This window comes from Pedobacter sp. UBA5917 (assembly GCF_002432345.1).
Lineage (GTDB): Bacteria > Bacteroidota > Bacteroidia > Sphingobacteriales > Sphingobacteriaceae > Pedobacter.
The window spans coordinates 1-48,409 of record NZ_DJDT01000147.1 but is presented as its reverse complement, the minus strand read 5'-3'; the positions used below and the strand labels follow the sequence as shown (position 1 = coordinate 48,409).

47 protein-coding genes and 2 tRNA genes are annotated in these 48,409 nt (G+C 38.5%); 28 read left to right on the top strand and 21 right to left on the bottom strand.

The features are described 5' to 3' along the window. The 14 genes from B2V92_RS08975 to B2V92_RS08910 form a co-directional block, all read left to right on the top strand. The coding region (locus B2V92_RS08975; protein ID WP_293307049.1) for an ABC transporter permease at window positions 1–2,292 on the top strand (2,292 nt) is incomplete at its 5' end. A gap of 75 nt (window positions 2,293–2,367) precedes the next feature. Beyond that, window positions 2,368–4,764: an ABC transporter permease gene (locus B2V92_RS08970; protein ID WP_293307047.1), complete on the top strand. Its 2,397-nt coding sequence runs from the start codon at window positions 2,368–2,370 to the stop codon at window positions 4,762–4,764. A gap of 173 nt (window positions 4,765–4,937) precedes the next feature. After that, a complete protein-coding gene (locus B2V92_RS08965; protein WP_293307045.1) occupies window positions 4,938–7,361 on the top strand; it encodes an ABC transporter permease in 2,424 nt (807 codons plus the stop codon). Window positions 7,362–7,610: 249 nt separating this feature from the next. Further along, complete coding sequence (locus tag B2V92_RS08960; protein ID WP_293307043.1) at window positions 7,611–8,291, top strand: ABC transporter ATP-binding protein; 681 nt, start codon at window positions 7,611–7,613, stop codon at window positions 8,289–8,291. Window positions 8,292–8,588: 297 nt separating this feature from the next. Then, window positions 8,589–9,752 (top strand): aspartyl protease family protein, encoded by a 1,164-nt coding sequence (locus B2V92_RS08955; protein ID WP_293307041.1) that lies wholly within the window; start codon window positions 8,589–8,591, stop codon window positions 9,750–9,752. A gap of 158 nt (window positions 9,753–9,910) precedes the next feature. Beyond that, a complete protein-coding gene (locus B2V92_RS08950) occupies window positions 9,911–10,708 on the top strand; it encodes an ABC transporter substrate-binding protein (RefSeq protein ID WP_293307039.1) in 798 nt (265 codons plus the stop codon). Window positions 10,709–10,769: 61 nt separating this feature from the next. After that, complete coding sequence (locus B2V92_RS08945; RefSeq protein WP_293307037.1) at window positions 10,770–11,072, top strand: hypothetical protein; 303 nt, start codon at window positions 10,770–10,772, stop codon at window positions 11,070–11,072. Window positions 11,073–11,350: 278 nt separating this feature from the next. Then, window positions 11,351–11,432, top strand: a tRNA-Leu gene (locus B2V92_RS08940). A 375-nt stretch (window positions 11,433–11,807) separates the two neighbouring features. Next, window positions 11,808–11,889, top strand: a tRNA-Leu gene (locus tag B2V92_RS08935). 175 nt (window positions 11,890–12,064) lie between these two features. Then, entirely contained in the window at window positions 12,065–13,417 is a 1,353-nt protein-coding gene (tig, locus tag B2V92_RS08930) for a trigger factor (RefSeq protein WP_293307035.1), read from the top strand. 70 nt (window positions 13,418–13,487) lie between these two features. Then, complete coding sequence (locus B2V92_RS08925) at window positions 13,488–13,844, top strand: four helix bundle protein (RefSeq protein ID WP_293307033.1); 357 nt, start codon at window positions 13,488–13,490, stop codon at window positions 13,842–13,844. A 159-nt stretch (window positions 13,845–14,003) separates the two neighbouring features. Then, window positions 14,004–14,711 (top strand): ATP-dependent Clp endopeptidase proteolytic subunit ClpP, encoded by a 708-nt coding sequence (clpP, locus tag B2V92_RS08920; protein WP_293307031.1) that lies wholly within the window; start codon window positions 14,004–14,006, stop codon window positions 14,709–14,711. Then, window positions 14,695–15,933, top strand: coding sequence for an ATP-dependent Clp protease ATP-binding subunit ClpX (clpX, locus tag B2V92_RS08915; protein WP_293307029.1), 1,239 nt, complete (start codon window positions 14,695–14,697; stop codon window positions 15,931–15,933). Before clpP ends, clpX begins: the two co-directional genes overlap by 17 nt. Before the next feature lie 94 nt (window positions 15,934–16,027). After that, window positions 16,028–16,891, top strand: a complete 864-nt coding sequence (locus tag B2V92_RS08910; protein ID WP_293307027.1) for an AMP nucleosidase — start codon at window positions 16,028–16,030, stop codon at window positions 16,889–16,891. A 134-nt stretch (window positions 16,892–17,025) separates the two neighbouring features. Here B2V92_RS08910 and B2V92_RS08905 read toward each other — a convergent pair whose 3' ends face one another. Then, window positions 17,026–17,685, bottom strand: coding sequence for an ATP-binding cassette domain-containing protein (locus B2V92_RS08905; protein ID WP_293307025.1), 660 nt, complete (start codon window positions 17,683–17,685; stop codon window positions 17,026–17,028). 773 nt (window positions 17,686–18,458) lie between these two features. Beyond that, window positions 18,459–19,319 carry a sigma-70 family RNA polymerase sigma factor gene (locus B2V92_RS08900; protein ID WP_010601359.1) on the bottom strand — a complete coding sequence of 287 codons (861 nt, stop codon included), beginning with the start codon at window positions 19,317–19,319 and terminating at the stop codon, window positions 18,459–18,461. Window positions 19,320–19,783: 464 nt separating this feature from the next. Between B2V92_RS08900 and B2V92_RS08895 the strand changes: the two genes are divergently transcribed. The 4 genes from B2V92_RS08895 to B2V92_RS08880 are packed head-to-tail and all read left to right on the top strand — an operon-like array spanning window position 19,784 to window position 21,958. Next, window positions 19,784–20,290: a hypothetical protein gene (locus B2V92_RS08895; protein ID WP_293307001.1), complete on the top strand. Its 507-nt coding sequence runs from the start codon at window positions 19,784–19,786 to the stop codon at window positions 20,288–20,290. Between the two features lies 1 nt (window position 20,291). Then, entirely contained in the window at window positions 20,292–20,783 is a 492-nt protein-coding gene (locus B2V92_RS08890) for a DUF2975 domain-containing protein (protein WP_293306999.1), read from the top strand. Window positions 20,784–20,787: 4 nt separating this feature from the next. Next, window positions 20,788–21,714 carry a DUF2975 domain-containing protein gene (locus B2V92_RS08885; RefSeq protein ID WP_293306997.1) on the top strand — a complete coding sequence of 309 codons (927 nt, stop codon included), beginning with the start codon at window positions 20,788–20,790 and terminating at the stop codon, window positions 21,712–21,714. Window positions 21,715–21,751: 37 nt separating this feature from the next. Continuing rightward, entirely contained in the window at window positions 21,752–21,958 is a 207-nt protein-coding gene (locus B2V92_RS08880) for a helix-turn-helix domain-containing protein (RefSeq protein ID WP_293306995.1), read from the top strand. A gap of 165 nt (window positions 21,959–22,123) precedes the next feature. On the opposite strand, the gene sucC is transcribed toward B2V92_RS08880, so the two are convergent. From sucC to B2V92_RS08835, 9 genes are all read right to left on the bottom strand, one after another. Then, complete coding sequence (sucC, locus tag B2V92_RS08875) at window positions 22,124–23,323, bottom strand: ADP-forming succinate--CoA ligase subunit beta (RefSeq protein WP_113951366.1); 1,200 nt, start codon at window positions 23,321–23,323, stop codon at window positions 22,124–22,126. Window positions 23,324–23,586: 263 nt separating this feature from the next. Beyond that, entirely contained in the window at window positions 23,587–24,285 is a 699-nt protein-coding gene (locus B2V92_RS08870; protein WP_293306992.1) for a hypothetical protein, read from the bottom strand. A 102-nt stretch (window positions 24,286–24,387) separates the two neighbouring features. Continuing rightward, entirely contained in the window at window positions 24,388–24,696 is a 309-nt protein-coding gene (locus B2V92_RS08865; protein WP_293306990.1) for a hypothetical protein, read from the bottom strand. Between the two features lie 110 nt (window positions 24,697–24,806). Then, complete coding sequence (locus B2V92_RS08860) at window positions 24,807–25,355, bottom strand: hypothetical protein (RefSeq protein WP_293306988.1); 549 nt, start codon at window positions 25,353–25,355, stop codon at window positions 24,807–24,809. Continuing rightward, complete coding sequence (locus B2V92_RS08855) at window positions 25,355–25,975, bottom strand: hypothetical protein (protein ID WP_293306986.1); 621 nt, start codon at window positions 25,973–25,975, stop codon at window positions 25,355–25,357. Before B2V92_RS08855 ends, B2V92_RS08860 begins: the two co-directional genes overlap by 1 nt. A gap of 4 nt (window positions 25,976–25,979) precedes the next feature. Then, window positions 25,980–27,539: a DUF4173 domain-containing protein gene (locus B2V92_RS08850; protein ID WP_293306984.1), complete on the bottom strand. Its 1,560-nt coding sequence runs from the start codon at window positions 27,537–27,539 to the stop codon at window positions 25,980–25,982. A 1-nt stretch (window position 27,540) separates the two neighbouring features. Then, entirely contained in the window at window positions 27,541–27,843 is a 303-nt protein-coding gene (locus B2V92_RS08845; protein ID WP_293306982.1) for a hypothetical protein, read from the bottom strand. 46 nt (window positions 27,844–27,889) lie between these two features. Continuing rightward, window positions 27,890–28,186: a winged helix-turn-helix domain-containing protein gene (locus B2V92_RS08840; RefSeq protein WP_293306980.1), complete on the bottom strand. Its 297-nt coding sequence runs from the start codon at window positions 28,184–28,186 to the stop codon at window positions 27,890–27,892. A gap of 2 nt (window positions 28,187–28,188) precedes the next feature. After that, on the bottom strand, window positions 28,189–28,824 hold the full coding sequence (locus B2V92_RS08835; RefSeq protein WP_293306978.1) for a hypothetical protein: 636 nt from the start codon (window positions 28,822–28,824) through the stop codon (window positions 28,189–28,191). A 250-nt stretch (window positions 28,825–29,074) separates the two neighbouring features. Between B2V92_RS08835 and B2V92_RS08830 the strand changes: the two genes are divergently transcribed. The 7 genes from B2V92_RS08830 (at window position 29,075) to B2V92_RS08800 (ending at window position 35,520) form a co-directional block, all read left to right on the top strand. Then, a complete protein-coding gene (locus tag B2V92_RS08830; RefSeq protein ID WP_293306976.1) occupies window positions 29,075–29,725 on the top strand; it encodes an ABC transporter ATP-binding protein in 651 nt (216 codons plus the stop codon). A 134-nt stretch (window positions 29,726–29,859) separates the two neighbouring features. Then, window positions 29,860–30,339 carry a hypothetical protein gene (locus tag B2V92_RS08825; RefSeq protein ID WP_293306974.1) on the top strand — a complete coding sequence of 160 codons (480 nt, stop codon included), beginning with the start codon at window positions 29,860–29,862 and terminating at the stop codon, window positions 30,337–30,339. A gap of 1 nt (window position 30,340) precedes the next feature. After that, window positions 30,341–30,949: an HAD family hydrolase gene (locus tag B2V92_RS08820; protein ID WP_293306972.1), complete on the top strand. Its 609-nt coding sequence runs from the start codon at window positions 30,341–30,343 to the stop codon at window positions 30,947–30,949. Window positions 30,950–30,951: 2 nt separating this feature from the next. Then, window positions 30,952–32,442 carry a S41 family peptidase gene (locus B2V92_RS08815; RefSeq protein WP_293306970.1) on the top strand — a complete coding sequence of 497 codons (1,491 nt, stop codon included), beginning with the start codon at window positions 30,952–30,954 and terminating at the stop codon, window positions 32,440–32,442. Window positions 32,443–32,590: 148 nt separating this feature from the next. Beyond that, window positions 32,591–32,857 carry a hypothetical protein gene (locus tag B2V92_RS08810; RefSeq protein ID WP_293306968.1) on the top strand — a complete coding sequence of 89 codons (267 nt, stop codon included), beginning with the start codon at window positions 32,591–32,593 and terminating at the stop codon, window positions 32,855–32,857. Window positions 32,858–32,906: 49 nt separating this feature from the next. Further along, complete coding sequence (gene dprA / locus B2V92_RS08805; RefSeq protein WP_293306966.1) at window positions 32,907–34,001, top strand: DNA-processing protein DprA; 1,095 nt, start codon at window positions 32,907–32,909, stop codon at window positions 33,999–34,001. A gap of 157 nt (window positions 34,002–34,158) precedes the next feature. Beyond that, a complete protein-coding gene (locus B2V92_RS08800) occupies window positions 34,159–35,520 on the top strand; it encodes a pyridoxal-phosphate dependent enzyme (protein ID WP_293306964.1) in 1,362 nt (453 codons plus the stop codon). A gap of 243 nt (window positions 35,521–35,763) precedes the next feature. Here B2V92_RS08800 and murA read toward each other — a convergent pair whose 3' ends face one another. From murA to B2V92_RS08765, 7 genes are all read right to left on the bottom strand, one after another. After that, the gene (gene murA, locus B2V92_RS08795; RefSeq protein WP_293306962.1) at window positions 35,764–37,089 is read right to left on the bottom strand and encodes a UDP-N-acetylglucosamine 1-carboxyvinyltransferase; all 1,326 of its coding nucleotides are present in this window, start codon (window positions 37,087–37,089) and stop codon (window positions 35,764–35,766) included. Window positions 37,090–37,152: 63 nt separating this feature from the next. After that, window positions 37,153–37,845: a DUF4290 domain-containing protein gene (locus B2V92_RS08790; protein WP_293306960.1), complete on the bottom strand. Its 693-nt coding sequence runs from the start codon at window positions 37,843–37,845 to the stop codon at window positions 37,153–37,155. 421 nt (window positions 37,846–38,266) lie between these two features. After that, the gene (locus B2V92_RS08785; protein WP_293306958.1) at window positions 38,267–38,764 is read right to left on the bottom strand and encodes a SixA phosphatase family protein; all 498 of its coding nucleotides are present in this window, start codon (window positions 38,762–38,764) and stop codon (window positions 38,267–38,269) included. After that, window positions 38,757–39,788, bottom strand: a complete 1,032-nt coding sequence (locus tag B2V92_RS08780; protein ID WP_293306956.1) for a glycosyltransferase family 9 protein — start codon at window positions 39,786–39,788, stop codon at window positions 38,757–38,759. Before B2V92_RS08780 ends, B2V92_RS08785 begins: the two co-directional genes overlap by 8 nt. Before the next feature lie 33 nt (window positions 39,789–39,821). Beyond that, entirely contained in the window at window positions 39,822–40,424 is a 603-nt protein-coding gene (locus B2V92_RS08775; RefSeq protein WP_293306954.1) for a DUF4254 domain-containing protein, read from the bottom strand. 113 nt (window positions 40,425–40,537) lie between these two features. Continuing rightward, window positions 40,538–41,044 carry a hypothetical protein gene (locus tag B2V92_RS08770; RefSeq protein WP_293306952.1) on the bottom strand — a complete coding sequence of 169 codons (507 nt, stop codon included), beginning with the start codon at window positions 41,042–41,044 and terminating at the stop codon, window positions 40,538–40,540. 21 nt (window positions 41,045–41,065) lie between these two features. After that, on the bottom strand, window positions 41,066–42,748 hold the full coding sequence (locus tag B2V92_RS08765) for a helix-hairpin-helix domain-containing protein (protein ID WP_293306950.1): 1,683 nt from the start codon (window positions 42,746–42,748) through the stop codon (window positions 41,066–41,068). 89 nt (window positions 42,749–42,837) lie between these two features. Between B2V92_RS08765 and B2V92_RS08760 the strand changes: the two genes are divergently transcribed. Next, a complete protein-coding gene (locus tag B2V92_RS08760; RefSeq protein WP_293306948.1) occupies window positions 42,838–43,464 on the top strand; it encodes a hypothetical protein in 627 nt (208 codons plus the stop codon). Between the two features lie 134 nt (window positions 43,465–43,598). On the opposite strand, the gene sppA is transcribed toward B2V92_RS08760, so the two are convergent. After that, window positions 43,599–45,365 (bottom strand): signal peptide peptidase SppA, encoded by a 1,767-nt coding sequence (gene sppA, locus B2V92_RS08755; protein ID WP_293306946.1) that lies wholly within the window; start codon window positions 45,363–45,365, stop codon window positions 43,599–43,601. A gap of 40 nt (window positions 45,366–45,405) precedes the next feature. On the opposite strand from sppA, the gene folK reads away from it, so the two are divergent. Together folK and B2V92_RS08745 are read left to right on the top strand one after the other, a co-directional pair. Then, the gene (gene folK / locus B2V92_RS08750) at window positions 45,406–45,921 is read left to right on the top strand and encodes a 2-amino-4-hydroxy-6-hydroxymethyldihydropteridine diphosphokinase (RefSeq protein ID WP_293306944.1); all 516 of its coding nucleotides are present in this window, start codon (window positions 45,406–45,408) and stop codon (window positions 45,919–45,921) included. A gap of 4 nt (window positions 45,922–45,925) precedes the next feature. Beyond that, entirely contained in the window at window positions 45,926–46,300 is a 375-nt protein-coding gene (locus tag B2V92_RS08745) for an Hpt domain-containing protein (protein ID WP_293306942.1), read from the top strand. 6 nt (window positions 46,301–46,306) lie between these two features. Here B2V92_RS08745 and pssA read toward each other — a convergent pair whose 3' ends face one another. Together pssA and rho are read right to left on the bottom strand one after the other, a co-directional pair. After that, window positions 46,307–46,999: a CDP-diacylglycerol--serine O-phosphatidyltransferase gene (pssA, locus tag B2V92_RS08740; RefSeq protein WP_293306940.1), complete on the bottom strand. Its 693-nt coding sequence runs from the start codon at window positions 46,997–46,999 to the stop codon at window positions 46,307–46,309. Window positions 47,000–47,190: 191 nt separating this feature from the next. Next, a partial coding sequence (gene rho / locus B2V92_RS08735) for a transcription termination factor Rho (RefSeq protein WP_293306938.1) occupies window positions 47,191–48,409 on the bottom strand: 1,219 nt, incomplete at its 5' end.

Genomic DNA, 48,409 nt, shown 5'->3' with positions numbered 1-48,409 from the left:
TGTATCCTCATTTTTATTTTTATCCGTTATCAGATGAGCTTTGATGAGGGTTTTAAAAATAAAGAGAGGATTTTCCGGGTGGTTTCTACCTGGCATTACCAGGATGGAAATGAGTTTTCATCGCAGGGTGTTCCTTTGCCCTTAACACCTGCCATGCGCAACGATCTTTCGCCCTATATTGAAAAGATTTCGGCTATTGAAACGGCTACAGGTCTGGTAAAAATTAATGATGTAAGCGGCAGGGAAAAACTGAAAGCAATAGAAAATGTATTTTATGCAGAGCCAGATTTCTTCAGCATATTTAATTACCAATGGTTATCCGGCGATTACCATTCACTGGCCGACCCGGATCATGTGGTGCTTTCGAAAGAAATGGCAACCAAATTTTTTGATGATTGGAAACTGGCACTCGGAAAAACAGTCAATTTCGATGGAAAAGTTAATTACACGGTTACCGGTGTAATAGATGATATTGCAGAAAATAACTCTATCCCCTTAAAAATTATACTTCCGTACAAATCATTTAAAGATAGAAATTTAACAAACTGGGGAGCTGTTGGCTCGGGATCGGAAAGCTATCTTTTACTGAAACCGAACATCAATATCGAAATGCTCGATGGACCTTTAAAATCATTTATCAAAAAATATTATGTAGAAAAATCGCCGGGTAAAGAAGGACATTTATTTCAACCGCTAAGGGATATTCATTACAACGATAGGTTCGGTAATTTTTCGGGCAGGATTATGCCTAAAAAACAGCTTTATGGTTTAGCCATCATCGGACTTTTTCTGATGATTACCGCATCAATCAATTTCATTAACCTGGCTACAGCCCAGGCAGTAAGCCGATCTAAGGAAGTTGGGGTTAGGAAGGTGATGGGAAGCCAGCGGAGCCAGCTCATTATACAGTTTTTAACGGAAACACTAACTGTGGTATTTATTTCATTGCTGATCGGAAGCGTACTTACGGAAATTGCGTTGCCCGGCATGCAAAATCTCTTCGGCTCGAAAATCTCGTTTAGTATTTTTGAACACCCGGTTATTCTGGTATTTATGTTGTTTTTGATGGTTTTTGTAAGTCTATTGGCCGGTTTTTATCCGGCAATAGTGATGTCGGGCTTCAACCCTGCTTTAGCCATTAAAAACAAAATTGCCGCAAATACAGGCGGTTTAGGACTAAGGAAAATTTTGGTTGTGGTTCAGTTCTCCTTAACGGTTGTATTAATTATCGGCACCCTGGTTATTTTGCAGCAAATGAGGTACATCAGGGAGCAACCCCTTGGCTTTAACCCTACAGCGGTTGCAATGGTAGATTTACCTAACGACAGTTTGACAATTGATCGTTTTGCCCGCTTCAAAACCCAGCTCAAGCAGATTCCTGGGGTAGAAGACGTAAGTTTTTGCCGTACAGCCCCTTCATCACAAAATAATAACGGTAATACTTTTTCTTACAACGGCAGTAAAACAGCCGATTTTCAGGTGAATGTTAAAAATGCCGACGAAGATTATTTGAAAACTTTTGGTCTAAAACTAGCAGCCGGAAGAAATATTGCAAAATCAGACACGATTAATGGATACCTGGTAAACGAAACGTTGTTAAAGAAACTCAATATCACACAACCGGGTGATGCCATTGGGAAGAACATTTCGCTGGGCGGAATGACGGCACCGATTGTTGGCGTAATCAGGGATTTTAAAAATAAGAGTTTGCACCAATCTATCGATCCGATTTTGGTTGGCGCGCTAAAGAAGAGATTTTTTTATGCGGCCATAAAATTAGATGCAAAACAGATGGTTAAAACCATGGGCACGGTATCAAAAGTTTGGAAGAATACTTTTCCGGAATATGTGTACAACGAATCCTTTTTGGATGATGAGATCAGGAATTATTATCAGGGCGAAAAAATAATGGGCACGCTTTTCAAGGTGTTCGCAGGGGTAATCATTTTTATTTCCTTTATCGGCCTGTTCGGCTTAATCTCATTTGTTGCCATGCAGCGAACAAAAGAAGTGGCCATCAGGAAAGTGCTGGGTGCTTCTACCATCGAATTGGTTAAAATGTTAAATGGCTCTTTCCTGGTGATGGTTTTTATTGCCAATCTGGTGGCATGGCCGCTGGCTTATCTGTTTGTTTCTAAATGGCTTTCAGGTTTTGCCTACCGCATCGAAATCAGTATCTGGCCTTTTGTACTGGCCATGGTAATTTCGATGGCTATTACGCTGATCACGGTGAGCCTCCGCTCTTATAAAGCTGCGGTTGCCAATACGATAGATGCACTTAAATATGAATAGACCTGCGGTTGGCGCTTGGCGTTTAGCGTGTACTTATCGCTTAGCGCCAAACGCTTTACGCTAAACACCAAAAAAATGTTCAGATTAAACCTAAAAATCGCCTGGCGCAACCTCTGGAAAAACAAAGGTTATACCCTGATCAATATACTTGGTTTATCGGTCGGGATGGCCAGCTGTATCCTCATTTTTATTTTTATCCGTTTTCAGCTCAGTTTTGATGAAGGTTATAAAAATGCAGGTCGCATTTACCGTGTGGTTACCGATTGGAAATACAATGCTTTCGACGATTTCTCGGCAGGTGTTCCGATACCTTTTACCGCTGCAGCCAGAAACGAAATAGCGGGCATAGAAAAGATAGGTGCAATTGCCAAATTAGATGACATTATACACATTAAGGATAATACAGGCAGGGAAATTTTAAAGAGCCAGGAAAATGTATATTTCGCCGAACCCGATTTTTTTGATATCATTAATATAAACTGGAAATATGGCAAACCGGCAGAAGCTTTAAAAGCCCCTAACAGCGTGGCCTTATCAGAGGCGATGGCCATTAAGTATTTTGGCAGCGTACAAAATGCAATTGGTAAAAGTATTACCATGGGTACCAAAACGCAGTTAAGCGTTACCGGAATATTTCAGGATATGCCGCAGAACAGCAGCTTTCCATTAAAAATAGTGATTGCTTACCAGAATTTATACAATTATTACGGTAACCGCGACTGTTGGGATTGCATCAATTCGAGTTTAAGCAGTTACATGTTGCTTAAAGAAGGACTGACCAGATCGGACTTAGATGGGGCCATGGCGAAATTCAATAAAAAATATTATGCTGATAAAAAGATTGAAGGTAACCAGGTAAACAGGCTTCAGCCTTTAAGCGAAATTCATTTTGATGAGCGCTATGATAATTTTGCCAATGCAACAATTGCCAAAGGCCAGATTTATGGCCTCGCCATTATCGGACTGTTTTTGATCTGTACAGCCTGTATCAACTTTATCAACCTAAATACGGCACAGGCTGTTAACCGGTCAAAAGAAGTAGGCGTGCGTAAAGTAATGGGGGGCAAGCGTAAGCAGCTTATTGTACAGTTTTTAACCGAAACCGTTGTGCTGGTTTTAATTGCGCTTTTAATTGCCTGTATGATCAGTGAGCTGGCCATACCTGCTATGCAGAACCTGTTTAAAAATCAGATTAGCTTTAGTTTGTTCGGGCACCCGGTTATTTTTGTATTTATGGTTTTACTGGTTGCATTTGTTGGCTTTTTGGCAGGCTTTTATCCGGCCATGATCATATCGGGTTTTAATCCGGCACTAGCCATAAAAAATAAGGTCACCCTTAACAATAATGGTTTAAGCCTGCGCAAAATTTTGGTAGTGGTGCAGTTTGCAATTACGGTTATACTCATCATCGGAACCATTGTAATTGTAAATCAAATGGATTACCTGCAACAGAAACCTTTGGGTTTTAATTCATCCACTGTGGTAATGGTAGGGATGCCCGGAGATCAGGTGAGTAAAGACAGGCGGAGTATTTTTAAAGAAAGGATTTTAAAAATACCCGGTGTACAACTGTTGAGCTATTGCCAGTCGCCACCTTTATCCCAGGATATAAATTCGACAAATTTTACCTTTAATGGAACGAAAAATAAAGATTTTGAGGTAAGGACCTGTAAGACCGATGAAAATTATTTTAAACTTTTCGATTTGAAGATTATTGCCGGAAAAGTTTTTATGAAGAGCGATACGGCCAATGGTTATGTGGTTAACGAAACCTTTCTGAAAAAAGTAGGCATAACGAAGCCCGAAAATGCCCTCGGTAAAATGATCAATGCCACAGGTATCAACATTCCGATTGTAGGTGTGGTAAAGGATTATAATGATAAATCGTTAAAAGAGAAAATTTCCGGTCTGGCCATTTCTGCTGATAAAAACCAGTACTGGCAGGCGGCAATAAAGTTGGAGGGCAAACAGCTCGTATCTTCCATGAACCAGATAGAAACCTTATGGAACATTACATTCCCAAATAATATTTATCATGCAGATTTTGTTGATGACCGGATAAAAGGCTATTATGAAAGTGAACACATTATGGGGATATTATTCAAGGTGTTTGCCAGTGTAATTATTTTCATCTCATTTATTGGTTTGTTCGGCCTGATTTCATTTGTGGCCATGCAACGAACCAGGGAAGTAGCCATACGGAAAGTTTTGGGCGCATCTACCTTACAGCTGGTTAAAATGCTTAATGGCTCGTTCCTGATAATGGTTTTTATTGCAAATATAGTAGCTTGGCCAATGGCCTACCTGTTTGTTTCGAAATGGCTTTCGGGTTTTGCCTATCGCATTGATTTAAGCCTTTGGCCCTTTGTTTTGGCCATGTTGATATCCATGCTGATTACTTTTATTACGGTAAGCTTTCGCTCTTATAAAGCGGCAAACGCCAATACCATTGATGTACTTAAATATGAATAGAGGTGGAAGGCTGAAGGTATTAGGGCTGAGGGTTTAAATGCCTAGCCCCTCAACCTTCCAACCTTTCAACTTTTAAAATAAATATGGCTGAAAGTTAGAATTAATACGGAATGGTTAAACGATTAGAACGGTAACCTTTCAACCTTCAACCTTTCAACCTTCAACCTTAAAATATGTTCAAACTCAACTTAAAAATTGCCCTGCGCAATCTATTCAGGAATAAAGTTTACGCAGCTATCAATATCGGTGGTTTGGCTATTGGCTTAACTGCTTTTGTATTGATGCTGTTATACATTAACCATGAAGAAAGCTATGATACCTGGGATGCAGGGCTTAAAAATGTTTACCAGATCAGGGAACGCCATAGCTTTTTTACCCCCGATAATAAGGAGCATCTGCAGGAATCGAACGAAAGCCGCGTGGGCAATCTGATCCGTCAAAAAGTTCCACAGGTAATTGCAGTTACGAAAGTAGATCCCGATTGGGACTTTAGGACCGATAATTCGGTTAGTGTGGGCAAGGCCGAACCCATTGCAGTTAACAGGATGAAAGATGCCGATAGCAGTTTCTTCCATGTATTTAAATATAGGTTTATACAAGGCAGCGAAAGTAAGGCCTTGAGTGCGCCCAAATCGGTTGTGCTAAAACAAAGTCTGGCCAAAAGGTTATTTGGCGAGGATATTGCCCTTGGTAAAGTAATTAAAGTGCTTGCCTGGCAGGGCGATGAAGGTACCGATTTAACCGTAACCGGTGTGGTAGAAGATTCTGCAACGCCCGAAACAGCAGGTTTTACGGCCATTATGCGTACCGGAAACAGGGATAGGGATCCCGATAATCCAACCAATAGTAATTATTGCCAGATTTACGCAAGGGTAAATAACGATACAGATCTCGAACTTTTAAACCAGACCCTTAAAAAAGTTTATATCGATTATAAAAAGTCGACAGCGCCCTTTAAAAAAATTGAATATAGAAGTTATTTCGCAGATGGTAAATATCTCGAATTAAAGGCACTTCCACTGGCTAAAGTTCATGGCAACCGTCCCTTCGAGATAAGCTGGCTTGAAAAATTAAAACCTGTAATTGCTATCTGCATATTTCTCCTGTTAGTGTCCATTATTAATTTTGTTAACCTGGTAACTGCCCAGTCCGTGCAACGCGCTAAAGAGGTTGGTGTTAAAAAGGTAATGGGTGCCTATAAACAACAATTGATCGGTCAGTTTTTATTGGAATGCGCACTACAGAGTATTGTTGCCCTGTTCCTGGCTGTGATATTGATTGAGGTATTGCTGCCTTCGTTCAACACCCAATTCCATGTTGAGCTTAGCTTTTGGTATAATCCACATCTTGCCGGCATGCTTTTACAGCTATTCGGACTTTTTACACTGGTAACCTTATTGGCCGGTTTTTATCCCGCCTGGATCTTATCTAACTACAATCCAGCATCTGTATTAAAAGGGAATTATGGCGATAGTTTAAGGGGCGTAACTTTACGTAATGTACTGGTCGTTTTTCAGTTTATCATTTCAGTAACCTTTATTATTGCCATTAGCGTGATGCATTTGCAGACAAATTACCTTAATAATAAAGATTTAGGTTTCGAACGTAGCAATCTTATCAATATCCGGTCTGGTTACGATCAAAGCCTTGTTGATAAGATCAAACGCATTCCCGGTGTACAGTATGTGGCTACTACAACGCAAGTAATGGGAAACACTTTTAATGTTCCACAGGAGATAGAATATAACGGAAATAAAATTTCCCTTAATACCGTAACGATAAGCATGGATGCGCTTTCGGCCCTGGGTGTAAAGCTTTTAAAAGGACGTGTGTTCTCGAAAGAATATAAGCAGGATACCATTAATACCGTAGTGCTGAACGAAGCTGCAGCAAAGCTGATCGGTAAAAATCCAATTGGTAAAAGTTATAAAATCATAAACCAGGATAAAATGTTAAACTTTCAGATTGTTGGTGTAATTAAGGATTATCATAACGAAGGGTTCGATAAAGGAGTGTTGCCAACACTTTACAAAGTAACCCATCTGGGAGGTACATCATCAACCAATAACCTGATCGTAAAGTTGAACAGTGATAAAAGTGCTGCCATTATCGAAAAAATAAAGACCGAATGGAAACGTACTTATCCTGATTTCCTGATGGAATATACCACCTTGAACACTGCTTTTGATAAAGTGCTCGAAAATAATAACCGTTTTATAAGCATGATTATGCTGTTCAGTGTGGTTTCTGTATCACTTTCCCTATTGGGACTGTTTGCTTTATCTACTTTTGTAGCAAAGCGCCGGACCAAGGAAATTGCCATGAGAAAAATTTTGGGGGCATCCAATATGCAGATCGTTGGGCTTTTGAATAAAACTTTTTTGGTTCTGGTAATCATTGCAAACCTGATCAGTTGGCCTGTTGCCTACCTTGTAGTTGGAAAATGGCTAAGTGGTTTTGCATACCGGATAGATATGCCGCTATACCCATTCCTTTTGGCCACCATTGTTTCCATAATCATTGCTGTTTTAACCGTAAGTATCCAGGCCCGAAAGGCTGCTTTAGGAAACCCGGTAAAAGCACTTAAATACGAATAAAGGTGTAAGGTTTAGGGTAAAAGGTGTAAGGTGACACGCCTATATCTTAAACCCTATGCCCTAAACCTTAAATACAAATAATAGAATAAAGTTTAATGTCAAGGTTTAAGTTTAACACACCAAAACCCTATGCCTTAAGCCCTATGCCCTAAACCTTAAATATGAATAATAGCATAAAGTTTAATGTCAAGGTTTAAGTTTAACACGTCCAAACCCTATGCCTTAAACCCTATGCCCTAAACCTTAAATATGATACAACTTAACAACATCGAAAAGTACTACGCCAACAAAGGCGTTAAAAATTATGTGCTCCGTTTGGTAACCACAACCATTAAGCAGGGAGAATTTGTTTCCATCATGGGACCATCAGGTGCGGGAAAATCGACCCTGCTTAACATCATCGGCATGCTCGAAGAACCAACTTATGGCACTTACGAATTTATGGGCGAAGACGTAACCTCGTTAAACGAACGTAAACGCATCGAACTTTACCGCAATCATATCGGCTTTGTGTTTCAGGCTTACCATTTAATCGACGAAATGACGGTTTACGAAAACATCGAAGCTCCCTTGTTATACAAAAAAGTGGGAAGCTCGGAAAGAGCAAGCAGAATTGCCGATCTGTTAGACCGTTTTAACATTGTTGCCAAAAAAGACCTGTTCCCTAATCAACTTTCTGGCGGACAACAACAGCTTGTTGGTATTGCGAGGGCTTTGGCCGCCCAGCCTTCTATTATCCTGGCTGATGAACCAACTGGTAACCTGCAATCGGCACAGGCTGAGGAGATTATGGAATTATTCAAAAAATTAAACCAGGAAGATGGCATTACCATTATCCAGGTTACCCACTCTGAAAAAAATGCACAATATGGCAATAGGATTTTACACATTGCCGATGGTGTGGTAAAAGAGGATGTTACTGTGGCTTAAATAGTATATTAGCTATAGAAGCAAAAAATGCACGCAGATATACCATCCGTGTTTATCTGTGTGCATCCCCGCCTGACCGGCTGGGCAGGTGTGGTTAAAAACTGAATGAAACCTTGCTCCGAAATAAAACATTCGAGAGCCGTCATCCTGAATTTATTTCAGGGTCTATTTGGCATATACTAATAAATTAGCCAAAATACATTTTGGACTGGACGTTTGAAATCCTTTCCAAAATAAACATATTTTTATCCATAATACTACTCCTAATCATTAAATTCGTTTTCTAAAACCATTTTAATGAAACAGCTCCTGATTCTTGCATTTTCTTTCCTTTCTATCGCCAGCTTTGCCCAAAAGCAGTTACCAATTATAAAAGCAAATTCTAAAACAGCGAAGATTTTGGAAGAAGATGGTCTAACAAAAGGCTGGACAATTGATCCGAAAACAAATCCTGATGTTTTTACCACTTCAAAACTTGTAAAAGCTAAATCGGTTAAATTTAAAACCGATATCGATTCCATTATCTTTAAAATCAAACCCGGTGAAAAAAAGGATTTTATTGTACTCTTAAATGGGAAAGATTCGTGCCTCACCAGGATTACCAGTCCGGAAATTAAAAATTTCAGTAAAATCAAACCCGAAATCCACGACAGTATCCCGCTTTTTATCAATAGTGAGAGCACCATTTACGTTAAATCGGTACTCAATAAAATAGACACACTGAATTTAAATTTCGATAGCGGAACAACTGAACTGGTGATTACCGACGAGGTATTAAAGAACAAGGTAAAATCTGATCCTAAACTTTACAATACCTATTATAACCTTAGCTTGGGTAACAGTGATTATAAAACCAGGGTTTATCCTGCACAGCTTACCGGAGTAGGTACCGAAGGAAGGTTTGGCTGGGACCTGTTTGATGGAAAAATACTTGAACTCAATTACGATAAAAATGTAATGGTTGTTCACTCTGTGCTGCCAAAATATGTAAGCAAGGATAAAAGCTTTACCAGTTTGAATATCAGATATTTTGCAGAACTTTTTCTGATAGAAAGTACCATCGAACAGAGCGGAATAAAAAATACGGACTGGTTTCTTTTTGATACCGGTTATCATCGCACAGCCATGCTTGATAACGATCTGCTTAAAAACGGAAACTTCCCTACTGATAAAATGGAAGTAATCAAGAAAGTAATAATGCGTGGTGCTACCGGGAATGAGATCCCTGTGGTTACTGCTAACCTGCAGACCTTAAAATTGGGTAAATATGATTTGAAAGATGTACCTGTACAGCTCATAACCGGTAACAAACCCTTAAGAGGAGCAAATATCCATATTTTGGGCAACGAGGTTTTAAAACGTTTCAACACCTTTTTCGATTTTCAGAACAATGTAGTTTACCTTAAACCGAACCATTTTTATAACGATACCTACGTAGAGCAGAAAAAGAGCGGCGCGTAGTTTTATATACAAGATCGTCATCTCGACTGAAGCGCAGCGGAATGCCCGCCTGCTTCGGGCAGGGAGAGATCTATTTCTAGGCAGATTTCTCGACTTCGTTGCACTTCGCTCGAAATGACGACAGCTGTAGTTTAAACCCTAAACCATACCTTTGCTTTATGCAAAAAACGTTTACCGATCAAATGGGGCAGGAGATCACCATCAATTTCCCTCCAAAACGGATTATTTCTGTTGTACCCTCACAAACAGAACTTTTATTCGATTTAGGTCTGGATCAGGAAATTATCGGATTGACTAAATTTTGTATCCATCCGATAGAAAAATTTGCAACGCGCACCAAAGTAGGGGGGACGAAAAAACTCAATATCGATCTCATTAAAGATTTAAAGCCCGATCTCATCATCGGTAATAAAGAGGAAAATACACAGGGTGATATAGAAGAACTTGCCGAATATTTCCCGGTTTGGATGAGCGATATTTTTACCCTTGATGATGCGATGAAAACCATCAGCGAAATAGGAGCTCTGGTAGATCGCGAACCCGAAGCCAGTTACCTTAACCACCTTATTTCGGCCGGCTTTAACGACCTGAAAACACTTGCACTTCAAAATCATATCGACAAAAAAGTAGCTTACCTCATTTGGCGTAAACCCTATATGGCCGCTGGAAAAAATACTTTTATCAATGATATTCTGCTCCTTAACGGTATGACAAATGTTGTAGAAAGCGAACGCTATCCCGCGATAACACTGGAAGAGCTGAAAACTACAAACTGCGAACTGGTTCTACTGTCGTCAGAGCCTTATCCTTTTGGCGAAAAACACATTGAAGAAATTCAATCAGCCGTTCCCAATGCCAAAGTAATGTTGGTTGACGGGGAGATGTTCAGCTGGTATGGCAGCAGATTAGTTAAAGCCGTTCAATATTTTTTCGAATTTCAAAAACAACTTTATTAAGCATACCGTTTTAATTTTTGTAAATTGTAGCATAAAATTAAATCACCCCGTTTAAACTACCATGAAGAAAATATTAGTATTATCCCTGTTTGTTGCTGTAATTTCTGGCTGTAGCTCCATGAAAGATGCAAACCACACCGGCTCTGTTACCGCAAGCGGAACCATTCAAAAACTGGGTATGAGTACCTTTCAGTACGGTACGCACCTGCTAAAAGCCGATAACAAAACCTATGCTTTAAAAAGTGGCTCAATCAATCTTGATACTTATTTAGATCGAAAAGTAAAGATAAAAGGAAAAAAGGTTAAAGGTTATCCAATAGATGGCGGACCGGAGTTGGTTGATGTAACACTGGTTGAGTTTTAGGTAAAATGGAGCATATATAATGGAAAATGGATGATGTAGGATGGGAAATGTATGATGGGGCATGTTGCGGGGGAATCTCCATGGTCTGTGTTTCACAAACCATCGGTAAGATTTATTTATCTATCTATGTTAATTTGTAAAATATAGATATTAAGCCATTTATGTATCTGTGTCTCGCAAGGACCAACATTAATCCAATTTTATGGTCTATAAGTCATCATAAAAGTTTGATTTTCCAATTTAGTTTCTATCTTTGCAGTCCTTAAAACATCCTATCTGCGGAAGTGGCGTAATTGGTAGCCGCACCAGACTTAGGATCTGGCGCTTCACGGCGTGGGGGTTCGAGTCCCTTCTTCCGCACAACACGATAAACCGTTCCGACTTGATGTCGGAACGGTTTTTTTGTTTCCTCGGCATTATTGAATTTGGTAGCGTCCCATCGGGACGCTTCATGGGTAGCCAATTGCAAGATTGGCGTTTCCGTTCCGTAGGAACGTTTGGTGTTTACGTATTGATTTTGTTTTACGTTACAAGTTTCCCATGGTTTGTGTCTTCATGGTTTGTGTCTCCACAAACCATCACAAAAACTCCCAATAAACCGTTCGGTTAGTTTTTTTTCTCCTTAAAAACTAAATAGTTACCATTTTGTAATCAAAATAATCAATAAAATATTGGCGATGGCTTTTGATTATTCAATCTTGTTTCTATCTTTGCAGTCCTTACAACATCCTAACTGCGGAAGTGGCGTAATTGGTAGCCGCACCAGACTTAGGATCTGGCGCTTCACGGCGTGGGGGTTCGAGTCCCTTCTTCCGCACAACAAGATAAAGGCCGTTCCGATTTAAACATCGGAACGGTTTTGTTTTTAAAAACATTGATTAATAAAAATTGATGTGCTGTTTTAATTGGAAAGATATGTGTCATTTGTCTCAAATCTCATATCATAATACTCAAATCTAATTGCATATCTCAATACTCATATCTCAGAAAAAATGAATATTACACAGGAAAAAACCGGCAACTTAAATGCTGTTGTAAAAATCAAGATCGCACCTGCTGATTATACTGGAAAAGTAGAGAAAGCCATTAAAGATCAAGCTAAAAAAGCGCAATTACCTGGTTTCCGTAAAGGAATGGTTCCTGCTGCCCACATTAAAAAAATGTATGGCAAAAGCATCCTGGTAGAAGAGGTTAACAACTTATTGAACGATACCCTATCTAACTATATCGCAGAGCAAAAATTAGAAATTTTAGGTCAACCACTTCCTAAAATGGACGATGAGCGCGAATTTAAATGGGATAATACAGATGATTTCGAATTTGATTATGAGTTGGGTTTAGCGCCTGCTTTTGATGTAAACGTTTCATCTAAAGATAAATTTACCGAGTATGTGGTTAAAGCTGATCAGGAAACTTTAGAAAGCCGTATCAAAAACATCCGTCGTAGCTATGGTAAAATGACAAATCCTGAGGTTTCTGCTGATGGTGATGTACTTTATGCTGAGTTAACCCAGGTTGCTGATGGTGCTGCTGTTGAAGGTGGTATTACCAGTACTGCAACTATCCGTTTGGATCAGATAAAAGATAAAAAAATCCTTAAATCGTTAATCGGTTTAAAGAAAGAAGATGAAGTTACCATCGATATCCAGAAAGCACTTGAAGATGCTGCGGTAATTGCAAAAGCTTTAAACATTTCTGAAGAGCAGGCTGCCGAATTAAAAGCAGATTTTAAACTTCATATCAAAAACGTAAACCGTTTAGAAGAATCAGACTTAAACCAGGAATTTTTTGATAAACTTTTTGGCGAAGGTACAGTAACTGACGAAGCTGGTTTCAAAGCAAAAATTACTGAAGAAGTAGAAAGCATGTTTAAACAGGATGCTGAACGTAAATTATCGAACGATATTTACGAGGCATTGTTAGTTAAACACAACTTCGAATTGCCGGATGAGTTCCTACGTCGCTGGTTAAAAGCAACCAACGAAAAATTAACCGACGAAGAATTGGCAGAAGGTTATGACGATTTTGCTAAAAACCTTAAATGGACTTTGATCGAAAACAAAATTATCAAAGATAACAGCATCGAAATTAAATATGAAGATGTAGTTCAGGCTGCTAAAGCAAAATTAGATGCACAGTTCAGAATGTACAGCCCAAGCCCGCTTCCTGAAGATCAACTGGCACAATATGCCGTTCAGTTTTTACAGGACAAAGAAAATGCTAACCGTGTTTTCGAAGAGGTTAAAGCATTAAAAACTTTCGAGCAGATCAAATCTATCGTTACTTTAGAACAAAAAGATATTGATTACGATAAGTTTGTAGCGCTTGTTGAGAAAAAAGCATAGTGCAAGGGGTATAGTGCATAGCACTTTTAATGCCCAAAGCTAAAGTCAATTTAAAATCTTATTTTGTTGTATGGCAAAATTTAGATTTCAAGACTTGCAAATTTGGCAGAGAGCCATCATTGTAGGTAATAAGTTGATAGATATTTCTGAGAAATTAGAAGAAATTAAAAAATTTAGATTCGCAGAGCAGCTTCGAGGAGCTGCTCTTAGCGTATCTAATAATATCGCGGAAGGATCAGGCTCCAACTCTGCTGCCGATTTTAAAAGGTTTTTAAACTATGCACATCGGTCTATCTTCGAAAATGCCAATATTCTTTTGGTGTTAAATTTAAGATTACTAGTTTCTGACAAGGATTTGGCAGATTTATTAGAAGATTTAGATATTTTAGCAAGGATGATTACCAGCTTTTCTAAAAGTTTGAAATAACGGGGATGCTATATTGTCATAGATTTCGATATGGTATGCTCTTTGTCTAAACCACTATATAATTGAAATATTATTTATATTTTGGTTTTTTATTATTCACGAAACGACGGGGAACAGGAGCTCAAAGCTCTATGCCCTCTGCTAAAAACTCTATAACTCATGAACATAGATTCACAAGAATTCAGAAAATTTGCCGTTAAACATCAGGGGATTGGCGGTTTGCACGTAGATAAATTTATTGCTCAGGCTAATTTAAACCCTAAGAGCATGACACCATATATCATTGAAGAACGCCAGTTGAACGTAGCGCAAATGGATGTTTTTTCAAGATTAATGATGGACCGTATTATCTTTTTAGGTGATGCCATTTACGATCAGAATGCCAACATTATCCAGGCGCAGTTGTTGTTTTTACAGTCTGCAGATGCCGATAGGGACATTCAGATCTATATTAATTCGCCAGGTGGTTCGGTTTATGCCGGTTTAGGTATTTACGATACCATGCAATATATCCAACCTGATGTAGCTACTATCTGTACCGGTATGGCAGCATCAATGGGTGCGGTTTTATTGGTTGCAGGTGCTAAAGGAAAACGTGCTGCTTTACCTCATTCAAGGGTAATGATCCATCAGCCATCAGGAGGCGCACAGGGCGTGGCATCTGATATGGAGATCAACCTGAGAGAGATGTTGAAATTGAAAAAAGAATTATACGATATTATTTCAGAGCACTCTGGCCAAACATATGACTGGGTAGAGAAAGCTTCAGACCGCGATTACTGGATGACTGCTGATGAAGCAAAAGGATTTGGTATGGTTGACGAAGTATTATCGAGAAACGCAAATAAAAATGGCGAAACAAAATAAAGAATCCCGTTGCTCATTCTGCCATTCTGGCAAGCATGAAACTTTAATGCTGATTGAAGGCATGGATGCATTTATCTGCGATAAGTGCGTTACCCAGGCCAACCAGTTGCTTGCACAGGAATTAGGAACCAAAGGGACAAAAAATATTCAGGAGGCGATTAATTTATTAAAGCCTCTTGAAATTAAGCAACACCTTGATCAGTATGTGATTGGTCAGGATGATGCCAAAAAGGTACTTTCTGTTGCGGTTTACAACCACTACAAACGTTTAAACCAAAAGGTTGATAAAGACGAGATCGAGATTGAAAAATCGAATATCATGTTGGTGGGCGAAACAGGTACGGGTAAAACACTTTTGGCCAAAACCATTGCAAAAATTTTGCATGTACCTTTCTGTATCTGCGATGCCACTGTTTTAACAGAAGCAGGTTATGTAGGTGAAGATGTGGAGAGTATTTTAACCCGTTTGCTACAGGCTGCTGATTATGATGTAACGGCTGCCGAGCGTGGTATTGTATATATCGATGAGGTAGATAAGGTGGCGCGTAAAAGCGATAATCCATCCATTACCCGTGATGTATCAGGAGAGGGTGTTCAGCAGGCTTTGCTGAAGATTTTGGAAGGTACGGTAGTAAATGTTCCACCTCAGGGCGGACGTAAGCACCCAGACCAGAAAATGATCCCGGTGAATACGAACAACATCCTGTTTATCTGTGGTGGAGCATTTGATGGTATCGAACGCAAAATCGCCAATCGTTTACGTACGCAGGCTGTAGGATATAAAGTAAAGAAAGATGAGACTGTTTTAGATCTTAAAAATCTTTATAAGTATATTACACCACAGGATCTGAAATCTTTTGGATTAATTCCCGAATTGATTGGTCGTATACCAGTTCTTTCACACTTAAATCCATTGGATAAAGAATCGTTAAGGAATATTTTAACCGCACCTAAAAACTCATTGATCAAACAATATGTTAAGCTTTTTGCTTACGAAAATGTAAAACTTGTTTTTGATGAGGATGTTTTAGATTTTATTGTAGATAAAGCAATGGAATATAAATTGGGCGCACGTGGTTTAAGATCGATCTGTGAAGCAATTATGCTGGATGCAATGTTTGATACACCAACGCAAACAGATGTCAAGGAGCTGCATATCAATCTCGATTACGCGATAGAGAAATTTGAAAAGGCCGATTTTAAAAAGTTGCAGGCCGCTTAAAAAATCAAATCCTTCCCGTAATCGGGAGGGATTTTTTGTAATATAGTATTTGTTAACGCCATGCGTTTAGCGCTGTGCTTAAAGCTAGAAGAATATGAACGAAGAAAAAGATATAAAAAAAGATGAAGCCGTTGTAGAGCAATCAAAAAAAGTGAAAGAAGTAGAAACTCCTGTTAAAGCAGGGTTAAAATCTAAAGATGAAATTGTAAAAAACTGGTTGCCACGTTATACCGGCCGTCCCTTGGATCAGTTTGGAGATTATATCCTGCTCACCAATTTCAGTAAGTATGTAACCATGTTTTCTGAATGGAACGATAACGCGCCGATTATGGGGTTAGATAAGCCCATGCAGAGTGTTACCGCAAATGGCATTACCATTATCAATTTTGGTATGGGAAGTCCGCTGGCCGCCACCATGATGGATTTATTAACTGCGATCAGACCTAAAGCCGTGCTGTTTTTGGGTAAATGTGGCGGTTTGAAAAAGAAAAACCAATTGGGCGATCTGATCCTTCCGATTGCAGCCATCAGGGGTGAGGGTACATCAAATGATTACCTGCCTGCCGAAGTGCCGGCATTGCCTGCCTTCGCATTGCAGAAAGCGATTTCTACTACCATACGCGACCATGGTAGGGATTATTGGACCGGAACCTGTTACACCACCAACCGTAGGGTTTGGGAACACGATAAAGAGTTTAAAAAATATTTGAAAACTTTGCGTGCAATGGCTGTAGATATGGAAACCGCAACGATTTTTACCACAGCATTTGCCAATAAGATTCCTGCTGGTGCATTACTGCTGGTTTCAGATCAGCCAATGATCCCTGAAGGCGTTAAAACCGCAGAAAGCGATAGCAGTGTGACCGAAAAATATGTGGAAACACATTTGCGCATTGGTATCGATTCGTTAAAACAGTTAATTAACAACGGTTTAACGGTGAAACACTTGTTGTTTTAAGGATTTGTTATTAAGAAAGTACCTTCCTTCAAAATACTGTCCCACAATGCCGTCACCCTGAACTTGCTTCAGGGTCTTTCATACAAGATTAGATTTCCAAAAAACCGGCTATAGCCGGTTTTTATGTTGTATTCTCACTTATTCAGGTTCGGTAAATAACCATAAAGCATTAAATCATTGGTACTATTAATCGTGTAATTACAGCCATTGTGTAAAAGCACAATCCTGTCAGAAACATTAAGTATCGTTCTGTAGTCATGATCGGTTATCACGAAACCTTTAAACGGTTTTAAGCTGTTAATGTGGTGTTTCAGCTCATCAACCAATAATGGTGCTAATTGTGAAAAAGGCTCATCTAAAAGAACAAAATCTGCATCGCTGTAAATGATGATCAATGCTTCCAGTAACCTGCGCTCTCCACCCGAGAAATCCCTGAATTTCTTTTTAAAATTATCGGCAACAAAGGGGACTTCAAGTAATTTCTCCCTGTATATTTTACAGAATAGCTCAATTGCTGCGGCGACGCTTAACTTGTTCGGGATAAAATTATCCTGGGGTAGATAACAAAGGTTTTTTGATAAATAACCTCTGTCATATATTCTATTATCGATGTTGAGGTATTTAAAATCTGCTTTTACACTTCCGAAGATGATTTTTAACAAAGTAGATTTGCCGGAACCGTTTCTGCCCAGTAGGCCTACAACTTCACCAATTCCACACTTTAAATAAACGCTGCTTAATATTGCTCTATTGGCAAAAGATCGCTTAACACTGTCGATAAAAAGTCCCTGCATATTGATGATATAATTAAGATGGCGATAAAAACGGTAAAATCGTATAAAACCATGTTTGTTATGATTTTTCTAAAACCTATCCCTTGATTTTTAAAAAAGTAGGCTGTTGATCGGTAAAACATGAAGTATATAGCTGTAGAGAACAGCCAGCCAATAAGTTTGAGGAACAGGGCCAATGAATAAATGGCCGGCGCCTTAAAACCGTTTAAAATAAAAAATACCGATACCAATAAACTCACCAATTTATTCCATACAAAGATAGGCTTATAAACAGATATGGATTTTTTGAGCAGGTTAACCGACATAATTTAAAGATATGAAATCAGAACAGTAAATTTAGTTTTAGGTGCAGGAATGTCATTAAAAATAACTCCTCTAATTTGCTGTCACTTTGAGCGACTTCGATAGCTATCGGGTGCAGCGCAGTCGAGAACTACGAATTGCTCAGCGAAGCTAAATCTGCTTCGAGATAGATCTCTCCATTCCACTACGTTCCAGTCGAGATGACGGCCGTTTTATTTAGTTGTCATTCTGAGTTTACTCGAGAGAACGACTATTCTAGCGAGCCGTCACCCTGAACTTGTTTTATTAGCTGTTATTATTGTTTTTAATGGTCTAATAGCTACTTCGTGGTCAGGGTCTTTCATGCAAGATCAGATTTCTCCGTTCCACTGCGTTTCAGTCGGGATGACGAGTGAGCTATTAAAAAATGCATAAACAAAAAAAGACCGGCAAATAGCCGATCTTTTTTTGTTTTAATGAAATCCAATTTCTTATCCTAAATAAGATTTTAAGATTTTGCTTCTTGAAGTATGACGTAAGCGTTGTAGCGCTTTATCTTTAATCTGACGAACACGCTCGCGTGTTAGATTGAATTTCTCACCGATTTCTTCTAAAGAAAGTGGGTGGTTAGAACCTAAACCGAAGAATAAAACAATAATTTCTCTTTCTCTTTCTGTTAAAGTAGATAAAGAACGTTTAATCTCTTCTGATAAAGATTCGTTGATCAATGAGCTATCGGTGTTCGGCTCGTGGTTTTCCAATACATCCAATAATGTATTTTCTTCACCCTGAACAAAAGGGGCATCCATTGATACGTGACGACCGGAGTTACTTAGAGTGTCCGAAATTTTATCCACCGTAGTTTCTAAAATGTCGGCAAGTTCTTCCGGAGAAGGCTCACGCTCATATTCCTGCTCCAGCTTAGAGAAAGCCTTGCTGATTTTACTTAACGAACCTACCTGGTTTAATGGTAAACGTACAATACGGCTCTGCTCGGCAATGGCCTGAAGAATTGATTGACGGATCCACCAAACGGCATAAGAAATGAATTTGAAACCTTTGGTTTCATCAAAACGTTTTGCCGCTTTAATTAAACCCAGGTTACCTTCATTAATTAAATCACCTAATGTTAAACCTTGATTTTGATATTGTTTTGCAACAGATACAACGAAACGCAAGTTCGTTTTAGTTAAGCGCTCTAATGCAGCCTGATCACCTTCACGAATCTTCCTTGCTAAAATTACCTCTTCTTCTGCTGTTATTAAGTCTACTTTACCAATTTCATGTAGGTACTTATCTAAGGATTGACTTTCACGGTTGGTAATGGATTGCGTTATCTTGAGTTGTCTCATTTATACGAATTGTGTGCTCTTTAATTATTGAGTGTGCAAAGTTACGAAATTGTATGGCAATCCGAAAGGATAAAATGCTGAAAATGTTGCCGTTTGCACAACTTTTTTACAGTTTTACTTACTACAAAAATCATTCCAAATAAATTTCTGACATCATTTAAGCTGTCAGGCTGTTTATAGCTGTTATTCGCTTATTATTTATTGTAAAACAATAAATATATTTTGAATTGTAATAATTTATTATTTATGTTTGTGCTATAAATATTAAATAAAAATGACGTTTCTCCAATTTCCATTTTTTTATTCCAAACAGATCGCCCTTAACCGTACTGCGGTTTTTGGAGTCAGGATTTTTTGTCAGCCTGTTTTATATGTGCTGCCCATATTATCGGATAATTTTTTGTCGGATTTTTTCTAACCCAATTGTATAACCACTAAACCAAAATGATGTAACATCATAAATTATGAAAAACACGCTTCAACAAATTCAAAAAATATCGGTCGGCATGTGGCTGGTAGTTTGGCTGATATTTTTTATCTCCACAATATCCGAAATAATAAAAGACTTTAGCGCGCCAACCAACTCTATCCTGTTTCTCGATGGCATAAAGCAAACCGTATCAATCGGTTTTTATCTCTGTATAGGCTGGCTGCTGTTTAAACTGGTTTATAATGACCGGCAGTATATTGCAACCACAATTGTTTCGGAAGAAGGGATTAAAAAAATCAAGGCTATATGGTATGCCATATTTTCCTATCTGATTTTTAAATTCTTTTTTATCAGTATCATAAGCTGGTTTATTTTACCGGGGTTGGTTGATGTACAGCAGGCAGAGGTTTTGGGTTATGGGGTAAAGGTGGGTATAAAACCGTTTACCGATTTATTTATCGCCAACGTGATTGTTTGGGCGCTATTGCTGGTAATTAATTATTCGCTCAGGTTAAAAAAAGAAAACGATTTAACGATATAATATGAAAACAGATAATCAAATCAGGTTAATCAAAATGGGGTATATCATTACACTTTTAGTCGTATTTCTCTTTTCGTTTAAAGATGCAGTTAGGGGTTTTGAAGATGGTTATAGCGAAGGTGGAAAAGGGGGCTTATTTGGGCTGTTTGCAGGGATATTCATATTATTGATCACTTTCTTCGGCTTAAGGATCTTGGTTTATCTGTACCGTTTTATCGATTCGGTACAGGCAGGCGATGTTTTTAGCAACGAAAACGCAGAGCGCCTTAAACGTATGGGATGGTATTGTACTTTCATACCGTTTGCGTTATTCGTTTTTAATGCTTTAGAATATGCCAATCAATCGGGAAACCATAAAAACCTGACTTTAAGTATCATCGAAAATGTTGATTTCCAGATCTGGCTGTTGATTTTTGGCTTAACGCTTTTAACAATAGCTTTCGTATTTAAAAAGGGGATTGAACTCAAAAAAGAAAACGATTTAACAATTTAAAACCATGGAGAATTTAAAACCGTCAAAATCATTATTTGGTGATATTATTGGTGCCATTATCCTCGTAGCAATATGCTTTCTCTTTATTTGGATGATGATTAGTCCATTCTTTATAAGCCATTCTACAGGTGATAATAACGATTCTGAAAGTTACGAATGGGTAGATCCGCCTAATAAATATGATCTGTTAGATGATAGTGTAACAACACTTGAAAATGATCTTAATCGACTTAAATCAAAGGCTGCGTACAGTAAAAGCAATCTTTTGCCGGCTGTAGGATACAATTTCAATGGATTTTTTGGAGTTTCGGCCTATACCGATACCGCACGGAAAAACAAGCAAACATTTATTGGGTTATTGGATTTTGGGTTAAATCAGAATAGGTTCGATTTCAGAAATTCATCAAAATATTATTTTAAAGATGGAGTATCCCACCTGCAGGTTCCACAGCTCACAAAAATCGGTAAGCATAATTACAAAATAAGTTATACCGATAAAAAGGTTGATTACAGGTATGACCCGGGCAGAAATGTAATTTTAATCCCGCTGCATAGTGATGGTGGAATATTAACCGGTAAAATCCTTTCTTTGATGGTGGTTTTGGTTGCCTCTTTCATTTTTATGTTCGGTTTGGTTTTGATCATAAAGTTTCTGATCAGGATATCACGGAATCAGGTTTTTGAGGCGATCAATATCCGCAGGTTATTCTGGATTTCGATATGTTGTTTTGCCTCGGTACTTATCCGTTATGTTGTTTCTGGTGTATTATACCTTATCTATGCTAAAAAATTGTCGGCAGAAGTAATTTATGCCAAAAAAATCTCGGGTGGCGATATATCCCTTTTTCTGTTGGGCGTGCTGTTTATTGCGCTTTATGTTGCCTTTAAAAAAGGATTTAAACTTAAACAGGAAAACGATTTAACTATTTAGGTTATTTGGGAACATTCATAACTTTACCGATCCGATAATGGCTATAATAGTTAATTTAGATGTAATGCTTGCGCGACGGAAGATGTCGCTTACCGAATTGAGTGATCGGGTTGGGATAACCATGTCTAATTTGTCCATTTTAAAAACCGGTAAGGCAAAAGCAATCCGTTTTGAAACATTGGAAGCAATTTGTGGTATTTTAGATTGCCAGCCAGGCGATATACTGGAGTTTCGCGCTGACTAAACCTTGCAGGTTTCGCAAGCCCGCGAGAGCAAACCTATAAGGTCTTAAAGACCTTATAGGTTTTTTGAAAAAGAGGGGAATAAAAAAGCCTTCCAGTTTTTACTGAAAGGCTTTGAATATTGCTTAAAGCTTTGGTCTTTAACCTTTAGTTTTTTAGCTTAAAAACTATGCTTGTTCTGCCAAAACTTTGGTTACCAGATCAGCTGCTTCTTTTAAAGCAATTGCTGAATAAACCTGTAGGCCTGACTCATCAATCAATTTTTTAGCTTCTTCTGCATTTGTACCCTGCAAACGGCAGATAATTGGCACCGGAATGTTTCCGATTTCTTTATAAGCATCGATTACACCTTGCGCAACACGGTCACAACGAACAATACCACCAAAAATATTGATTAAGATTGCTTTAACGTTAGGGTCTTTGAGGATAATATTGAAAGCCGCTTTAACAGTCTGAGCGTTTGCAGTTCCACCAACGTCCAAAAAGTTTGCAGGCTCACCACCGGCAAGTTTAATGATATCCATGGTTGCCATGGCCAAACCAGCACCGTTAACCATACAACCTACGTTACCATCAAGGTTAACGAAGTTTAGGTTAGAAGCACTTGCTTCAACTTCCATTGGATCTTCTTCGGTTACATCACGCATTGCTGCATAATCAGGGTGGCGGAATAAACCGTTTTCATCCAAATTAACTTTAGCATCAACTGCGATTACTTTATCATCAGATGTTTTTAAAACCGGGTTGATTTCGAACATCGAAGAATCGGTTGCTTCGTAAGCTTTGTACAATGCCGAAACGAATTTCACCATTTCTTTAAAAGCATTACCGCTAACGCCAAGATTGAAAGCAATTTTACGTGCCTGGAAGCCCTGTAAACCAACTTTAGGATCGATTTCTTCTTTGAAGATCAGGTGCGGCGTGTGCTCTGCAACTTCTTCAATATCCATACCACCTTCGGTACTGTACATGATGATGTTACGGCCTTTTGCGCGGTCTAACAATACCGAAATATAGAATTCTTTGGTTTCAGAAGCACCTGGATAATAAACATCCTGTGCCACTAAAATTTTGTTCACTTTTTTACCTTCAGGACCGGTTTGAGGGGTAACCAACTGCATGCCGATGATGTCGGTTGCACGTTGTTTAACTTCATCAAGGTTTTTGGCTAATTTAACACCACCACCTTTACCGCGACCACCAGCGTGGATTTGCGCTTTAATTACAACCCAGTCAGAATTGTAATCTACTTTCAGTTGCTTAGCAGCCTCAACAGCTTGCTCAGGAGTATCGGCAACAATTCCTTCTTGAACGTTAACACCGAAACTTTTTAATATCTGTTTACCCTGGTATTCGTGAATATTCATCTGTTTATATTTTTGTCTTTATCTGTCAGATGGAGCCTTTTACTATTAAAACAATTGTTTTAATAGTATCGGGTTCATTTGCTACAAAATTTGCCCAAAGCTACAATTTCAAACCCTTTAAACAAATAGCAAATGCCGATTTTTTCAGAAAATGAACGTTTTATGTTAATCGCGAAAAAGAGGGTGGCAAGTATCGTAACCATATGTATTGAACCCTGGTTACAATCCTTGTTTTTACAATGAATTGATGGCTTAAAGATTTGCTAAAATATTTTTTTTGCTAAATTTTTAACTTCATCCTTTAATCCCTGATCAAAAACGACTTTAAATGCTTCTGTTTTTAGGTTGTAAACAAAATATTCTACTTCATCGGCTTCATTAAATTTTTTATCACCGTTTGAATCTTTGATCAGATCTATAAATATCAGGTTGTGCTGATCGTCTATTTTCCAGTTGCTTAGGTGGTAATTGTATGGTGTGATCCGCGTAAAAGCTGTTCCGTCGAGTTTCGAGATGTAAAATTTATGGGGATCCTTTGTTGTCAATTTTTTATCACCGTCATTATCCGAATCGGTAACGCTATAATAAATAAACTGATCGGATAAATTGTTTTTGTTATTCGATCTGTTTTCTGAATTACCGATGTTGAAAGAGTTGATAACAAGCCTTTCTTTAGTAAGTAATTCGCTTTTGCCAGAAAGCGTGTTATAAAAAATCATATTCCAATAGTTGTTGACTGCTTCTCTTTTATAACTATCGCTGTCATCGCTTTCATTTAGTTTTAAAGGGTAAAGCGCAAAGTCAGTTCCTTTTATGATGACAGGGGAACCATATTGTACTTCCTGTTGATTTTTTGGCTCGACACTGTTAATTTCTCCGGTAGAAATGGTCTTGCTTTCTTCAGTACATGCAGCAATTAAGATGAAACTGCCCAATAAGGCTATCGAGATTGTTTTTTTCATTGTCGTTAATTTGGTTTGAGGTTAAAATTTAGTCAATTTAACATATTTACTGTTCTGCCGTCTGGCGTATAATTGAACAGATAGCTGGCAAAGTGCTTAAATTTAACTTCCTGCAAAGGGCGTTCCGAAGATTCCAACGGCAAGTTCTGCCCAGATGAGGAACAGTGCCAGTAAAATTACAATAAGGATTACAGTACGTAAAGTACCTGTTTTTAGGTTTCTGATCACCAGTTCGATGGCCAAACCTGTACTTAACAATAGCGCGCCTGCTGTTGCAAAATCGATCAAAGTCCATTTTACCTCATTACTAAACTGCATGGCTATTAAAGGAATGGCCAAAATTGTTACTGTTATTGCCAAAATAGCAATGATCCTGAATTTGCCTGAGCCAAGTGTTTCCTGAATTTTCATGATTTTAATGTTTTAATTTAAGAATAAATAATTAAGTTTTAATTCCCCCGATACAATTTGCATCAGGGGAAATCCAAACTGGGTTGGAGTTGTTGAGAGGTTAATTATTGTTATGGATTAATATAATAGATAAGAATAGTTTGCCGATCGTTGAAAAAAGCGATATAACAATCTTCATCCTCGTTATTTATACAGCGTTGTTTGGTTATAATGATTTTCTTTCTCTGTTCCTTGTTTAAAAAGTTATCTACTTCGGTCGAATTAATAAGGTCTGCATCATTAAATGATTTATCCTGAATTATTTTTTTATATAGTTTTTTGTAATCACTGGCCGAGAGTTCCATCATAAATAAAGCATAATAATCACCATGAAAATCTGGATAGCTTGCTGATTTTTTAACCACATTTGCTGATGGTGGGGCAGGAGATCCAGTTGTCGTTTTATATTTTTCCATATAAAAAGAATCTGTTGGGTATAAAGCAGTGAAGACAGCATAAAAAATAGATAGTTGTATAAAGCTTAACGGAATAATAAAAGCATACTTTAATTTATTCCTCCATTTTCTCCTTATAATTATCCCAATGAAGATTATTGGAAGCAGTGAAACGAAAAAAAATAATAAAAAAGCAGCGGTTGGTTGAAGCGTTGAAAAATCCATCACCTTTTTATTTTTTTATCAAAATAACCTTCGAAGCATTGTTGGCCAATTGCACCGCCACCAAACTCTAACGCCACTTTTTCATTGTATAAAATGTGCATGCAACCATCATTATATGCCTTTTTTAAGCTATCGGTTAGCGGTTTATCAAATAGGTTATAGAAATACATCCCCATGCCGCTTCTTTGGTAACCAATGGTAAATGGTTCACCGCTTTCAACAGAAATGCAATTGGCATTGTCCATTTTTTCTTTTAGCTGCGTTAAGGTTTGTTTCGTCCACCCAAGTTCAGTGAGTAGGGAGTCTGTTTTTTTAGCACTTATTTTAATATTCCAATTGCTTGACCGACCTTTTTCGTCGGAAAGATGGAAAATGGCCAGCTCTTCATCATTTTCGAATTCTATCGTTACCGATTTATCATTCGGGATGATCTGTTCTGCATATTTTTTTAGTTGATAAATCTCTTTTGTTTTGGACTTATAATTTTCAATCAAATCTACTTTTGAATGATGAGAGTCGAATACACCCACAAATGCAGATACTACCCAAACCACATAGGCTACATAAAGAAATATCCCTATTCCTAAAATGGACACCCCCCAGATTAATACCTTTTTCATTTTCTTACTTATTCAATCCAAAATATTCAGCTGTATTCCAATCCGGTAAATTCCATGATAACCAGCTGGTTTTTTTATAACGCTCTTTGAAATACTCAATTCTGTTATCCAAGCGGGTTAAAATCTGATCGTTGGTTGAGCTGGTAATGATTTCTCCTTTTGGAACAAAAGAATGTGATAATAAGGCTTTCCGGTTTTTATCCAATGTTGGGAGTGTTTTTTCGGTTAGGGAAAGTAGGTAATCTGCATCTAAAGCAATAGCTGTTTCGTGTGCCAGGTTATATTTTACAATAAAAATATCCCAATTAACAATGTTAAAGGTAAGGAGCAGTGCAAACCAGATATTCCCGTTCATTTTGAATAAATAAAATATCGTTTTCTGTTTGGCCACCTTGAAATAAACCGTTGCCAGACCAATGATACAAAGAATGGCAAATACAAGCACACCGATCCTTTTATGTGTTAGGCCATGGAATTCGATATAATAACCATCGCGGATAAAGACTGAAATGATAAGGATAAAATTTTGTACCATCCAGGTATAAGCCAATAACCGGAGGATTTTGCTTTTATGGTAAAAGTTTAAATTCCCCCTGAAATAATACAGGATTACTGCCATGGCCATTACGATACTGAAGATTAAGGCATTTGTACCCTGGTGCAATTCTCCCGAAAAATTGCCCGAAGGCTCATAACCGAACCAAAGCGTGGTAATATCGATTGTATTTAATAATAATAATAGGAGGTTAAGTGCTACAAAAGAAATAACGCCCACAATATATTCGGTTTTTAAAGCCATTTTGCGGGTTAACAGGTTGCCGCTAAAGGTTTCTATAATATTATACCATATTGTTTTGCGGCCTATGCCCCTTCTAATGCGCAATAACTGATCTTTGCATTTCAGCTCGGCTTTTTCGAGGCTTTTATCAAAAAAGGTCAGCAATAAACCACTTGTTAAAACCAATCCAAAACAGAAGTGAACGATGCGTTCGATACTCAGGTCGCTAAAAAAGAAATGAAGGATATTATTGAAAAAATTACCAATATTGGTAAGCATCACTTCTGCATAATGGGCAAAAACGTTACTGGCTGCCGCATATAAACAGGCAAATATGGTTACAATAATTACAGGGATAAAAATGTATTTGATCAGGGTAAAAAGCGGTTTCAGTTTAAAATTGCCCACACTCACTTTACTAAGGTGCTGTATAGCGTTAAAAGGAACCGTAACAATCTGTAAAAGCGCTGCAACAAAGGCGGTAAATACGGTCCTGATCTGTTGGTTATGGGCAAAGCCAATAAACAGTAAAAGACTGATGTAATAAGTAGCGATCGATAAATCGGAATGATTAACCACCACTAAAACTGCTGCCATTAAATGTGCCACACCATAAATTTTTAGCTTGGTTGTTTTAATTACATCTGGATTGATATATGTAATTGCCAACAGATAGATGCTGTAAATAAAGAGGTTAATGGCCAGTTCTTGTTGCCAAAATAGAAAACTGAACAACAGACCGCCCAATAGGGCCGAGAGAAGAAAGAGGTTTGATTTATTTTTCATTTTATAATATGATTGTGGTTATAATTAAAAAATACATGATGGCAATAGGAATATTAACAAGCTGTAGAAGCATGGTTGATACTGATGAAGACCTGTTTTCGGTATAAATGAAGCTTGAAATGATCAGGGCAAGCATTACCAACAGGTTGAAAATAATAGCCGTTGAAAGGTATATTATGCCGGAAGGGATCAGAAAGTCGGCCCTGAAAAAACAAAAGCCCAGGAACAAAACCGTTCCGCCTATAAAAGAAATTAAGGTGGTTTTCTTCCCGATTTTAATGATTAAAAGTTCTGTGTTTTCCATTTTAAAAGTGCTTTGTATTTCAAAGTAATTAATCAAAAAAAATAGCTTATAACTTCCTGATCATTTTTTCAAGTGCATCTAAATGTGCTTTAAAGGCCTGTTTGCCCAAAGCGGTAATCGAGTAAGTAGTACTGGTTTTCCTGCCGATAAAACCTTTATGTACCTTGATAAAATCGGCCTGCTCTAAAGTATTGAGGTGCGAGGCCAGGTTGCCGTCTGTTAATTCCAACATCTGTTTTAAGTCGTTAAAGCCAATTTCGTCGTTCACCACAAGCATCGACATTACGCCGAGCCTGATCCGGCTATCGAATATTTTATTTAAATCTGCTATCGGGTTTTTCATCCTTACCGGCCTCTCTCATATTTAAAATACATTAAAAGACCATAAACAATATGCAGTACGCCAAAACCAAAAGCCCAGAATATTAAACCGTACCCCATATAAAACATGCAGACCAAGCCAAGAATAACTTCGCAAATGCCTAAATAACGGATATCACTGTAGGTAAATTTGCTGGCATTGATCAGTGCTAAACCATAAAAAATTAAACAGCTAGGGGCAATTATGCTATAAGTATCAGGATGGTTGATTAAGAGAGCAATAATGAAAAGTCCACCGGCAGCCAAGGGGATAAATAAATTGACGAGGAGCGACTTAGAGGTCTTATCCCAGATGGGAAGGTTATTCTTCTGACTTTTTCGGTAAGTAAACAAAACCCCGCCTGCCAAAGCGATAATCAGTACAAAAACACCAAGTTTGATCAGGTTAAATTCAAGGTCCATTTCTCCTTCCACACCATAACCATAGCCGCGCTTGTTTGTAAACTTGTTAATTTCATCGTTAGCGAAATAAGCACCGATTAATGCAATAACGCCGGCAAAAACACCAGACAAACCGCTCAAAGAAATAAATCTCGACGACCGGTCCATCATCTGCCTGATATCTTTTAGGGCATTCAATTGTTCTTCTTGTTCGCTCATTTTAAAAGTGCTTTGTTTTTCAAAGTTAAATAGAAAATTGATATCTGCAAATCTTTTTTTTATTTAAAGGTGATTTCACAGATTTAGAGATTACACGGATTATGTTTAGTGTTTAAACTTTAGTCTTTAAGCTTTGGTCTTTAGTCTTTCCGCTTTAGTCTTTATCCTTTAGTCTTTCCACTTTGGTCTTTAGTCTTTCCGCTTTAGTCTTTATCCTTTAGTCTTTCCGCTTTTTTACTAAATTTGAAGCATGCTAAAAGCCACTGGAATAAGAAAATCGTACGGAAATCTACAGATATTAAAAGGTGTAAATTTTGAAGTGCAAAAAGGGGAGATCGTAAGTATAATTGGGCCATCGGGTGCCGGGAAAAGTACTTTGTTGCATATTCTGGGAACATTGGATAAACCAGATTATGGTGCGGTTGAACTTAAAGGTACTGTAATCAATAAACTGAGCGGGGATCTGTTAAGCGCATTCCGGAATCAGAATATTGGTTTTGTATTCCAGTTTCACCATTTATTACCAGAATTCAGTGCGATCGAAAATATCTGTATTCCGGCTTTTATTGCGAAAACAAATAAAAAACAGGCAGAAACAAGGGCATTGGAACTTTTAGATCTGTTTGGTTTAAAGGATCGGGCACAGCACAAACCCAATCAGTTATCGGGCGGTGAGCAACAGCGTGTGGCCATTGCAAGGGCACTGATCAATAACCCATCGATTATACTCGCAGATGAGCCTTCGGGAAATCTGGACTCCGAAAATGCAGCCGGATTGCATCAGCTTTTTGTAACCCTGCGCGATAATTTCCATCAAACTTTTGTAATTGTAACACATAACGAACATCTGGCAAAAACAAGCGATCGGGTGGTGAGCATGAAAGACGGACTAATCGTTTAGCCAGGATTAAAGGATTATATGATTTTAGGAACAACTTAAAAGGCATTCAAAACTCATTAATTCTCTCATTCATTCAGTAATTCATTAATTCTCTCATTCAATATTCAATCATTCACTAACTCTATTATCCAACATTGAAAATACTTATTACAGGTGGAAATAATGCGAAAGCTTTAAAGCTGATGAAAGCATTTCCCGGACACTTTGTTTTACTGGCCGATTATGGCGATGTACCCGGTATTGTTACCGAAAACTATGCTTTCTCATCATTGGGCGTATTAAATAAGGATAGCATTGCCCATATTTTACTCAATTTCTGTATTACCGAAGCAATAGATTGTATTATTCCACTTCATGCTTATGAAATTGAACCTTTGGCCAAATCGGCTGTGCTTTTTGGCGAATATGGCATACAGGTGCTGCTTCCTGATGCTGATGTGGTTACCGGTTATCTAAGGGATGAAAAGCAAGTACTCCAGCATTTTGCGGTGTATATCCATGGCGACTGCATTTTCTCGAGTGAAGAGAATGCCACTCCTAAAAAGCTTTCATCATCGTTTAATGGGGTATTCGGTTATAACAAAGCCGATGATTTAAAACTTTTTACAATTTAGTATGAATGCCTATCAATTTGTTCAGGATAAACAGGTCGTCATCTTTGAGTTGGACAACGTATTGTTTCCGGAGAAAGATTATTTATTGCAGGTTTATTATCTATTTGCACAGTTTATAGAGTATACCGAGCAGAAAAATGCGCAACCGATTATTGCTTTTATGCAGGCCGAATATGAAAATGGAGGCACAACTGACCTTTTCGAAAAAACAGCCAAACAATTCGGCATTGATGAAAAGTATAAATACAACTTCGATCTCCTGCATTTAAATGCACGTTTGCCGTTAAAACTCTTGCTCTATAAAAATATGCTCGAGTTTATGCAGGATCTGGTGGTAAACAGAAAACAGATCTTTATTGTAACGGCCGGAAATCCGGAACAGCAACTCAATAAAATTAGGCAAACAGAATGGAATGGCCTGGAGCAATACCTTACCGTATATTTTACCGAAGAACTAAATCAATCTAAAGCAGAAATTTTTCAGAACATACTAAACAGCAACAATTTATCGACAGATCAAGCGTTAGTTGTTGGTGCAAATAAATTTGATGAGCAACAATCTAAATCAATTAATTTGCCGTATATTGTGTCACTAGAAATTTACAAATAAATATGCTTAAAAGATTGGTATCGCAAAATGCATTTTTATATGCGTTGCTTGTTGTGGTTGGGATTACAGTGTCGTGTAAAAAATCTAAAAATGATCAGGATGCAAATAATGTTCCGCAGGGTGCTTCGGGAACAAGGGCAGAGTTAACAAAAGATTCAATTTACCTTTATGCGCAGCAAACCTATTATTGGAATGTGGGCATGCCAAGCTATTCATCATTTAATCCAAGACAATATACTACAAATAATGCGGTTTTGGCTGCACTAAAGGCCTTGCCAAGCACTGGCGGAAAAGATAAATATTCTTTTATTGATGATGGAACAGTTGCAGGCGAACTTGGCGGTGTTGCCGGCGATTTTGGTTTTTCTGTGTTTTTTGCCGGAACGAATGATTTAAGGGTTAAATATGTTTATGCTACTTCGCCAGCAGCAAATCAGGGTTTAAAAAGAGGCTACCAGATTACAAAAATTAATGGCAGTACCGATATCAATACCAGCGATGCCAGTATTAACTATGTGGTAAACGCCATATTTGGTTCAGGGGCAACCGTTTCCTTAACCATTGTAAAGCCCGATGGAACCAGTCAGGATGTTACCATAAACAAGGCTACCTATAATATCAACCCTATATTATTTACCAAAACTTATACTATTGGTGCAAAAAAAGTGGGTTACATTGTATTTAACAGCTTTACCACTAATTCTGCTACTTTATTGGATGCGGCCTTTGCACAGTTTGCAACAGATGGCGTTAATGAATTGGTTGTTGATTTAAGATATAATGGCGGCGGCTCGGTAGCTACATCAGAGGCCTTTTCAAATTTAATTGCACCTGTTTCCCAAAATGGGAAAATAATGTACACCACTTACTGGACCCAGACCATGCAGGATGGCGCAGCAACCATTTTACAGAACCAAAAGTTTTACGGTAAAGATACCCAGGGCAATACACGTCTGTTCTCTATGTTCGATTATTCATATAAACCAACAATAGCGGCCGGAAACCAGGAACTTTTTACAAAAAGGGGGACGCTTAACGGTTTAAACAGGGTTTATTTTGTTGTAACCAGCGGTACTGCATCAGCAAGCGAATTGTTGATCAATAATTTAAAACCTGTTATGGAGGTTAAACTGGTGGGCAAAAAAACCTATGGCAAGCCGGTTGGCTTTTTCTCTATCCGCATTGATAAAAATGATTTATACATTCCGCAGTTTGAAACGAAAAACCAGCTAAACCAGGGTGGTTATTTTGATGGAATGGCCGTTGATAAAGATGTTGCTGATGATGTGACGAAAGATTTTGGTGATCCAACTGAAAAAATGTTGGCACAAGCGCTATATTATTCTGCCAATGGCAGCTTTTCTGCTTTAGCTAAAGATAATGTGATCAGTAGCACTTCTCCTTTATCACGATCTCAGTTTGAAGATGTGTCGGGCAAAATGGATCAGGGCTTTAAAGGTATGGTTGAAACCAGGAAGCTGAAATTTAAGTAGTTGACCATCTTAATACAGAAAAGGCCGGCTTTGTAGTTCAAAACCGGCCTTTTTTTTATATAATTATTACAGTAAATGTGTAAAAAGGTGTTGCATTTTTTCTAAAAAATCGATAAGCTTGTTTAACATTAATCGTTAAAGAGACATCATGCCAATAGAAATTGTAGAAAAGGAACACATCGGTTATTTAAATATCATCAGTGCAAAGGAAGATCATTCCGAAGAATTAAAAACAAAGCTTAACGAAGCCCAGCGTTTGGGTAACGAATTTAAATCAAAAGCTGTTATCACCTTTAATACTACCATTGGGGCAAAACGTGTTGACACCACAGTTTGGGCTGTTACAGAAAAATATATACAGTTAAAAAATAATATACATATTCCGTTAAAAAGTTTGATCGACATCGATTTTTAAGCTTGCTATAAGGAAATAAATCATCCCGCATTTATTTAACCTTAAAACTATGAGCACGCTACATAAAATTGCCTTAACTTTTATTAAATCTATCGGACCGGTAACGGCCAAAAACCTTCTGGCCTATTGCGGGAGTGCCGAAAACATTTTTTCGGCATCAAAAAAACAGCTGTTGCAGATCCCGGGTGTGGGCGAAAAAACGGTAGAGGCCATCCGTGGTACCGACGCGCTGGTAAGGGCACAGCAGGAACTCGATTTTGTTGAAAAACATGGCATTGAAGTGTTGTTTTTCTCCGACGAAAGTTATCCCAGACGTTTAAAAAACTGTTTCGATGCGCCTATTCTGCTTTACGCAAAGGGTACTGCCGATTTAAACCATAAACGCATCGTTAGTATTGTTGGTACCAGAAATGCAACCGCTTATGGGAAAAACCTTTGTAAAGAACTTTGTGAGGCTTTAGCATCTTATGATGTGCTGGTAGTAAGCGGACTTGCTTATGGCATTGATGTAACTGCACATAAAGAATGCTTAACAAATAATATTCCCACTGTTGGTGTGCTGGGGCACGGACTCGATCGGTTATATCCTAAGATCCATAAAAGCACTTCGCAGAAAATGGTTCTGAATGGCGGTCTGCTGACCGAATTTCCCATTCTTACCAATCCCGATCGGCAGAATTTCCCACAACGCAACCGGATTATCGCTGGCATTGCCGATGTTACCGTAGTGGTAGAGGCTTCGATAAAAGGTGGCGCTTTAATTACCGCCGAAATTGCCAATTCTTATAATAAAGATGTATATGCTTTTCCGGGCAGAACAAATGATGTTTTTTCTGAGGGCTGTAATTTTCTGATCAAGACCAATAGGGCAGGGCTGATCAACCGTGCACGCGACCTGATCTATTACCTGGGATGGGATGATGAAGTAAAGGAAAAAAAGAAGGAGGCCCAAACCACTTTACATTTAAACCTCACCCCGAACGAGCAGATGGTTGTAGATGCCCTGCAGAATGGTCAGCTTTCTATCGATGAACTTTGTATCCAATTAAACATCCAGCAGAGTAAACTGTCTATCGTGCTCCTTACTTTAGAGATGCAGGGGATCATTGTTTCATTACCGGGGAAGATTTATAAACTGGTTTAGGGAAAATTAAATTGCATTTCGCCCAATAATCAATCTATAATGCCGATCATAATTATAGATTAAGCAATAAAATTCTATTAAATTTTAATTTTCGAAATTTTGTTTCAAATAAAATATAGTTTATAAAATACTTAATGCCTTTACTTAATTTTGCAATATGTGGTACAATAATATTTTAGAAACCATTGGCAACACGCCGCTGGTAAAATTGAATACGATTACAAAAGGTGTTCCGGGTACAATTCTGGCGAAAATAGAAACTACCAATCCGGGTAACTCAATTAAAGACCGTATGGCGGTTAAAATGATCGAAGATGCCGAAAAAAGTGGTAAGTTAAAGCCGGGCGGAACCATTATCGAAGGAACATCAGGAAATACAGGTATGGGATTGGCCATGGCGGCCATTATTAAAGGCTATAAATGTATTTTCACCACAACTGATAAGCAATCGAAAGAAAAGGTTGATGCTTTACGTGCATTTGGTGCCGAGGTAATTGTTTGTCCAACAAACGTAGAGCCTGAAGATCCGCGTTCTTACTACTCGGTTTCATCGCGTTTAGAGCGCGAAGTACCAAACTCATGGAAACCTAACCAATACGATAATTTAGCCAATTCGCAGGCGCATTACGAACAAACCGGTCCCGAAATTTGGGAGCAAACAGAAGGTAAAATTACCCATCTGGTAGTTGGTGTAGGTACCGGCGGTACCATATCCGGAACCGGAAAGTATTTAAAAGAGAAAAATCCGGATATTAAAATCTGGGGGATCGATACCTATGGTTCGGTTTTCAAGAAATATAAAGAAACCGGCATTTTTGATAAGGACGAAATTTATCCATACATCACCGAAGGTATCGGAGAGGATTTTTTACCTGCAAATGTAAACTTTGATGTGATCGATCTTTTCGAAAAAGTTACCGATAAAGATGCTGCCTTAATGACGCGCGACATTGCCCGCAAGGAAGGGATTTTTGTAGGCAACTCGGCCGGTGCTGCCATAGGTGGATTGATCCAGTTAAAAGATAAATTAAAACCCGAAGATGTAGTGGTGGTGATTTTTCACGATCACGGTAGCCGTTACATGGGCAAAATGTACAACGAAGACTGGTTGCGTGAACGTGGATTTTTAAAGGATGAGAAACTAACGGCTAAATCAATCCTGGCTAAGAAGGATAATACTGAAATTGTAACCTTGGATGCCCAAAAATCAGTGTTGGAAGCCATAAATACCATTAAATCGATGAACATCTCTCAGATTCCGGTTACGCAGCAGGGAATGATTGTAGGTAAAATTGCAGAAAGCGATATTTTAAGTGCCTTATTGGAAAACCCAGGTTTAAAATCGGCACCGATTTCAGAAATTATGACGGCTACTTTCCCTTTTGTTGATTTGAACACTTCAATTGATAAAATTTCATCATTGATCAATAAAGAAAATTCGGCCGTATTGGTTGAAGATGAAACCGGTAAGATTGAAATTATCACACAGTATGATATTATCAACGCGATATCGGGATAAGGATGTGAGAGTGATTATGTGAGATGTAAAATGGATAATGTAAGATGGATGATGTGTAAATGATTAATTCCCGCGATCGTCACCCTGAATTTATTTCAGGGTCTAAATAATGAAAGAGATGGTGAAATAAATTCTACATGACGAATCTTATAAGATATTAACAAAAAAAATGCCCACGTAATTATTACGCGGGCGTTTTTCTTTATGCTATTTTCGCTTTAAGCTTTGGTCTTTCCACCTTATTTAGTGGCTTGGCGCATCAGCGTTTACACGCTTAATCTGCGCACCTAAAGCACGCAAACGGGTATCGATATCCTGATAGCCACGCTCAATCTGTTCGATGTTATAAATGGTCGATTTACCTTCTGCAGATAAAGCCGCAATCAATAATGAAACTCCGGCCCTGATGTCAGGAGAAGTCATGCTGATTCCACGTAATTTGTATTTTTTGTCGATACCGTTAACGGTTGCACGGTGCGGATCGCAAAGAATAATCTGTGCGCCCATATCGATCAGTTTATCCACGAAGAATAAACGGCTTTCGAACATTTTTTGGTGGATTAATACATTTCCTTTCGCCTGTGTAGCCACCACCAAAACAATACTCAATAAATCAGGTGTAAAACCCGGCCACGGAGAATCGGCAATGGTTAAGATCGATCCATCGATAAAAGTATCGATTTCGTAATGTTTTTGAGAAGGAACATAAATATCATCACCTCGGCGTTCTAATTTAATACCCAGTTTTCTGAAAACCTCGGGTATTACGCCAAGCTCATCATAACAAACATTTTTAATGGTAATTTCTGACTCCGTCATTGCAGCCATACCGATGAAAGAACCAATTTCGATCATATCAGGCAACATTCTGTGTTCAGTACCACCTAAGACGGTAACGCCTTCGATAGTCAATAAATTAGAACCGATGCCCGAAATTTTTGCCCCCATGCGGTTAAGCATTTTACAAAGCTGTTGTAAATAAGGCTCGCAGGCTGCATTGTAAATGGTAGTGGTACCTTTGGCCAAAACAGCGGCCATTACTATGTTTGCCGTTCCGGTTACCGATGCTTCGTCTAACAGGATATAAGCACCCTGTAAATTGGTTGCATCAACATTAAAGAAGGCTTTTTTACTATCGTATACGAATTTGGCACCTAATTTTTCGAAACCGATAAAGTGGGTATCCAACCTTCTCCTACCGATTTTATCACCTCCGGGTTTAGGGATCGCTGCTTTACCAAAACGTGCCAACAGTGGACCAACAATCATAATCGAACCACGTAAACCACCGCCTTTGGCTTTAAAAGTATCAGATTCGAAGAAATTTAAATCGATGTTTTTAGCTTCGAAAGTATAAGTGTCTTTATTGATGCGGTCAACTTTTACACCTAAATCGCCCAATAGTTCGATCAGTTTGTTTACATCTTTAATATCGGGGATATTGCTGATGGTAACTTTTTCTTTGGTAAGCAATACAGCAGATAAAATCTGTAAAGCCTCGTTTTTGGCACCTTGTGGAGTGATTTCGCCTTTTAATTTAATTCCGCCTGTTATTTCAAATGCGTTCATATATTTTTCTTTTTATAACTCATTTCCGGGATCCTGAAACAAGTTCAGGATGACGCTTGGTTATTAATATTTAGGTTTGTTGTTGTTATTGCGTTGACGATTATTGTTGTTATTATTGTTCTGACGGTTTTTGCCGTTATTGTTATTATTGTTGTTCCGGCCGCGGTTATTATTGTTGTTGTTATTTTGACGCGGATTTTGTGCCCTGAATTCAACTTTAGCTAAGTTAACACCTTCGTCAAGCGATAATAATCCACCAGAAAGGTATTTTAAATCCTTAATAATGGTATCATCACTCACATTATCCTTATTCCAGGTAACATAAGCCATTTTCATAAAGTTTGCGATGCTCTGTACCATAGCCTTTTTAATTTCGGCATCTTCCTCACGCATGGCCTTTTCAATCAGGTTCTCAACCGTTTTACCATAATGTTTGTAGGTAATCCGTTGTTGAGGATAGGCCAGGGGCTCTGGTTTGATATAAGCATTCTCGATCAATGGTTTCGGATATGGACTATCCACATCGATCTGGTAGCCCGAAATAATGTGCAGGTGATCCCAAAGTTTATGTTTAAAATCGGCAACATCACGTAAATGTGGTTGCAGAAATCCCATCAGGTCGATTACCGCCTGGGCATATTTATTACGTTCTTCTATGGTTGGTAATTCGCAGATATACTTCACCATGTTTTGCACGTTGCGGCCATATTCGGATAAAATCAGATGGCTACGTGTAGTGTTATAGTCAAAACTCATGTTCAGATAAATTAATGGAAAAAATTATCTGGCGATACGAATTATGAAATAACCAGAAGAGTTTAGGTTATGAATTCACCGAAATGTCTATTGCCAGATTTTCGTTTTATATGCTCAAAGTTAATAAAATTATTTGATTTGCGATATTCTTATCGAATTTGTAATATTTTAAATTGATGTATTTCTTTTGGAAATGTTTGTCAGTAATTCTTGGCTTTTTCAGCCCCGCTGTCCCTTCTGCCGAAGAAAAATCGGCATTCGTCCCATCGGGTTTATTTAACGGCGGTTTGTGCTTATCGGGAAAACCTTTCTAGTGCCAGTTTCCGTGTTAATCTGTGGCAGTGGGTAACTGGTTAATTGGAAATTGATCTATTGAAAATTGATGATTTAAAAAAAGAATCTTAATTATTTAGCAGCAAGTTTACATCTCATCACTATTTTTCGGGTAGTCGAAAAACAACAGTTCCCCAGTGCCTTTACTTACCATTTGCCACGAATCAAAAGGGAAAGAGATTGATACCATGCCCGCAGTTGGGATATTGTAAATGTCGGCGTCGCACAATTCATTCGCGAAATCAGTAAAACCTGGATTATGACCAAACATGATCACATTATCTGCCGAATCGTTTAAACTGTTGACTACTTTAAGCAAAGTTGAGGAATTGGCCTCGTAAATTGATTCTTCAAACTGAATCTGGTCGATATTGTAGGCTTCGGCGAAATATTTTGCGGTTGATTTTGCTCTTTTTGCCGGACTACTTACAATCTGATCGATTTTAAAACCACGGTTAATCAGCCTTTCAGCCATTTCTGGCGCATTTTCCTTACCACGTTTATTTAATGGTCGGTCGAAATCTTTTAAATCTAAATTTCCCCAATCAGATTTTCCGTGACGTACTAAAAGTAACTGCTTAGCCATTTAGTTTTTCTTTAATTTTATTTACAATGGTTTCAGGTTTAATTAAGTCTATACAACTTTCAACACCGCAAAGGCAGGGTTTGTTTCCGTAAATAGAATTGGGCCTCGAAGGATGGTCAATCTGGATGCAATCGCTTTCCGATTGTCCGTAGCCCAAAAAACCAGCGTAAGGATGCGTTGGCCCCCAAACCGACACTACAGGGACACCAACCAGTGATGCCATATGCATACCAGAGGAATCCATGCTTAACATTAAATCGAGGTTTGAAATAATGGCTAACTCTTCTGCCAGATTAAAATTTCCTATTAAATTATGGGTGTTTGAGTATTTCTTCTCCCATTCTTCTGCAACCAACTGTTCCGTTTTTCCTCCTCCAAAAATAAAAAGTTGGTAACCCAGATCACTTAAGCTGGCAATTACTTCTTCCATTTTTTTTAAGTCGTAAACTTTATATACATGCTGTGCAAAAGGGGAGATGCCTACTTTTTTTGTGTTTTTATCTGCAAATAATTCCTCTGCCTTTATTGGGATCTCTTGTGGCGATTTATTGATTTGATGACTGAGTTTAACATCGAAACCTAAATTGCGGAAAACATCGGCATAACGTTCAACGGTTTTTCTGAGCGGTTTAAAAACTTTGTTGTTGGTTCGTGTTAACGCTTTTTTTTCTGCCCTTCCTTTATCAATCCGCCTGATTTTTACACCTGTTAACCGGAAGAAAGTAGAAATGGCCCTGCTACGCAAATTATCATGCAGATCGGCTATTGCATCCGGTTTGTAGCTGCGGAGTTCCTGGTAAAGTTTATGTAACCCATTAATCCCTTTATGGGTGGTTTTAGGGTGGATAGGATGAAAGATTAGGTTGGGGATGTGATCGAAAAATGGCTTAAAAGCAGGCCGGCTTATCATAATAAGCTCAGCCGATGGATGTTGTTCAGAAAACTCGCGTAAAACGGAAGCAACCATAGCCACATCGCCCATGGCCGAAAAACGTAAAACAATTATTTTTTGGGTTGATGACATGACTTTTCGCTTTCGGCTTTGGTCTTTCTGCTTTTATGCTTTATTATACAACACCGGGTTTAAACTCGGATCGTTGTACATTTTCATCTGTTTGTATACTTTCATATATTTTTTACCCGCCTCGATATCAGCGAGTAATTCATCGATACTGGTTGATAGATCTTCGCGCTGCGATAACAGCACATTTAATTTAGTCTGGCATTGTTCGCGGTGTTCAGCAGAAGCTGTTTCGCGTTCGGCTTCCTCGCGCATGTGGTAAATTTTCAGCGCCAAGATAGAAAGCCTATCAATAGCCCAGGCTGGACTTTCGGTATTAATTTTGGCATCGGGCAAAGCTGAAATGCCCTGATAAAGGTTTAAGAAATAGCCATCAATAAACTCAACCATATCGGTACGTACCTGGTTTTGTGCATCAATACGTCTTTTCCAGCTCAAACCTTCAACAGGATCAATTTGTGGATTGCGGACAACATCTTCCATATGCCATTGGGCAGTATCTATCCAGTTTTTAATATAGAAAAGATGCTCTAAACTTTCGGCATCATATGGATTTTCAACCGGATGGTCAATATCATCAAACTTGTGGTAGTCAGTAATAACCTGATTAAATATGCGGTTGGCAATTTCACTTATCATGGGGCAAAGATATTAAAAGATTTTTTAAGGGGGTGATTACACAGATTATAAGATTTACAGATTGTTTCCTGGCGGGTTGATTGCACAGATTTAGGGATTACACAGATAATTGATTATTCGTCGTAGTATGGAAGCTCGATTTCTTCTTCAGAGGGTAACCAGTCGTTATTGATTTTTTCAATTAAACTTTGAATGTTGTTTTTTACCCCTTTTTTAGTGAAATCTATGCATATCACTGTATTTATATCATTTTCTTCATTTTGTGCCGCAAATAGCGAAAACCAAAAGCCCTCGCCAAAATTTTTATGTGCAGTTGTAATCGGCGATTGGTCGTAATCAAATGGGATTTTGGTTATACTTTCCTGTTCAATTGCTTTTTCTACTATTTTCAGATCAAATGATAATTCTACCTTATCAGCTAGTTGGCCAGTATTACAAACATATGCCATTTGGTTTTTAAGTGATTTTTCAACGACTAAATCTACCAAGTCGCTATCCTCGTCATCAGTGATTGTAAAAGCACACCAATTACCTCCTGGCAATTTTTTGAACCACTCAGAGTCTCTTCTTACGTTTGTATAAAAGATTTTTCTGCCATTGACTAAACCAAACTGCTGCATGTATTATAGTTAACAATCTTTTTAACCTATTGGATGCTTCTCGTTAAAATACGCCGTTATTTCTTCCAAAGAGAAAGCATTTAAACATTTATCGGCGCTTAAACCGCCTTTACGTGCAACTAAAATGCCATAGTGCATGTCGTGGAAACCTTCGGTGCGGTGTGCATCGGGGTTAACAGAGAGTAAAACACCTTTTTCTAAGGCATAACGGTGCCAGCGCCAATCCAAATCTAAACGTAAAGGGTTGGCATTGATCTCGATTACTACTTTATTGGCCGCGCAGGCATCAATAATTTTTTTATAATCAATCGGATATCCGGCCCTGCTTAACAATAAACGGCCAGTTGGGTGACCTAAAATAGTGGTATATGGGTTCTCGATGGCTTTTAATAAACGTGCTGTAGCTTTGGGTTCGTCCATACGGAGGTTGCTGTGCACAGAGGCTACTACAAAATCGAATGTTTTAAGGATATCGTCCGAATAATCGAGCGAACCATCACTTAAAATATCACTTTCAATGCCTTTGAGAATTTTAAATGGAGCCAGTTTTTTGTTTAATTCGTCAATTTCCTGATGCTGTGCAAAAACGCGCTGTTCGTTTAGTCCCTTGGCGTAAACCGCGGTTTTAGAGTGATCGCAAATCCCTAAATATTGAAGATTTAAGTTTTCTTTACAATAAACGGCCATCTGTTCTAAAGTATGCACGCCATCGCTCCAGGTAGAGTGGTTATGCAAGCTACCTTTTAAATCTGCATATTGGATCAGCGTTGGTAGTTTATTTGTTTTTGCGAGCTCAATTTCATCAAAATCCTCGCGAAGCTCGGGTTCAATAAAAGCTAATCCAGCTTTACTGTAAATTTCCTCTTCACTTGCAAAAGGCCCTTCACCGGCCAATGCCAGTATCTTTTCTATATGTTCGGTATTTCCGGTGAGTTTAAACCACTGTAAATAGAAAGCTGATTTTTCAACCACATAAATTTTTATCCTGAAACCTGCTTCGGTAGTACAGATGAAAGAATTTTCCGCCTCGATGAGCGAAAGTTGTTCGAAAGCAGGTAAAGCTTGTTTAATGGCTTCAATATTTTCTGCACCGATTACAATTTCCAGTTCATCGATAATTTCACATGCACGGCGGTATTGTCCGGCAAAGCCTAAAAGTGCACTACTATCAAGGTTTGCAGCCCAGGCTGAAAGCTGCGTGAACAAAGTTTTGGCAAAACCTTCTACCTGCGCATATAAAAACCGACCATTGGCAGCGAGTTTAAATTCGATGGCATTTTTAATTTCTTCCTGTGTTTTTAAACCGAAACCTTTTGCTTCGATTAAACGGTTTTCGTTACAGGCGTAATAAAGTTCACCGATACTTTCTATGCCGAGGGTACGCCAGATGATAAAAATCTTTTTTGGGCCAATACCCTTTATGGCAAGCATTTCTACCACACCTTCGGGTGTTCTTTCGAGGATTTCGTTGAGCTCTTGTAACTCTCCCGTTTGAAGGAGTTCTACGATTTTGGAAGCCAGGCCTTTACCAATTCCTTCAATTTTATCGAGCTCATCCAAAGGTTTGTCTTTTAATGCAAAAGGCAATTTATCAACCTTGAAATAGGCATTTGCAACTGATTTGATCTTAAAAGGATTTTCCTCATGTAGTTCCATGAGCTGCGATAAAAGGCGCAGGGTGCGGGCGATGGTCTTATTTTCCATAAGGGGTAAAATTAGGAAATAATGCCCCAAATCTTTGCGAAGCTTGCCGATTTCTAAACACAATTTTATTAAAGTGTTGTTTTACACTCATGAAATCTACAAAATATGTCCTTTTAGGATTAGGTATAAGTTTGGCCGCTTGTCAATCTTCGAATAAAACTGATGATAAAACAGCCGATTCGGTAAACCACGTTTCAAGAGACACACAAATTCCCAATGAAAAATTTTTGGTTGTTGCCGGTCGCTCGGTTGGTGAAATTTCTATTGGCGAAGATATGGAGCAGGTTGGTAAAAAACTGGGCAGACCAGATGCTGGTGATGCCGCAATGGGTAAAGCCTGGGGAATTTGGTACAGTAACGATTCTACAGCTCAACACCCTAACGAAATTGCCGTTTATTCTTCCTATCGCGATACGAGCATGCGGGTTAAAGATGTAAAACAGATCAGGATTACCTCAGATCAGTTTAAAACAAAGGAAGGGCTATCTACAGGAACTACTTTGGAAGAAACTAAACTAAAGTTCCCGGCCATTGAAAAACTTTCAACTTATTTAAATGAAGATAAGGATACCGTAACGGTTTATGATGCCAAAAAAGAGGGGATTGGCTTTGAGTTTTTAAAAGGAAAAAGCATTTCTTTAACCGTGCACCAGGTAAATATTCCGGTTAATGGAACTTATTTAACGCTGCATCCGGAATGGAAAATAGTGGAATAGTATGGATATGGACGAGGTAAGGTGGATGATGGTTTGTTGGTTCATGGTTAATAGCCATGTTACCATAAGCCATCAACCATGAGCCTATTTTATAAATCTTGCCCCATCATCCATTTTACATTTTCCATCTTACATTACTTAATTACTGCTTCAAACGGCATCCTTGCCTGGATACCCGAGCTTGCAATTACTTTTTTCATCTGTTGGTATAAAAAGTAATTGTCGCCAAGTTCCTGTTTGGTGTAATAGGTTTTGATTTTGTCGGTACCCTCATCCATTAGCGATTTCCATGGATCGATTACATCAGGGTATTCTACCACTTTATATTTTTTCAGTTTTGCTTTTTTTGCAGCAGCTTTAATGGCATCGTTAAAACTTCCGATTCTATCGGCTAAACCGATCTGAACGGCATCGGTACCGATCCAAACGTGGCCCCCGCCAATGCTATCGATATAAGCTTTGCTTTTCTTTCTGCCATCGGCTACACGGCTCACAAAACCACTGTAAATTCTGTTTAATTCATTCTGGATGATAAATCTCTCACCTTCCGTCATAGGACGGTTGGTAGCCATGATATCGGCATATTTACCGGTTTTAACGCCGTCGAATGTGATACCCAATTTGTTGGTCATTAAATTCTGGAAATTGGGAATAATACCGAATACACCAATAGAACCTGTAATGGTGTTGGGCTGAACGAAAATGCTATCAGCAGCGCAACCGATGTAGTAACCGCCTGATGCAGCTACATCACCAAAAGATGCAATAACCGGTTTTTCCTTTTTGGTAAGCACAATTTCCCTCCAGATTACATCAGAGGCAAGGGCGCTACCACCCGGTGAGTTTACACGTAAAACTACGGCTTTAATGTCGTCGTCTAAACGTGCTTTTCTGATGGCCCTCGAAATACGTTCAGAACCGATCTGGTTATCAGAACCTTCGCCTCCGTTAATTTCGCCATTGGCATAGATCACCGCAACTTTATCTTTTCCTTCGCCGGTATCGGTATTGTTTTTGGCGTAATCGTTAATCGAAACCGTACGGATATTTTCACCCCTGGTTCTGCCTGATAAGCCTTTCAGCTCCTCTAAAATCTGATCTTTGTATTTTAAGGCATCGATCATTTTAAAGTTTACCGCATCCTGTGGCTGTTGTACTTTATAATTATCGGCAATGCTGTAAAGGGTATCTTTTGGAATATTACGGCTCTGTGCAATATCGGTCAGAAAAGTGTTGTATAAACCGCCTACATAAGCTGTAACCTGTTTGCGGTTATAATCGCTCATTTTATCCAAAATAAAGGGCTCAACGGCACTTTTGTAATTTCCTACGCGGATTACCTGCATTTCTACCCCAACTTTTTCCAAAGTTCCCTTAAAAAAGGTTAGTTGAGAGCTAAAACCTTTAAATTCTAAAGCTCCTTCAGGGTTTAAGTACACTTTATCTGCAACCGAGGCCAGGTAATAGGCCCCCTGTGTATAAACTTCGCTGTAAGCGATGATTTTTTTATGGGATTTTTTAAAATCGATCAAAGCATTCCTCACCTCGCGAAGGGTTGCATAACCTGCATTCGGACTGCTTACGTTAATATAAATACATTTAATGTTATCGTCTGTTTTTGCTTTTTGCAGCGCTTTGATAAAATCGTTTAAACCGATTCCGTCTTTTTCCTCACTTCCCACAATAGGAAGGTTTCCGAATGGATTTTTTGGCGTACGCTCGGTAATGGCCTGATCTAAATTTAGAAAGAGCACCGAATTGTTGGAAACAACAACTGTTTTATCGCTATCGATTGATGATATGGCACCTACAACGATTACGATGCAGATGATAAAGATAATTACCATCGATAAGAAAAAGCCCAACATGGAGGCAAATAAATACTTAAAGAATTCTCTCATTTAAATGTTTTAATTTTGTGCTGTAAAGATATAAAAATACATGATGCTTAATAAAGCTTTAGAGTACAGTACGGCTTATTTGTTACTGGGTGGAAATTTGGGAGATAGGGAAGGGAATTTAAAAAAGGCAATCGAACTATTGGACCAAAATATAGGCAGGGTAATATCAGTTTCATCGCTGTACGAAACAGCTGCCTGGGGTAAAACCGACCAGCCTGCTTTTTTAAACCAGGCGGTGGCTTTAGAGACGGATTTAAGCGCTTTGGAGGTATTGGATCATGCATTAAATATTGAACAGGAATTGGGCAGGGTAAGGAAAGATAAATGGGGTGAAAGGTTGATCGATATCGATCTTATCCTTTTTGGAAATGAAGTGATCAACATTCCGGATAAACTTCAGGTGCCGCACCCGCATATGCAAAACCGCAGATTTGTGATGGAGCCTTTGGCCGAAATTGCACCTGATGTGGTACATCCCGTATTTGGAGACACCATCTTAACCATCAGTAAAAATATGGAAGATCCGCTTGAAGTTAAAAGATTGGCTAAACATTGATCTGATGCCCCACAGCTTTTATAAACGGCCTTTGGATTTTTCTTACCTGATCGATATGGTGGGGGATGAACCTGCGTTTCTGATTGAGCTTATTGATACTTTTCTGGTACAGATTCCGGTTTTTATAACAGAGATGGATAAAGCTTTAATGTCCGAAAACTGGGTGAAAATATCACAGTTGGCACATAAAATTAAACCTACATTCAGTTACATTGGTCGTAATGATATCAAGGATCTTCTTCATCAGATTGAAAATCCGGCAAAAAATGAGCTTTTGATCAAACAGATGCCTACAGAAGTTGAAAAACTAAAATTTGTGCTTGCCGATGTGCTTTTGCAGCTCGAACAGGAGAAAGTGAAGCTGGGTGCCTCCCTTTAAAAGCGCTTAACGCTCAGCGCTTACCGTTGCTCCCCTAAAATGTAATATTGATAGCGCAATGTAGAGTACCAGCACAAAAGGTATAGCCGCAAATTTTAAAAAGAAGATCAGTACAGCAGATAAAATGAGGAAAATAAATTTGATCTTATTTTTTGCCCAGCTTAGATCGCTGAATTTTAAAGAAAATATTCTGATCTCACTCACCAGCAAAAAGCTGGTAACAGCCGTAATGACGAGGAGTAAAATGCCCGATGAAATTACTGCTGGATAATCTTTTGAAATATAGGGTAAAGAACAGATAAACAGGGTATTCATTGGTGTGTTCAATCCAATAAAATCTTCTGTTTGCCTTGCATCGTTATTGAATTTGGCCAAACGCAATGCCGAAAAAATAGTAATAATAAAGCCGAAATAAGGGAGGTATTCAGACGGATAATCACTAGCCTTTAAAAGGTGGAACATAATTACTCCCGGTAAAAAACCAAAACTCACCATATCTGCCAATGAATCAAGATCTTTCCCTATGGCCGATTTAACATTTAATAAACGGGCAACCATACCATCAAAAAAGTCGAAAACCCCCGAGAAGATTACGAAATAAGCTGCGGTTTCCAGATTACCTTTAAATGCAAAAACGATTCCGATACAGCCCGAAAAAAGGTTTGCACAGGTAATCGCATTAGGGAGATGCCTTTTCATGAGGTTTAAGGTATAGGGTTTAAGGTGTAAGGTTTCGGGTGCAAATGTAAGTGTAAAACCTTTAAAACGAAAAGGCTTAAGGAATCAAATTAAGAAACCTTAAGCCTTTTCGTTTTATGTAAGGCGGAAGATGTGAAGTGGTAGATGGAATGTATACCTTATCCATTTACCATCTTACATTTTACCTTTTTCTAGCTGTTCATCGAAATCAAGAACTCTTCGTTACTTTTTGTGCCTTTAATCTGTGATTGAACAAATTCCATCGCTTCCTGGCTGTTCATGTCAGCAAGGTGGTTACGTAATATCCAAACGCGTTGTAAAATATCTCTATCAAGCAATAAATCATCGCGGCGGGTACTCGAAGCTGTAATATCGATAGCAGGGAAAATACGTTTGTTAGATAATTTACGGTCTAACTGTAATTCCATATTACCTGTTCCTTTAAATTCTTCAAAGATCACTTCGTCCATTTTGGAACCGGTATCGGTTAATGCTGTTGCTAAGATGGTTAATGAACCACCATTTTCGATGTTACGTGCCGCACCGAAGAAACGTTTTGGTTTGTGTAAAGCATTTGCATCAACACCACCGGATAATATTTTACCCGATGCCGGTGCAGTAGTATTGTATGCCCTTGCCAAACGTGTAATCGAATCTAAAAGAATTACCACATCATGTCCGCTTTCTACCAAACGTTTCGATTTCTCTAAAACAATATTGGCAATTTTAACGTGACGTTCAGCTGGCTCATCAAAAGTAGAGGCAATAACCTCAGCCCTTACACTGCGTGCCATATCGGTAACCTCCTCAGGGCGCTCATCAATTAATAAGATAATTAAATAAACTTCCGGGTGGTTTTTAGCAATTGCATTGGCAACTTCTTTCAGTAAATTGGTTTTACCGGTTTTAGGCTGTGCTACAATTAAACCACGTTGCCCTTTACCAATCGGGGTAAATAAATCCATGATACGGGTAGAGTAGTTACTGTTATCCGTAAATAAATTTAATTTTTCTGTCGGGAAAAGTGGCGTTAAATAATCAAAAGGAACACGGTCGCGAACCTCGGCAGGAACTCTGCCATTAATGGTTTCTACACGAACCAATGGGAAATATTTTTCGCCTTCTTTCGGCGGGCGGATGCTGCCTTTTACGGTATCGCCGGTTTTTAAACCAAAAAGTTTTATCTGCGACTGTGATACATAAATATCATCAGGGGAAGTTAAGTAGTTGTAATCTGCAGAACGCAGGAAACCGTAACCATCAGGCATAATTTCCAGAACGCCTTCATTTGTAATTACGTTATCGAAATCAAGGTTAGAATAGCTGTTTTCGTTTTTGTGGTGGTTGCCGCCGCCCGGTTGTTTTTGCTGGCGGTTTTCATCGCGTTGTGGCTTTTCCTGTTTTTCTTTT

Coding starts and splice junctions, on each gene's coding strand:
- clpP (WP_293307031.1), top strand. CDS start 14,004: ATGAACATAGATTCACAAGAATTCAGAAAATTTGCCGTTAAACATCAG.
- B2V92_RS08785 (WP_293306958.1), bottom strand. CDS start 38,764: ATGGCTAAGCAGTTACTTTTAGTACGTCACGGAAAATCTGATTGGGGA.
- B2V92_RS08765 (WP_293306950.1), bottom strand. CDS start 42,748: ATGGAAAATAAGACCATCGCCCGCACCCTGCGCCTTTTATCGCAGCTC.
- B2V92_RS08965 (WP_293307045.1), top strand. CDS start 4,938: ATGTTCAAACTCAACTTAAAAATTGCCCTGCGCAATCTATTCAGGAAT.
- B2V92_RS08960 (WP_293307043.1), top strand. CDS start 7,611: ATGATACAACTTAACAACATCGAAAAGTACTACGCCAACAAAGGCGTT.
- B2V92_RS08850 (WP_293306984.1), bottom strand. CDS start 27,539: ATGAAAAATAAATCAAACCTCTTTCTTCTCTCGGCCCTATTGGGCGGT.
- B2V92_RS08860 (WP_293306988.1), bottom strand. CDS start 25,355: ATGGATTTTTCAACGCTTCAACCAACCGCTGCTTTTTTATTATTTTTT.
- B2V92_RS08800 (WP_293306964.1), top strand. CDS start 34,159: ATGTGGTACAATAATATTTTAGAAACCATTGGCAACACGCCGCTGGTA.
- clpX (WP_293307029.1), top strand. CDS start 14,695: ATGGCGAAACAAAATAAAGAATCCCGTTGCTCATTCTGCCATTCTGGC.
- murA (WP_293306962.1), bottom strand. CDS start 37,089: ATGAACGCATTTGAAATAACAGGCGGAATTAAATTAAAAGGCGAAATC.
- B2V92_RS08880 (WP_293306995.1), top strand. CDS start 21,752: ATGGCTATAATAGTTAATTTAGATGTAATGCTTGCGCGACGGAAGATG.
- B2V92_RS08900 (WP_010601359.1), bottom strand. CDS start 19,319: ATGAGACAACTCAAGATAACGCAATCCATTACCAACCGTGAAAGTCAA.
- B2V92_RS08845 (WP_293306982.1), bottom strand. CDS start 27,843: ATGGAAAACACAGAACTTTTAATCATTAAAATCGGGAAGAAAACCACC.
- B2V92_RS08790 (WP_293306960.1), bottom strand. CDS start 37,845: ATGAGTTTTGACTATAACACTACACGTAGCCATCTGATTTTATCCGAA.
- B2V92_RS08835 (WP_293306978.1), bottom strand. CDS start 28,824: ATGAGCGAACAAGAAGAACAATTGAATGCCCTAAAAGATATCAGGCAG.
- tig (WP_293307035.1), top strand. CDS start 12,065: ATGAATATTACACAGGAAAAAACCGGCAACTTAAATGCTGTTGTAAAA.
- B2V92_RS08925 (WP_293307033.1), top strand. CDS start 13,488: ATGGCAAAATTTAGATTTCAAGACTTGCAAATTTGGCAGAGAGCCATC.
- B2V92_RS08760 (WP_293306948.1), top strand. CDS start 42,838: ATGAAATCTACAAAATATGTCCTTTTAGGATTAGGTATAAGTTTGGCC.
- B2V92_RS08770 (WP_293306952.1), bottom strand. CDS start 41,044: ATGCAGCAGTTTGGTTTAGTCAATGGCAGAAAAATCTTTTATACAAAC.
- B2V92_RS08855 (WP_293306986.1), bottom strand. CDS start 25,975: ATGAAAAAGGTATTAATCTGGGGGGTGTCCATTTTAGGAATAGGGATA.
- B2V92_RS08945 (WP_293307037.1), top strand. CDS start 10,770: ATGAAGAAAATATTAGTATTATCCCTGTTTGTTGCTGTAATTTCTGGC.
- folK (WP_293306944.1), top strand. CDS start 45,406: ATGATGCTTAATAAAGCTTTAGAGTACAGTACGGCTTATTTGTTACTG.
- B2V92_RS08840 (WP_293306980.1), bottom strand. CDS start 28,186: ATGAAAAACCCGATAGCAGATTTAAATAAAATATTCGATAGCCGGATC.
- B2V92_RS08815 (WP_293306970.1), top strand. CDS start 30,952: ATGCTTAAAAGATTGGTATCGCAAAATGCATTTTTATATGCGTTGCTT.
- sppA (WP_293306946.1), bottom strand. CDS start 45,365: ATGAGAGAATTCTTTAAGTATTTATTTGCCTCCATGTTGGGCTTTTTC.
- B2V92_RS08950 (WP_293307039.1), top strand. CDS start 9,911: ATGCAAAAAACGTTTACCGATCAAATGGGGCAGGAGATCACCATCAAT.
- B2V92_RS08895 (WP_293307001.1), top strand. CDS start 19,784: ATGAAAAACACGCTTCAACAAATTCAAAAAATATCGGTCGGCATGTGG.
- B2V92_RS08970 (WP_293307047.1), top strand. CDS start 2,368: ATGTTCAGATTAAACCTAAAAATCGCCTGGCGCAACCTCTGGAAAAAC.
- dprA (WP_293306966.1), top strand. CDS start 32,907: ATGAGCACGCTACATAAAATTGCCTTAACTTTTATTAAATCTATCGGA.
- B2V92_RS08865 (WP_293306990.1), bottom strand. CDS start 24,696: ATGAAAATTCAGGAAACACTTGGCTCAGGCAAATTCAGGATCATTGCT.
- B2V92_RS08890 (WP_293306999.1), top strand. CDS start 20,292: ATGAAAACAGATAATCAAATCAGGTTAATCAAAATGGGGTATATCATT.
- B2V92_RS08885 (WP_293306997.1), top strand. CDS start 20,788: ATGGAGAATTTAAAACCGTCAAAATCATTATTTGGTGATATTATTGGT.
- B2V92_RS08820 (WP_293306972.1), top strand. CDS start 30,341: ATGAATGCCTATCAATTTGTTCAGGATAAACAGGTCGTCATCTTTGAG.
- pssA (WP_293306940.1), bottom strand. CDS start 46,999: ATGAAAAGGCATCTCCCTAATGCGATTACCTGTGCAAACCTTTTTTCG.
- B2V92_RS08870 (WP_293306992.1), bottom strand. CDS start 24,285: ATGAAAAAAACAATCTCGATAGCCTTATTGGGCAGTTTCATCTTAATT.
- B2V92_RS08810 (WP_293306968.1), top strand. CDS start 32,591: ATGCCAATAGAAATTGTAGAAAAGGAACACATCGGTTATTTAAATATC.
- B2V92_RS08905 (WP_293307025.1), bottom strand. CDS start 17,685: ATGCAGGGACTTTTTATCGACAGTGTTAAGCGATCTTTTGCCAATAGA.
- B2V92_RS08910 (WP_293307027.1), top strand. CDS start 16,028: ATGAACGAAGAAAAAGATATAAAAAAAGATGAAGCCGTTGTAGAGCAA.
- B2V92_RS08780 (WP_293306956.1), bottom strand. CDS start 39,788: ATGTCATCAACCCAAAAAATAATTGTTTTACGTTTTTCGGCCATGGGC.
- B2V92_RS08955 (WP_293307041.1), top strand. CDS start 8,589: ATGAAACAGCTCCTGATTCTTGCATTTTCTTTCCTTTCTATCGCCAGC.
- B2V92_RS08830 (WP_293306976.1), top strand. CDS start 29,075: ATGCTAAAAGCCACTGGAATAAGAAAATCGTACGGAAATCTACAGATA.
- B2V92_RS08745 (WP_293306942.1), top strand. CDS start 45,926: ATGCCCCACAGCTTTTATAAACGGCCTTTGGATTTTTCTTACCTGATC.
- B2V92_RS08775 (WP_293306954.1), bottom strand. CDS start 40,424: ATGATAAGTGAAATTGCCAACCGCATATTTAATCAGGTTATTACTGAC.
- sucC (WP_113951366.1), bottom strand. CDS start 23,323: ATGAATATTCACGAATACCAGGGTAAACAGATATTAAAAAGTTTCGGT.